This is a genomic window from uncultured Metabacillus sp. (assembly GCF_947503125.1).
Classification (GTDB): Bacteria; Bacillota; Bacilli; order Bacillales; family Bacillaceae; genus Metabacillus.
Genome location: NZ_CANNCR010000034.1, coordinates 1 through 46,806, shown reverse-complemented (window position 1 = coordinate 46,806; position 46,806 = coordinate 1). Strand labels below are relative to the sequence as shown.

The following is a 46,806-nucleotide window of genomic DNA, read 5'->3' as shown; positions in this document are numbered from 1 at the left end:
AGAGGTGGATCGCTGGCCTTCCTAGTTATATCAAGGCTTATTTGCCGATCTCACTCTGCGAAAGTTGAGTTAATAAGTTATGCCAACTACATAAAAGGGAACAGAACAAAAACAACTGTGCAACAGAAATTCAATCAATACTTCGAATACTCTCCTCAACAAAATATGACCACTGGCTGGGTATTGTTACTGATTCATATGCCTATTTATAAAAACTGTGGCTGACCCACGATGCAATTAGAGAAGCACTAGTTCGTTGGTTGAACCAAGAGGAAAAAATGTAAATATGGTGCATTATTCATAAATGATTAAAATCATAAATTCCAACAATCGATATTAGATGCACGTGAAATGAAATCAGCGTTTGATTTTCAGAAGAATAAAAGCGGAAAAAACGGTTTAATATTCACTGTCCTTTACATTGACATTAAATTTAATACTTTATCATAACTATGGAGATGAGGGTTTCCAATTTTCAAAAAAGGAGAGGTTATTTTGTACCCTTACTATTTTTATCGTGTTAACAATTGGGGACAGATTTTTAATTTGTTATCTCAAAGTTTATACGCTGAAGAGATGGTATGTGCGATGAGCTCTGAACTTTTTCATATACCCGAAACCAAAGATTTAAAGGGAAATCGAGAGATGCATAAACATCTTGTACCTGCTTCCTATCACCGCGTGACGGCAGTAGGTTCTTCCCAAAGACTTGTTAATGGTGAACAACAGCAAACCATTATAGAAACAATGGTTTCCTGTATAAGAAATGCTGAAAATCAGGATAAAGGAGTACGTGAAGGATTAGTAACGATGGAGAAAAATGCAAGTCCACAATATAAAAGATTTATTCAAATCATTATCAAATGGCAAGAGCAAGCAGAATCTTCATTAAATCAAGCAAAAGAATCCTTACGAACGATGGGAGTTTCGTTTCCTGCAGGAAGTGGGCAGCAGAGTGAAGAATCCAATTCTTATTAATTTTCCAGGTTGGTTCCAATAGCCAACCTCTTTTTTATGATCTATTTTAGATGATAAAAATGACATTCTTGCAGTGGACACTCTCCTTCAGTATTAAATAGTATTTATTAACATGAAAGGAGCCTAAAATAGCAATCTATTACTAGATCAGACTCCATCCCTACGACTAGACATCACTGTTAAATCAGATTCCAAATACGCTCCTTTTGAACCTTTCACGTCTAAAGTCGCGAGATTCCTACGTACAGAGTTCTAACGCATTCTAATTGAGCAGGCTATCCCTGCAGTTCCGACAGTTCATGCTACTTAAGCAGTTATTAGACCATTTTCATTAACTGAAAACATGAATTGCTTAGAAATCGTTCTATGACTCTTATTCTTTCAAGTTGCATTTAATTTTCCTTGGTATTATGTACTCAGAAAAAAATAGGAAAATATCTAGTATCTTAGTCTGCAAACCATACAAAAATAGCCAAAAAACTTCGAATACTATTAAGAGTCTACGTTTTTTCATTGAAAAAGTGTGAAATAAAGGCATTGGATGATTGAGGAGGAATGAACATGTTGGATTACGACATAGCTATTGATCAATTCGCAACAATTAAAGTGATCGGTGTAGGCGGCGGGGGAAACAACGCTGTCAACCGTATGATTGAGGACGGAGTTGAAGGGGTAGAGTTTATTGCGGTGAATACAGATGCACAAGCTCTTAATCAATCAAAAGCAGAGATTAGAATGCAGATCGGTGCTGCATTAACTAGAGGTCTCGGAGCTGGAGCAAATCCGGAAGTTGGTAAAAGAGCCGTGGAAGAAAGCAAGCAGCAGATCGAAGAAGTGTTACAAGGAGCAGACATGGTTTTTGTTACGGCAGGTATGGGTGGTGGTACAGGCACTGGGGCAGCACCAGCTATAGCTGAAATATCCCGTAATCTTGGCGCTTTGACCATTGGGGTTGTGACGAGACCATTTAAATTTGAAGGTACCAAGCGAGCAGCAAACGCAGCAAAAGGTATTAATGAAATGAGAGAAGCTGTTGACACTTTAATCATTATTCCTAACGACCGCTTATTGGAAATTGTCGATCGAAAAACACATATACTGGATGCTTTCCGGGAAGCAGATAGTGTTCTTCGCCAAGGTGTTCAAGGAATCTCTGATTTAATTGCTATTCCTGGGTTAATTAACCTTGACTTTGCTGATGTAAAAACAGTTATGTCCCAAAAAGGAACCGCTTTAATGGGAATTGGAATTGCTACCGGTGAAAACCGTGCTGCTAATGCTGCCCAAAAAGCAATAAACAGTCCTTTGCTAGAGACATCCATTAATGGAGCAAAGGGAGTTGTCATGAACATTACCGGTGGACGAAATTTAAGCCTTTATGAGGTTCAGGAGGCAGCGGATATGGTTTCATCTGCTGCACATGATGATTTAAATATGATTTTTGGCTCGGTCATCAACGATAACTTAAAAGATGAAATCATCGTCACTGTCATCGCTACCGGTTTTACAGAACAAGAGTCACCAACAGAAAAAGCACCACAAAAACCAGTGGCAGAAGCAAAACCTACTCACTATTCAAATGAACAACCTGGACAACTAGAGGAAAGAGATACTAGAGATCCTCTTCCAGCTTATGACCAAGAACTAGATCCCGAGGAAGAGTTAAAAATTCCGGCATTCATCCGCAATCGAAGAAAGCGATTTTGAAAAGATGACACACAAAAAGCGCGAAGCTTTCAACCAAGGCTGTCGCGCTTTTCTATCAATAATCTAATTTATTATAAATTCATCCCATTCAGAATTTCCCTTAATTGAATCAGCTCATCCTTCGATAACGTAATCCCTTTGCCCATTTTTTCATTGTTTTCATCCCAATCCCGCAAATCATATTTTGGATCGCGGCCATTCCAGCTGATAAGATTCAGCTCCTTCTTCCAGCCTTTAGCACCATCGGAAATAATGCCAACCTTTTCTTGTATTTCAAATTTGATATTCGCCATCTTTTAGCACTCCTTTATATTTCATTTTCTTCATTATAAGAACATTTTCTCATAGTTTTTGAAACAAGCGAAAGATAATCGAAGAAGTGTTAATTATTCTTTCCACCTATTTTTATTTTACAGAGTATAAATAAAAATAGCCTGTAAACTGATCCTTATAAGAACCATGTTTACAAGCTCTATACCTTAGCTAAGGCTTTTGCCCTCAGTTCTTAACAACCGTAAACTCAATGGTTTTCGTATTCTTTGCAATAGCCGCGCCGTCATTCATAAAAATGTTCGATTTATTTTCCTCTGATGGCTCAATATGAATGGACAATTTATTCTCACCTTCTTTTAATCCGACATGATGAGAAAATGTCATATCATCTTTCATCATTACCTTTTCACCATTTATAGTAAGGACACCTTCTTTTATGGCATTTCCCTGCAGGGTAATACTGTCAGATGAGACGGTTTGGCCATCGGTATGTGAAGTGATAACGACAGGCTGATCGATCCAGCGAAGGATTTTATCTTGTACAACCATTTGATTCCCGCCTTGGTTTGTTACGACGAACGATAAATCTGTTCCTTGGGCACCATATCCATAATAGCTAACATCATCATCATTTGGATTAGCAGGTGTGTGATCAGCTAATCCCTCTTGGTCCCAGGACTCATTTTTTACGTATTTGTAGGTTAGCACTTCGCCTTCCTGTGCCTCAATGGTATATTCGTAGTCATTCGTGACAGCACCAGCGCGGGTCATGGTCCAGGCCCCGGTGTTCCAGCCGTTTTTGCTGCCCGGTATCGTAACAGTAACGCCTTGTGGTGTGTAAGATGGTGCATTTACTTTAAATGTTACTTTTACCGTTACGAGGTCAGGTGTAACAGAAATGGCATTAGATTTTACTGAGTTTCCCGCTTGATCATATAAATGAACTTCGTAGGTATATGATGTTCCATTTGTAACATTGAAGTCTTTGTATGACTTTCTTTCCGGATCAATGATTTGACCGATCATTTCTCCGTCCCGGATTATGACAGCCATGTATGGATCTGTTTTACCTTCAACCTCCCATAAAAGATTGACCTGTCCAGATTCCTGTGCAGGCTGCTTAAGAATGACTTTGTCGGCAGGTGCTGTCATATCGTCACCCTTTGCAAAGGTCACAGACTTCGTCTCACTCAATACCCAATTACGACCAAGGTCGGTTGAGAAGGCAAAGCGGTATTCGTATTTTCCTTCCAGTAAGGGCAGGAAGCTTGCATTAAATACATTGAATGTATCTTTTTGATCAACATATATCGCCTTATAGGCTGTCCAGTTTTCATTCCCCGGCTGTTTTACCTCAAGTTTTGCCTGTAAGCCTTCTGCATGGTTTGTGTCTGTCTCTCCTTTAATAAACATCCCGCCGGAAACAGATTGCGGCTTCGCAAGATCGATTACACCTGCTTCAAGCTCTGTAAGATGATCGATTGTGTAATTCCCATCTGTTAGGGGTACATGCGGGATGACAGCCTTCTTTGTTTCGGTTTTTACCGATTCATTGCCGTTTTTATCAAGGGCAACAACAGCAAAATAATAGTTGCGGCCATTGTCTAAGCCATCAATGCTTACGTTCGTCGAGGACGTTTCTTTCACTTTTTCATAAAATGCACCAGAAATGGTTGTTTGGTAAATGACATATTTCTTTGCGTCACCTTTCCACTTCAGGCTAACCGAGTGACTTCCCTCTACTGCTGTTACGTTTGTAACAGGGGCTGGTTTTTTCAGATTTTGCCCTTTATCTGTCACAAGCATGCGCCCTCTCATCGCTGGAATATTGATTGTTAGTTTTCCATCCTTTGAGACTGCCTTATATGCTTTATCAAGCTGGTCGGTTAAGCTTATTCCATTAATCAGTAAGTCTTCTACCTTAAGCTCAACAGTCTTTTCCTCGTTGCTGCGGTTGGTGATCACAATAGCCGCATTCTTTTTATTTGAACGAGAAAAAGCAAGAACATCTCCTTTTGCATATAAGTGTTGTAAATCACCATAGCTAAATAATTGATGAAAGTTTGTTCTAACCTTTCCAACTGCTTGGTAGTGTTTAATTAAATCCTTGTCTTCACTTCCCCAAGGGTATGTTCGGCGGTCATCGGGATCCTTTGAGCCGGTTACTCCCGCTTCATCTCCATAATAGACAGTTGGTGCTCCGGCATAGCCCATTTGCAGGATCGCCGCAAGCTTCAAACGCTTAATCCCTAATTCATGATCATAATTTTTATCATGCTCGGCACGTTCAAAGGTATCTGTTCCATTCCCTAAAACAAACGCTGCACGAGGTGTATCATGTGAGCCCATTAAGTTCATTAAGGCGTAAAATGCTTCTTTAGGATAATCCTCGTAAATAGCATTCAGCTGATTTTTCGCCCCTTCGGCATTGCCATTTTTCAAGTAATCAATCAGTGCGCCGCGAAAACGATAATTCATCACCGAATCGTACAAATCACCAAGGAAGTATTTGGACGCATCATCCCAAATTTCACCAAGAATAAGCGGATCATTTTTCTTTCCTGTTTTTAATTCTTCACGGAATTCCCGCCAAAACTCTGGATCTACTTCATTAGCTACATCCAAACGCCAGCCAGATGCTCCACGTTCAAGCCATGTTTTGGCAGCAGAATGTTCGTCATACATAATATAGTTTGCAAATTGCTTATTGTTTAGCTCAGAGTCATAGTTTACCGCTTCTCCTGGAATCGATTTGATTTCAGGCAAAGAATCGAAGCCCCACCATGCCTGATATTTATAAACTCCATTCACTTTCTCATTTTCAATGTTGAACCAGTTATGGAATCCATAGGGGCTAAAGACTTGTCCCTCAGCTTTAAATTTTTCTTCTACTTGTTTTTTCGCTTCCTCTACTGTTACACCTTTATTGACCAGATCATAAATCGCTGACCAATATTCATACGCACCAACTGTTTTGTATTTTCCATAACGATCAAAGTAAATCGAATCATCTCCGACGTGGTTAAATACACCATCCAGAATCAAATGCATTTTTCGCTTCTTTAATTCTTTTGTAAAAGCTTTAAATTCCTCTGGTGTACCGAACATTGGGTCAATGGCTTTGTAATCTGTCGCATCATATTTATGGTTGGAGGCTGCATGAGCAATTGGATTTAAATAGAGCGTATTTACCCCTAATGATTGAATATAGTCGAGTTTCTTTTGAATGCCGGCAAGATCTCCGCCAAAGAAATCATTTGACCATATTTCATCACCATCATATCCTTCAGTAGCTGCTTCACGAGGATTATCAGGGAGCTCGCTCCATTCTTGATGCTCAATCGGCTCTGTTCCTCTAGCTGTTTCCTTTGCCTCATCATTCTGTTTATTACCATTGAAAAAGCGATCCGGGAAAATTTGATAAACAATGGATTCCTTCATCCAATCAGGCGTTTTATACGCTGAGTCATACACGGTCATTTGGAAGAAACCTGCATTAGAGTCTGATGCTGTTCCTTTGCCGCCTTCTTGAATATCTTCACCGTATTCCCTTTGCGCTTCTCCGTCACTGGCAATAAATTTATAGCCGTAAACCCCTTTTTCCTCCGGTTTAACCCTTGCTTCCCAAAACTCAACAGGCGTGCCGCTATGTTCTACCCATCCCGCATTTTTCATTTCAACCATCATGGTGTTCCCAGACTGATAGTTTTTTAGAACAACTTTGGCTCCTGTTAAATCGCCTTTCTTCGCCTGGAGACGAAGCTTTACCAGCTCTCCCGCCTTCACAGCTCCGAATGGTGACCTGAAAGCTTGTTCCCATGTATCATGTACCAGTTTATCCCCTTGGACATTACCGTCTGGCAAACCAGAATCATAATCGGTGTACACAGCCTTTGTATCATGATTATAAAAGAACGTAATCGTTGCATCTTTTACCACATTCAAAACAAAGTTGTTCTCCGGGTATGCCGGTGCTTCCCAGCTGTTTCCCAACACAATTTTAAATTCATGCTTACCTTTCGGAACATGTGCTGTAAATGAATAAATATTGTCAAGATCCTCATCGTTTAAGATTGCGTTTGATTCATTCGGCGCCCATTCTCCACCAGCTTGAAGCTCAGGCTGGATATCGCCAACAATTCGTGGCTTTTGATCATCTGGGAGTTCAACAGGAATGGTTACATTATGTGTTTGATCATCATAAATAAAGGTCACTTGTTTCTCTTGATCGAGGGATAGCTTGTAATTCTCGCCATTTGGCGTCCCATTTAATCCATAGTTTTCCTCCCACGAGCCATTAATCGCAATTTTATATTCATAGTTTCCAGCAGGCAATGTTCCAGTCAACTTATAATTTCCGTTCTCCATTAACGTCATCCTAGTTGTAGGATCTTCTGGATTCCATTCTCCTGCTCCCCCAAGTTCATCCTGTAAATTACCGACTAGTGTTACAACTCTTTCTTCTGCTTTTGTTGGCATTGGATTTACCACTCCTACCCCTGCAAACGTTTGCGCAAATAAGAAAAAAATAGCTGCAAAACTAATACTCCTTTTTAACTTTATCCTTCGCTTGCCTCTCACCTAAATCCCCCTTTTCGACAATTATTTTAGAAAGCGTTTATAATTATAAAATTGAGCAAACGCTTTCTTAAGATGATTATCTCATTTTTCTGATTTTGGAAGAATAGGGATATTTCCATAATTTTAGTTTTCAGCAGTAGGTCTTTCTTCTTATGATCATCTAGAGAAAAGCAGGGATATAATAGGGCATCTTCTCCTCATTTACCGCAAAACCATGGACTATCAGTTGATCGGGTATGTTCTTATTTCCTATTAAACTCAAAATAGCTGCTATTTGCGGCAGCTATTTCGTTAGTTTTATGTAGAAGTAATCAATCTATTTAAAGATTCGATCAATTTCATTCACTTCTGCTTCGGTCAGTTGAACATCCAACGTTTTTAAATTATCTAATACTTGCTCTGCTCTTTTCGCTCCAGGAATCACGACGTCAATTGATTCACGTGTTAAATACCAGGCTAGAACAACATGTGCCACTTCTGCGTTTTTTGCATCAGCAATTTTACGGATTTGTTCTACCTTTTCAAGATTTTTTGCAAACTCGTCGCCTTGGAGGTGTGGCATATCTTTGCGCAAATCATTGAATGTCATATCCTTATTGTACTTACCAGCTAATAAACCTGCTGCTAAAGGGAAATAAGGAATAAATGAAATTTTATGTTCGTTTGTATATGGGAAGAAATCTTGCTCGGCTTCACGCTGAAGCAAATTGTAATTTCCTTGTAATACATCCACATAGCCATCTTTATTTGCTTCTTTTAATTGCTCAATTGTAAAGTTCGATACGCCAATCGCTCTAATTTTCCCTTCGTCTTTCAGCTGTTTTAAGGCACCAACTGCTTCATCCTTAGGTGTATCTTGATCCGGAAAATGAATGTAAAATAAATCTATGTAATCAGTTTGCAGCCTTTTCAAACTATCATCAACGGCTTGTTTTAAAAAGGCAGGTGAGTTATCTATGACAACATCGTCACCGACAAACTTGTGTGCTCCTTTTGTGGCAAGAATGAGTTCATGACGCTTACCAGATTCTTTTATTACTTCTCCTACTAGTTCCTCTGAACGTCCTGGTCCATAAATAAAAGCAGTATCTAAGAAGTTTACGCCATGATTGATCGCTGCTCGAACCAAATCTTTACCAGCTTCTTCGTTTAAATTAGGATAAAGATTATGACCCCCTACAGCGTTTGTCCCAAGCCCGATCGGACCCACAACTAAATCTGTCTTTCCAATCCGTGTTTGCTTTGTCATGTTCTACTTCCTCTCCTTCTCAGTTTTTACCATTATAGTCATTATCATTATATCTTGTAAGCTGAGAGAAACTCTAATAATCTACTCATCGACCATCATGCTTATAGAAAGAGTGAAAAAACTCAAGCTTGGTATACTTGAGTTTTTTCAATGGATCTAGTAGATTTATTTACCTTTTTTCACTTCATGAAGCCTGTCCGGAAAGTTTGTAAACATTCCAGTCACACCCCAGTCAATTAGCTTACTCATTGTTTCCTTATCATTTACCGTATACGGGTGAATTTCCAAGCCGCTCTTAACTACCTTTTGAACATATTCCTCATTTAAATACGTATGGTTTGGTCCAACGCCCAATGCGTATTCTTTTATCGCTGCAATTTCAGAATCAGTAATCACTGCATTGCTTCGATATGAAAGCAGCTGAACAAGCTTTACAGATGGATCAAGCTCGTGCATTGTTTTCAGGCTCTCTGCACTAAAAGATTGAACAAGCAAGGTATCTTTGTTGATGTCATATTCATTAATTAGACGCAAAAGCTCTTTTTCCATACCTGGATAGACATCAGGGGATTTCGTTTCAATATAATAGTTTTTGTTTTTTCCAAACGTTTTGAAGACCTCTTCAAGTGTTGGCACTTTTAATCCAGCATAGTCAGGGTTTGCATATTCCGGGTATTTTTCATTAAACCAGCTGCCGGCATCCAACTGCTTAATTTCTTCCAATGTATAATCTTTTACAAGTCCAGTTCCGTTTGTTGTACGGTCAACTGTTTCATCATGCATGGCGATTAGCTTTCCGTCGCTAGTCATCTGCAAATCAACTTCAATATAGTCACCGTGCATTTTTTCTCCCATTTTATAAGCGGTAATCGTATGTTCTGGTGCATGTCCAGAAGCTCCGCGGTGGGAAACATTGACGATTTCCTTATATTTCTCTTTTGCTGACACCGTTCCTGCACTTACCGTTAAACTGACTCCAATTGCTAGAGCTCCAATCGCTGATAGCCATTTTGTTTTTTTCAATTTTGTGCATCTCCTTCTCTTATAAACTACTATTAAAAAATACCAAAATAGTATTAATTTTCATTTACAGATAGGTAAAAACTAAAGTTGCTAGATTACAAGATCGTAAACGAATTTCATGTTTTTAACAAAAGAAGATCCTACCGATTTTTCTCAGGTAGGATCTTTCACACTAAGCTTGGTTACTTATTTCCATTATAAAACGGTTCTTCACGATCCAATACAATTTCTGCTGTGATTGGAAGATGGTCAGATGCAAAAGTTTCAATTACTTGAGTCTTTACTGTTTCAACATCTTTGGATGTAAAAATATAATCAATTCGTTTCGTTGGATTTTCTGAAGGATATGTGTTCGCATTGGCTGCATTTGAAAAGACATCGAGATAATTTTTGCGCATTGGCTTCATTTCATTGCTTTCAGGAACAGCATTTAAATCCCCCATGATGACCTTTGGACCTTTTACTTACTGGCAATAGCATGAATTTCATTCACCTGTATTTCTCGTTCTGCTGAAGTTAAGGCAAGATGAGTATTAAAGAAGTGAAGGTGATTCCCTTTTACATTGATCATTGCATCCAGCAAGCCGCGCTGCTCTGTATTGCCTATTTTCGTTAAAAGGTGGTTTTCAGATGAGATGATCGGATATTTACTTAAAATGGCTGTCCCATACTGACGGCGGGGATCTCCTTCATTTAATGGATCACGATCAAGGTTTGCAGCATATGTATAATACATTCCAAGGCGTTCTGCCAGCCATTTTGCCTGATCTTGAAAGTTGCTTCGCTCGGACCAATGGTTGTCCACTTCCTGTAAACCAATAATTTCAGCATCTGCATCTTCAATGATTTTAGCAATTCGTTCCAGATCCAAGACACCGTCAATTCCTTCAGCATGATGAATGTTAAAGGACATCACCTTTACGTTTACTGTGGTACCGTGTTCTTTGGCATATGATTTGTTGCTTAGATCTAATTGGAAAATCATCATAAACGCAATTGCCGAAATAAACAATACCTTTCCAATTTTACCTTTACCACTTTTTTTATTACCTATTCTCATAAGCTAAACTCCTCCTATAAAACTTTTTCTAAAAGAGAATATCAAATGAATCCATAGCCACTATTTCATACATGTAAAAAAGAGAATAAATTTGATTACTTTTTTGTTAATTCAATCCAATTATCCTATGATGAAATCCCCATTCAAATAAGGAGATCTTCTTTTCTAAAACCGATAGGATTCAGAAAATACTCTTAACAGTTTAGGGCAATTAGATTATTTATTAAATAAGCGTTATAATAAAAGAAATAGGTAAACTTATACTAGGGTGGTGGCTTACTTGAGAAATCGTCACAAACGACAAAAGCGGAAACGTGATCTCGTGAAGGATTATTTAAAAAATAAATTAAAGAATTTGCTTCCAAAACCTAATAAAAACCCTGTATCAAATCATAAGAATGATTAATTTAGCAATCGACTGAAATAAATTTTCCCAGGATCTGTTACAATCCAACATTTTTTCTCTTATAAAAAGAGGCTATCTCTAGACCAAAGGGTTAAACCTTTGTGAGACAGCCTCTTCTCGTATTTTTTATCTGATTAAGCTTCCATGATCTCCGCTTGCTTGTAAGTCTCTTTATCTAACTCACCTGTTGCTTTTGCTGTAAGAACACCTGCTGTCATACTTCCGCTGACATTTAATGCAGTACGCCCCATGTCAATTAATGGCTCAACTGAGATTAAAAGACCGACAATTGCAATTGGAAGATTTAAGATCGATAAGACGATGAGTGCAGCAAATGTTGCACCACCCCCGACCCCTGCAACTCCGAATGAGCTAATAGCTACGACTAAAATAAGGGTAGCGATAAATCCAGGACTTGTCGGATCGATACCAACTGAAGGAGCAACCATTACTGCCAGCATTGCTGGATAGATCCCGGCGCAGCCATTTTGCCCGATTGAGAGTCCAAATGAACCTGCAAAGTTAGCGATTCCCTCTGATACACCAAATCCCTCTGTTTGTGTTTTTATATTCAAAGGTAAAGTACCTGCACTTGTACGTGAAGTAAAGGCAAACGTTAATGTAGGCAAGCCTTTTTTCACATACTTTACCGGACTTAGCTTCACAAGCGCTATTAAGAGAAGATGTACAATAAACATTGCGATTAACGCAACATAGGATGCAATGACAAACTTTCCTAATTTCACAATTGCTGCATAATCACTTGTTGCTGTAACCTTAGTGATAATCGCAAGAATTCCATAAGGTGTCAGACGAAGAATGAGTGTCACAATTCTCATCGTCATTGTGTATAGAGTATCAATAATCTTGGCAAAAAACTCACCATGCTCTGGTTCCTTACGTTTTACTCCAAGATAAGCCATACCTACGATTGATGCAAAAATAACTACCGCAATCGTAGAAGTTGGACGGGCACCTGTTAAATCTTGAAACGGATTTGCAGGGAACAGCTCGATGATTTGTTGCGGGATTGTCATATCTTGTACCCCAACAACTTTTTCTTCTATTTCTGCATTGCGGGCCTGTTCTGCCTCACCTGCAGTTAACTCCATGCCATCAAGGCCAAAGCCTAAAGCAGAGCCTATACCAATAGCGGCTGAAATCGCCGTTGTTCCAAGTAAAATTCCGATCACCAGGAAGCTGATTTTCCCGATGTTTTTCGTCAGCTTTAGCTTAGTAAACGCTCCGACAATGGAAACAAACACAAGCGGCATGACGATCATTTGCAATAGTTTCACATAACCGCTGCCAACAATGTTAAACCAATCGATAGTAGTCGTTGTTACCTCAGATGTTGCTCCATAGATTAATTGAATAATAAGACCAAGTACAAGGCCTAAGCCTAATCCAGTGAAAACTCGTTTTGAAAAGGACACATGTTTTTTCTGCATAATGTACAATCCAAATAAGAGTATGAGAAATACTATGATATTAATAATGACTAGAAATGTATTCATTCTAATCTCCTTTCTATTTTCTTTTACAAAATAAAACTATAAGTTAATTATTCCAATGCGTCAAGTAGGAATTACTGATCCATCATTTTTTGCCTCCCCATCAGCTTATCGTTGTTAATCATCTGGACATCCCCCTTTTAAATGACCAGAACGAATAACCTTTGTTTCCAAGTATTTTTCATTAAACTCAGAAACATCCCCCCATAATGGAACCCTGCCAGCGACATTTGCACCAGATGTTTGCAGTGCCTCTAATTTTCTCGGGTTGTTGGTAATAAGCGTTACCGGGTTTGAACGCAACGTTTTTAGGACGCGTATCGCGTCATCATAATTTCGCGCATCATCGACAAAGCCAAGCTCCAGATTAGCTTCTACTGTATCCAATCCTTGTTCCTGAAGGACATAAGCCATCGCTTTACTAAATAAGCCAATCCCTCTTCCTTCATGATTCGCTAAATAAAATAATGCACCAGATCCGTGAGCAGCAATCATTTTCATTGCTTGCTTTAATTGAAAGCCGCAGTCACAGCGCTTGCTGCCAAAGATATCTCCGGTATGGCATATACTATGCATACGAATTAATGCTTCCTCCGATTGTTGAAAATCACCATATACAAGCACGCTTGATTGCTGCATTTCAGCTAAATTGGAAGATGCTAAGGTTTCAATAATACTTTCCGTATTATATGATCCGTCATCACAAAAGTGACCTGCCATATTGTCGCAGCGCAGCCAGCAATACCACTGAAAAATCGTTGTTTCACCATCCAGGTTGACAGGCAATTTGATTGGACCAACTAGATAAATCAATTTCTCGCCGCTTTTGATAACATTAATTTTGTCTTCTAAAATGGACGTCACTTTTTTATTTACCATTAAATCCTTCCTCCTGATGGATATGTCGTTCGGAATCTTTTTACATATATTATGCCCTATTAAGAGTTATCTATATCTTTTTCATGCTTGTTGGACACGAATAAGACGCTTGCCTAGATTTAAAGGAAAGCGCCAAGTAACATTTACTGATTAAAATAAACTTTACCCGCAGCGTCTATATAAACTGTTTTGATCATCGTTCTTTGAAACCTTTGTTTATCCAGTTTCCCTATCATATCGATCGTTATATTATAAACCCCTTCACCGATTTTAGGAAGTTTAAAGCTTCCATCATGTCCTTCCTTTATCAATATGTTTCCCATTTTTAATTTCCCATTTTTATAGTATTCAACCATCAAATCTGTTTTTATCTGCACCCTGCTGTCTTTTGTATTAAACTTAATATTTTTGTCAGTAAGATCTATTTTTAGATTTTCAAGAAGAGGACTATCAAATGTGATGTTAAGTAAATACCGTGCCAGCTTGTCTGATTCTGCATTAAGAGACCACTGTCCTGACTGAGGATTTTGAATGGTGAGCGAATGATGGTAGGCATTGCTGAAATACCCTGTTGCATCCTTTTCAATGGTAAATGACGTGTATGGTTTATTTGTAGGATCTTTAAGTGTCAGCTCAGTTACGGGTACACTGCTGATCCAATTAATCGTGATTTCTTTTACCCCTTCTTCGACAACAAATGATTCCTGTTGTTTCGTTGTAAATTCTCCTCCTCTTGTATAAGAAGCAAGATCAGTAGAAGCTGCTGCAACGAAATCCTTTGCTTGGATGGTACTGCCGGCTGTCTCATATAGTTCATTTAAATACGGTTTAAATAAATGGAATGTGGAGGTGCCTTCTTTTATCGTTGTATGGTTCCATTCACCGACTTTTAACTCAGTTCCATAGGATAGCTTCGAACTGTTGACAGTGACGGCACCATCATTTGCGCCGTAGCCGCTAAGATAGAGACCGCCCCAATAAAGCGAGCTGCCAAAGCTTCCCCATTTCGTTCCGCCAAACGTATAAAAGGGATTTTTATAAGCATTTGCATGGTAATCTGTTTTGGAGCGGAAATAATTCATATAACCAGTTTGCAAGGAATAGGTTGCATCATTTTTGCTTCCGATTATCCCAGTTAACCATCCGGCCCAGCTGCTATAAGCAAGGTCTGCTAATTGTGATCCGTAGTGAGGCGCTGACAAGGTGATAACTCTTTCCACATACGGAAAAGCTCCATAATGAACAAGGGCTGACTGTGCATCAATCCCGCCTTTACTATGGGCAACAATGACAACCTTTTCACCAAAATAATTAGATATATCACGAATTTTTCCGGCTAATAGCTTGCCATTATCCCACATATTTTTTGTTGGATGAAGATCAATGAAGGCGGTTTCGTAACTATTTTGATAAGCAGTATCATACATATTATTTTCATTCCACCAAGTTTTTGAAGAGCTGTTTAATCCGTGGATAAAGAGAATCGGATATTTTGAAGGTGATACATTAGAAGGTTTCGTGCCAACATACCATTGTCCTGGAATTCCTGAAGGATCGTCTTTGCCAAAAGAGCCTGCATGACTTAATGGCGGCAGCAAAAAGAACATCCCGACACATGCATAAATCAACTTTCTAATCATTTCCCACTCTCCCTTTCGTCAGATAAGGGCCATTAAAGGATCGTCTAAGGAGAAAGCTGCTGTCTTATACCCTTTCTTTATAAATATGATATAACAGAATCATTCATCTAAAAAAGAGTAAAAAACCCCTCTTTTTTAAAAGTGATAACTTAAGAGGGGTTCAAAAAAAACTATCTTTTCACTTTTTTTGCTTTCATTACTAGATTTCCGCCGGAACCTTTCATTAACGTAAAAGAGAATATACTATGAAAATTCGTCAGCTTTCCTTTGAGCAGTCCCCTTATTGTTTCATAATTAACCAATACCGTACCAGCGATGATCGTTAATGCGCCTATCCCGGTCATCCATGAAAAATATTCATCATACACGACAACACCTAATATAACGGCAATGATCGGTGAGATATAGAGCCAAGTAGACGGAAAGATCGGATTTGTACGTGACACAAGCCAATAATACAGACTATGACCAACCATTGAACCAAATACAATTAAATAGAGAAGCGAGCCCAATGAAGCATAGCTTAAAAAAGCATCGAGCTGAATCTTCTCAGTACATAATGATAATACGATTAATAGAATCCCGCCGTGCATCATTTGAGCTGCATTTAAAGCGATAGGTGATGTTGATTGAAATTTTTGGATCACATGCTTTGAATAAAGTGTTCCTGATGCGTAAAAGATTTCACCGACAATAATCGCTATACAACCAATCATCCAAAACGGACTAATTTCAATCGAGAAGCTAGGAAGAATTAATAGCATGACACCGACAACCCCAATGATGCATCCTATAAAGGAGCTGCCTGCTGCTTTTTGCTTTAACACAAATGACTGAATCATCATAATCATCATCGGACCTGTAGCAGATAAAACAGCAGCAATTCCTGAGGTTACATATTGTTCAGCCCAGTATAATGTAGCAAATGTTCCAAACGTTAAGCCCACTCCTGTCAAAAACATCTCTTTTCGAAACAAAAAGCGAATTGTCGCTTTGTCTTTCCAAGCTATAAAGCTAAATAGCAGCAATCCAGCAAGAAAAAAGCGGAGCCCTGCAGAGAAGAGTGGCGGCAAGCCTGCATCCACACCAATTTTAATTGCTAAAAATGTTGTTCCAAAGATAAAACACATGAGTACATAATTGACAATAACCATCTAAACTCCTCCTTTTTATTTCATCATAAAAGGAGAACAATAGAACAGATTAATTTTAATAGAACAGATCGGTTCTTATCGATGATACAATAAAGAAAATATATGAGGAGGATTCAATGTGAGCAAGGCGGTTCATCAAGGTGATTATTTGTTCAAACAGGTCTATGATTATGTAGTCCACAGAATCGATCGCAAAGAATGGAAGGAACATGATAAGCTTCCCTCTGTCAGGCAATTGGCAGATGATTTGAAGATCAATCGTTTAACAGTGTTAAAAGCATACCAATTGCTGAAAGAGCATGGAAAAGTGTATGTGAAAGATAAATCAGGCTATTTTGTCCAAACAAGTGAAAAGACTGGCCTTGAAATGATCGATCCTCCAATTGTTTCGGCATATGTCCAGAAAAATCACTTATATGACATTCATCAGACACCCGGATTATTTAATTTTTCTCAAGCATTGATCGATCCAAATCTTCTGCCGAATCATTTTTTATCAGATTACGTGAAAAAAGTGTTTGATATGTATCCAAAAGTGCTTGCAACCTATTCAACTGTGCAAGGGGATGAAGAACTGCGGGAAGCACTAGCGAACTATTTTATAAACAAATATAAAACTTATCTTAGCGCTGATGATATTCTGATTACATCTGGTTCACAGCAAGCAATTCACCTAATCTCGCAAGCTTTTATTAAGCCAAGAGACACAGTTATGTTTGAGAGACCTAGCTACAGTGCGGCAATTGATATTTTTAGAGCACAAGGAGCCCATATCGTAACCGTGGATATTCATGCAGAGGGATATGATTTACAACTAATCGAATCCTATATGAAACGGTATAAGCCGCGCCTCTTTTATCTTAATCCAACTTTTCATAATCCGACTGGTTATACAGTTCCTGCCTGGCAGCGAAAAAAATTAGTAGATTTAGCTGAAACGTATCGTTGCCTGTTAATTGAGGATGATGCCTATCACGACATCTATTTCGAGCAGCCCCCACCGCAGCCAATTTATACGTATGATACAGCAGGAACAGTAATTTATATCCGCAGCTTTTGTAAATATATCTCACCTGGGTTGAGAATTTCGGCTGTTATTTGCCAATCACCATTACTCAAATCTTTACTATCGGCAAAATCATTAGCTGATAATGGTTCACCGCTTTTAAATCAGAAGATCTTTCTTCATTATTTTTCATCTCTTCGGATGCAGCAGCATTTGGAAAAACTTCGCATTGCCCTGCAGATTCGCAGGGAAATCATGGAGGATGAACTTTCGGCAACAGACTGGCAATGGACCAGTCCGAACGGAGGCTTAAATTTGTGGATAAAGCTTCCTGAGCACCTATCAACTGAATGGTTGGTGGAACGATGTATTGAGCAGTCAATATCCTTTGTGCCAGGCGTGGTTTGTGATCCATTAGAGCAATTCTCATCTTGGATTCGCTTGAGTTATTCATTTGTAAATGAGATCCAGCTTCGGGAAGGAGTTAAGCGGTTAGTTAAGATTGCGGAATAATAAACTTGTTATTTCATAATTTCTAAAGGGACAGTACCCTCAAACATCAATATTTGTGTTTGTGAGGGACTGTCCCCAAGTTTTCTTTTTTCCTGAACTTAACTTGTAACTGTTTGCGCCAAGTTCCAACCTGCTAAATATTTTTGAGTATTCAAAAGCATTTTCTCAAATAGTTCACTCGCCTGATCTGGGCTAAGCTGACTAACAAGCGGATCCTGGACAAAGGCTTGAAATGCAAGCTCTTTATCTTTTGTTAGGGCTGCTCGAAAGGTTGTTTCTTGATTATGAATATGTCGTGAGACCATGTTTTGAATTGGCCCCGGCAATTGGCCTGCACAGATAGGCTGAATGCTGTCATTTCTGAATAAGGCATTAGTTTCTACAACTGCATCAAATGGCAATCCTTGGATTTGTCCTCTATTTGGCAGGTTCACATTTGTTACTAAGTCACCTAAGCCAAGTAATGCTTTGATCATCTCAACGCCCTCTTCACCTGTTGAACGAAGCACAAATTCTTCTTTGCCTTCTGAAAGTCTCTTGCCTTTTTCGAGAAGTTCTTCTCTGTTATCAATTCGCCATTGGACGTTTGTCAGACCAAACTTCCATTCTTTTACTCGATCAGGACTTTGCAAATACCATGAATTTGGCATAAATTCCGCTAAATGGCGATCCCCCGCTGCGGCAATTAAACCAAACCTTTTAAATAAATCAAATTTCACCCTTTGGGCAGAGGCAAAATGATTGTTCATCCAATGACCCTTTTCTGTTCCCTCATAGCCCTCTTCATAATATTTGTCAACAAACTCTTTATATAACGGGAATAGGTCGATATCTTCATAGGAAGCCTTATCAATCCAAGTAAAATGATTGATTCCTAATACATTAACCTTAATATCATTGTAGCTTACACCTTCAATTCCCTTCATTTCTTTTAGCATAGAAGCTAGCAATTTTTGCGTACCAAATACCTCGTGACAGCAGCCAATGGCTTTGATTTCCGGGAATGTCGTATATAAAGTACGAACACATAGACTCATTGGATTTGTATAATTGATCACCCATGCATTTGGAGCTGTCTTTTTAATATGCTCTGCAATATCTACAAAAATCGGAATCGTACGTAAAGCTCTGACCAAGCCTCCTGGCCCAATTGTATCGCCAACAGATTGATAGATTCCATATTTTTCAGGCTCATGAACATCCGAAGCCATTTCATTGAATGAACCAGGAAGAATAGAAATGATGACAAAATCTGCACCTTGCAACGCTTCATCCATTGTCGCAACAGCTTCATATTTCCATTTGCCAACAACATCCCCACGTTCGTACAAACGATTTCCAATCGTTTCATTCGCACATGCTGCCTCATAATTAATATCATATAGCTTCACTGTTCCAGATAAACTGCCTTCAAGAGCAAGATCACTCATTAGCCCCCATGCCCAGCCTCGAGAGCCGCCTCCGATGTAGGCAATTTGCAAGTCTTTCCCCTTCACTTTCCTATTCATTGAAAAAATCCTCCTTTTTATCTTGTAAGCTATTTACCTTAATATTCGAGAAAAGGAAACGATTACCTTGTTATTTTTGCGATATTATCATTTAATTATTATAACCATTATTAGCATTTAATGGGTCCAATCCCCAAGATAAGAGATTAATTAGTTCGAAATTCTATTTTGATCATCTTGTCCCTTTTCCTGCCAAAGCGTTTTCATTTTTTACGACATATTTCAAATGAAACCGGACCAAGTAATCCTGACATTAATCGTGCATGGTCCATTTCATTTGCACGATTGTTCGTGACATCCACAGTCAGTTTATTAACACCCTTTACAAGATAAGCTGGATGAACGTCAAATCGATAAGGTGCCCACATTTTCACACCAATCTCATGTTCATTTACCGTCACCTTTACAATTTCATAAGCTTCGCCTAAGTCTAGGTAGATTTTTGTTAATGAATCCATATCTTCTAGAATAAACTGATTCTTATAGGTTACGGTTCCCGAATAGGATTCCATGCCTTCCCATTGAACCCATGATCCCAATACAAGATTTCTTCTGTTATCAATAATCCAATTATGATCGAGCTCAATACATTCTGTTTTAAAGTCAGGAATTACTTCCTCCTCTATCAAGGGCTTTTGAGCAATATCAACAGCAAACACAATCGAAGATCTTCGTTCAACATTCAATGGAGCAACTAATTTACCATTTTTCCGGTGAAGGTTTACTTGTTCTATTTCACCTGTCCAAGCATCCCATTTTTCGACTCTTCCCACTTCTTTCAAGGAAAAGGAACCTTTATAATTTTCTTCTCCTTCATTTACAAAGAAATAAAAGAGCTTACCATCTTTAACGATTTTACTGACTCTTATGTCCTTACATGCAGGGGAAATTATAACTTCTTCTCGGTGAATTCTGGATAGAGCATCAACAACATTATCAGGACTTTGAATAACTTTTGCCCCTTTAACTGTCGAAGATTCATGTTCACCCGTCAGAACGATAACTTCTCCTCCACTTTGAATGAAATGTTCCAGCTTAGCTATGGAATCGGCTTCGAGTTTTAAGCCATTTTCAATAATCACCGTTTGATAAGATTGGTTCACAATCTCTATTTTTCCATCCCCTAGATGACTTGTTAATAAAAACAAAGCTTCCTCTAGATAATTGAATTCGATTTGATTTTCAAATAAAGGTTTGGCAACCTTCCATGGCAAATGATCTTCTCCACATAAAATTGCTACAGATGTTTGATTTACGGAATCAGTCATTAACCAGCTTAGGCGCTTCATGTATTGAGCAAATGGTTTGTAATACGGCCACCACAAGTTATTCGGACCAACGTCTGGCGGACGTTCGTGACTTCTCCGTTCTCCCTCAATTGAGTAATAAAAGGCGTGTGGACAAAGGAGATTAACCCCTCTGACTAGCAGCCAATCCATATACCATTTCATGTCTCCTGGAGTTAACGCCCATGGACTTTCTTTTGAGCAAACTCCTAAAAATTCATTCAGATTTCTTCGTCTGCCTCTATGCCTTGCTGCGTCTGCTGAGCACTTTCCGGCTGTAGAATGTTCCCCTTCTAACGCCTTTCCATCCTCTGGTGCAACCCAACGCCACACCACATCCTGTCCAGGTATTTGAAAATGGTCAAGCAAGCCAATGTCACTGCTTTTCGCTGGATGACCTGTTAAGGCAATACCATGGCTTACACACCAGTCACTTATTTGTTTATAATAAGCTTCGGTTAATCTCTTATTAACAGCCTTACTATAGTTTATTCGATGTGTTTCTGTTTCATCTCCGGTATGAAACCACAAGGAGGCTAAATGCCTTTCTTTGTTTCCATGCTGTTTATAATCAGTGAGAAAATCTCTGGTCCAAGGCTTCAAGCCTTTAGTAGACCCTCTTCCCAAAATATCCGGCTCATCAGTAAACATGGCAATGACGGTATTACCAAAATAGTCTTTCAATCGATCGTAGTATCGATCATGGGTGATCTGAATAAATTTTGCGACTGCATCAGGATTTAATAAATCAGCAGATGCTGGTGCATTTTCTTCACCATCGTCTTCACCGAAATGGATACCACGAATATTTCCCCCTGAATACGTTTCGACGAAAACGAGAATCGACCAGTTATCATCATCGGGAGGACGAAACGAGACTTTTCCATTTTCGTAATCTAATAATTGTGATGTTGATAAATCTACTGTTTCCGCTGATTGCTTTTTAACTGCTTGAGCCGAAACGATTGAGTCTCCCTCCGATAGATCGATCGTTATTTCATTTTCCGTATCGCAAGGATATTCGATCATTTTTAATCCTCTGCTTGCATATTCCGGATGATCTTTAACGACTAATCCTTTAGCTGAACCAGAAGGATACATAGCTTCATCATATAAAATAACCAACATCCCTAACCGCTTTGCTTCTTCTACGGCTGTGTGAACCAATTCCATAAAATAATCCGATAAAAAAACGATTACCTCAGGGATCCCAATTCTTGGATGTAAAACGAATCCTGTAACCCCTTTGTCATAGAAATCATTGATTTGTCTAATTATTTCCTCTTTCGTTAAGTGATCATTCCAAAACCAGAAAGGAATTGGGGTAAATTCCTCTGGAGGGTGTAAGAATTGTTGATGCAACACACTTACCATTTTTTAGCAACTCCTTTCTATAAGGTGTCTATTGAACATATCAGCTTAAAATTTAATTAATTCATCTACTTTCACTGCCTGGCCTGTATTAAGCGAGATGTTTCCTGCAATTCCAGTTAAAATCGACATCGCTCCATCAACATGAGAAGCTGCACGTTTGAATTCGTCTTCAACAGGAGTTCCGAAAATATCTTGTAAAAGGATAGGATCTCCGCCGCCATGTCCGCCTTTACCTTCAACAACTTCAACCTCATAAGGCTGACCAAACATTGGCATCACCATGATTGATTTCTCTTTTACCTTTCCTTCGTCATCCTTACTGCCGCCTGAATTAATGTAAGACTGTTCACGTATGCGAACTTCAATTCTTCCTTTTGTCCCGTTAAAGGAAACCAAATATCCTTCCCATGGTAAATAAGCATTTAACGAATAGTTTAAAATGGCTTTGTTTTTGTAAGTGACTAAAACTCCAAGTGTATCTTCAATATTAATCCCATCTCCAAACACACTTTGGTCACGCTGATAACCATCTTCTTTTTCCGCATCCAAATACATGGATTTCAAGTGCTCATTGGCTTCCAAATCAATCGCGAATGATCATCCTTCGCATAATCACTTCCATATGCACGTTGATAAAATTGTGTAACACCTCTAGATTCGGCGTTCTCTCTACCATAGAAACGAAGTCCTCCAGATGCATAAACAGTTTCAGGTGTTGTTCCTAACCAAAAGTTCACTAAGTCAAAATGGTGTGTCGATTTGTGAACAAGCAAACCACCGCTATTACGCTTATCGCGATGCCATCTGCGGAAATAGTCCGCACCATGCTGCGTATCCAGCGCCCACTCAAAATTAACGGAATTTACTTGACCAATGACATCATTCATAATGAGCTCGCGAATTTTCGTATTGTGAGGGGCATAACGATAGTTGAAAGCAACGCGAACTTCTTTTCCTGTCCTTTTCGTTGCATCAATAATAGCTTGGCATTTTTCAGCGTCCACTGTCATTGGTTTTTCGGTAATCACATCACACCCTAACTCCAAAGCTTTAATAATATACGTATGATGTGTGCGGTCAACAGTTGTTACAACAACAGTATCCGGTTTTTCTACTGATATCATTTTTTCAAAATCAGTGTGTAAGTAAGTGTTAATTTTAGGATGATGGTATCGCTCTTCCAGTAAACGATTTGCATAATCCATTCTCGTTTGATTCAAATCACAGAAAGCAACTAGATTGCAAGTTTCCCTAAAATCCCTGACAATTGCACCATAGAAAAATTCAGCTCTTCCGCCAGTTCCAACTAAGACATATTTTTTCATTTAAATCTCTCCTTTTTATATCGATTGTTAACAAAGAAGGAAGTGACATTTTCTTCTTTGTTAACGTGTGCATAAATTATAATTTTTCTTCTGAACTTCCCCTTAACCAGCATTCTCATTACTAAACTTACTCAAATTTCTGGTCAATTTCACCTCATTATCATATTGATATTTTTAAAACGCTACCAAAAGACGAGTTGTAATAAATTCTCTCTCCTTAAAATAACTCTAACTGTCCTTACTGACAATAGCACTTTTTTGAAAAAGGGTAGCATTTTTTAAAATAGATTGTATTTTTTATATTTGAATATTAACAATAAGATTTGTCGATGAGTAAGAAGTAGATAAATTGTACTCATTTCTATGCAATCCCTTTCCATCAAAGTTTTTAAAGACCGCATAGAAATCGATGGCTTTAATCGTGAAGCGGACAGTGTATTAACGATTGAGAAGAAAGTCAAATAAATTCAGGAAGCCCTGCACTCAAATAACAATGTGCAGGGCTTTCATTAATTTTTATTCATTTACCACAGCTTTTAAATGCCAGACATAGCTTTGGAAGTCGCCTTTTACTTCTGCCGGGACACTTAGTCCAGCATACTCAAGCTCATCTCCGCCATATTTTTCATCTGTGTTTTCTACTTTATACACCTTGGACGGATCAAGGCCATTTACTTTAAAGCTCTCGAATGGACTATTCGCTTCAGATAGGATGCGGAAATAAAAGACAACCGCTTCATCCTTTTCTTTATTCACAAATGCCCATGCTGCTTCATTTCCTTCGAAAGGATTTAACAACCGATAGAAGTCACCAAATTGAATCAGTTTTCTTATTCCCTTATACTGAACGACCTGATCTATAACAGCTTCTTTTTCTTGATCCGTTAATTTTGTTAGGTCTAGTTCATAGCCAAGGTTCCCCGACATTGCCACATCTCCTCGAATATCGATTGAGGTAAAGCGATGAACTTGGTGATTCGGAACATCGGAGACATGTGATCCCATTGAACTAATCGGGTAGACAAGACTTGTTCCGTATTGAATCTTCAAGCGTGAAATGGCATCTGTATTATCACTTGTCCATGTTTGCGGCATATAATAAAGGATGCCCGGATCAAATCGTCCACCGCCGCCTGAACAGCTTTCAAAAAGGACGTGTGGAAATGCTGTCGTAATCTCTTCCATCACTCTGTACAGCCCAAGCATATACCGATGTGCGGTTTCCTTTTGCTTTTCAGCAGGTAAAACAGCTGAGCCAATTTCTGTCATATGACGGTTCATATCCCATTTTACATATGTGATTGGTGCACTGCTTAAAATATCTGATATCATTTTTATAATGGCATCACATACATCTTTTCGTGAAAAATCTAGAATTAACTGATTTCTGCTTTCTGAACGAGTCCGATTCGGAACATGAAGACACCAATCTGGATGCTCTCTGTATAGATTACTATTAACGGATATCATTTCAGGCTCAAACCATAATCCAAACTCCATTTCCATATTACGGACACGGTTCACTAAGTCTTCAAGGCCGTTCGGCAGCTTATTTTTATCAACAAACCAATCACCCAGTGATGATGTATCATCATCACGTTTACCAAACCATCCATCATCTAATACGAAAAGCTCGATCCCTAATTCTTTCCCTGCTCTAGCAATTTCTTCAATCTTTTCTGCGTTGAAATCAAAATATGTCGCTTCCCAGTTATTAATGAGTATTGGACGTTCTTTATCGCGGAAATTTCCTCTGCAGAGACGTGAACGGTAGAGATCATGGAAGGTTCTTGACATCCCGCCAAGTCCTTCATGTGAATAAACCATTACAGCCTCAGGGCATTGAAAAGCTTCACCAGGCTCTAGCATCCAATTAAAGTCAAATGGATTAATACCTAAAGAAACCCGCGTGTTTTTAAACTGATCTACCTCTGCCTGTGCTAAGAAATTACCGCTGTATACAAGATTCAAGCCAAAAACCTCACCATTATTTTCATCTGTCCCTTTTCTTAGTAAAGCAATGAACGGATTTTGTTGATGACTGCTGGCTCCTCTTCGACTTTCTACAGATTGAACCCCTGATCTGAGCGGCTGCCTTTCTACATGGCGCTCTCTTCCCCAGGCACCAGATAAATGAAGAAAATCAAAATCAGCATCACGGAAATCGATATTTACACTTAATGCACGGCGCAAGTTAACCGTTTTTGAACCATTGTTCAATATTTTTGCCGTTCTAGTGATAACATTACGGTTTTCAAAAACTGTATAAGTCAATTGCACGGTTATATCCGCAATAGTATCTTCCAATGTTAATTCAAGAGTTTCTGCTTCATTCTCATTCTCTACGTATACGGCCGGCAAGCCCTCAAGGCCTGGTTTCCCTTTATAGATGTGATGAGATTTGTAGCGCAAGTCTGTCACGGTTGTCCCATTATCTAATTGAATCTGGTAGGCTGGATGTCTGAAATCTGTATTCCCGTAGCCAGGATATTCCTGTGGCAATGTATCTAATGAAAATGTCCGATCCTTTGATGGATAAGGATTCCCTGAAAAAGCCCGGTCCACAAACTGAAGCTTATTGGAATGATTGTATTGTTTAACCTTTCTCCCCCAATAAAGATGTGATAAATACCCATCGCGAATAATTTGCATCACATAGCTTGTATCTTTTGCTTGTAAATGAAATAAATTGTTTTTTTTATCGAACTGAATGCCCATTTGTTCTTCACTCCATTTCTTTTTTAACCTACAAAGGTAATTTTTCTAAAGAGCATTTTTTATTTAATTGCCCCTCTTGTCACACCGCCAATGACCCATTTTTGTGCAAAGACATAAACAATCACCATTGGCGAAAGTGCTAATAAATAAGATGCAAATGCCAAGTTAACATCTGTAGCGAATTGCGATTGAAAAATATACTGAACTAACGGCAAAGTTGAATGTGCCTGATCACTTAAAATAATCAATGGCAGCATAAAGTCATTCCACGCCCATAAACAAGTTAATATTCCGATTGTTGCGTTTATAGGTGTTAATAACGGAAAAATAACCTTCCAAAAAACCCCCCATGTGCTGCACCCATCTACAATAGCCGCTTCTTCAAGCTCGACAGGGATTGAGCGTATATAGCCGACATAAATAAATGTATTAAAGGCCATCCCATACACAATATATAAAAAGATTAGTCCATTTGGATCTGTCATCCCAAGGCTGGAGGTTAATTTGATAACCGGAAGCATAATGATCGGAAATGGGATAAATAATGCACCTACGAAATAATAATACAATCCTTTAAAAAATTTCTTATGAAGATTTCTTGCTATCACATAAGCCACCATCGAATTTGTCAAAATTGTAAAGGTAAGCGTGATAATGGTGATATAAGCACTATTTTTAAAGGCATGAAAGAAATTGGTTGCTTCAATTGCCTTTGCAAAGTTTTCAAAGTGAAAACCCAATGGAAAAGAAAGTACTGATTGTGCCAGTTCCTCAGGTGTTTTCAATGCAATCGAAATTGCAATATATAAAGGAAAGATGATAAACAAGGAGCCTAAGGCAATTAAAACGGTCAACAGCCAATTTGTCTTTTTTTGTTTCATTACATGTCAATCTCCCTTCTTTGAAGTACTCGAATTTGGAAAATAGATATTAACATGATCACTATAAAGTAAATGACAGAGTTCGCAGATTGATAGGCAAACTCTCCACCTTGAAATCCACCCTTATAAATAAGAACAGAGATTGCTTCGGTTGCCCGGCCTGGCCCCCCATTCGTCAAGGCAATAACCTGATCAAATACCATTAAGAAATTTTTCATCGCTAAAACCATATTGATCGTAAAGAAGGGCGCTATCATCGGAAAGGTAATCTTCCAAAACTCCTGCCATTTGTTTGCACCATCAAGATTTGATGCTTCATACAATTCACTTGGCACCGTTTGCAGACCTGCCAAATATAAAATGATGTTCAGGGCACATGCTTGCCAAACAGCCACAATCACGATCCCAATCCATGCTAAATTTTCATTTCCTAATATATTTGTAGATAGAAAACCAATATTAAGTTCTTCCCCAAACTTCGGTACAACATTTGCAAAGATATAGTTAAAAATATAACCGACTATTAAGACACCAAGTACATTTGGTAAAAAATATACCGCTCTGAAAAAGTTCTTGAATTTAATCTTTGCATTTAAGCCCATCGCAATTAACAGACTTAAAATATTTACTAATATAGTCGATAAAATCGCAAATTTAAAAGTAAATCCATACGACTGATAGATATTTTCATCTTTAAAGAGATTAATATAATTTTTGAATCCTACAAAATCATAGGTGAAGCTTAAGCCGTCCCAGTTTGTGAAGGAGTAATATACACCTTGAATCGCCGGAAGTGTATGAAATACGGCAAATAGGAAAACGGCTGGCAATGCCATGAAATACAGTGTGATGTTTTTGGTTTTCATAATATTCCCTTCCTTATTTTGATTAGAAAGATGCAGATATGCAAAATTCCACGTGATCACTGCACTTTTATTGTCGCTCCTGTACCTTTGTCCATTCTTTATCCAATGTCTTTAAAAATTGGTTTACATCTTTATTATGAGCGAGCACTTGGAGCTGCTTATCAAGCCCTACTGCAATTGGCACATAGTGATCAGGGAAATCCAGAAGTGCCCCCTTTTCAAAACTAGGTTTCAATCCTTCTAACACAGGATCTTCTTGAATTACACCTTTCCTAGCTGAGAATGCATTTTGCTGATTGATGTATGTTTTCATATTTTCATCAGCTAATAAAAATTCAACAAATTTTTTAGCTTCTTCAGGATGTTCTGATCTAGAGGAAAACGCAAGAAGTAAATCGACACCTGAAACTAATTTAGATTCCCCCGGTACGTCTGTAACTGGATATGGAAATACACCAAGGTTTATATCAGGATTCGCTTTTTTAATTTCAGGAATGGCCCAAATCCCTTGGAGATACATAGCTGCTTTCCCGTTTGCAAAGGCTATGTTTCCATCGGAATAGGCTTTTCCATACTGGTCTTTGTGGCCATATTCCATTAGTTGCATAAATTTCCCAGCCGCTTCCTTATGACTTTCTGCAAATGTTGTATGTTCCTTTTTCAGTTCCTTAAAGAACTGTCCTCCTTGGGTGTTTGCAGCAAGAGCATTATAAGAAGGAAGGGTTGTCCAAGCATCCTTAAACGTAAAGTAGAACGGTATTTTTCCTGCTGCTTTGATCGTTTCGGCTGCTTCAATGAATTCATCCCATGTAGTTGGTACTTCAATACCTAATTCTTTAAACATATCCTTGTTATAGATCACTGAACTGGCGTTTGCAGCAAATGGTACCGCATACACTTTTTCCAAGCCTGACACATCCTTTAACATTTGTATATATGCAGGCTGGATATCCTTTAGCAAATCGTTATTCGTCACATCTTCGAATATTTGTGCATTGGCTAAATTAGCAAAAGTAAAATTAGCTCCAATTCCCATTACATCAGGTATTTCACGTTTTACGACCCGCATTTTCAAAACAGTTTCAGCATCGGGCGGGTTTGATTGTACAACATCAATTCCCGGGTTTTCCATTTCAAATTTTTTGATTAACTCATCAAATGTTGCTTTTGCTTCTGATTTATACTGAAAAAATTCGATCTTCACTTTGCCCTCTGCATCATCTGCAGAACGACTGGCACATCCAGCAAGTCCTGAAACAACTAGAAAACTAGCCAGTATAAATACCACCACTTTTTTCATTTTTTTGTCCTCCTAACAAATACATAAGCACTTTCTCCATGATTATTATCTTTTCCAATAGGAGCAAACAGCCAGCAACACTCTTTAAATACTCCCAAAACTATCCATCTGTTAAGTCACTCCTATTAGTAAACTTTACTTAAAAAAATATCATTTAATTCGTTTTCTTTTTTAATATTAGCAAAGTTTTTATATGATAACAACAGATTTTTACGATATTTTACTTAATTTTACCCTCATTTTGGTCTTTTTTATTAGTTATATTTACTAAAAACTACAAATGACATAATAAAACATACTAAGACAGACATGATTTAAATTTATTTCTGGCTCTTTATTGATTATTTATATTAAATCCATAAATCTAATTTTTTATAAAAAATAAGTTGAAATTTCCTAAAAAAACCAGTAAATACCGAAGAAACCAAGAAAGTATCTCCGGTACCAAAAAGGGGGCACAATGCTTTGCAAGAGAGAATAATTACTGAAGCAATTCTTCTTATTCAACAAAAAGGTTTTACTTTTACGATTAGTGAATTGGCTACAAGGCTTAGAACAAGTAAAAGGACCATTTATGAGCACTTTACATCAAAAGATCAAATGATCGAGATGATTATTGATAACCTTATTTCACAGATAAAAGTAAAGGAAAAAGAAATTGCAGAAAATGATGACCTGGAGCTACTTGAAAAAATCAATCAAATTCTCTGCTGTACGCCGAAAGATTTTGAAATAATGGATATGCGTTTATTATCAGATTTAAAAAAGCATCACTATTATCAATGGGAAAAGCTCGATTATTTTTTAAAAAAGGAGTGGTCTGTTGTCCTTCATTTAATGGAGCAAGGAATTGATTCGTCCAATAAATTTACAAGCCTTTATTGAGCTCTATTTAGGTGCCATTAATCAAATCTATGACCCGATTTCTTCTTATCAGCGTCAGCAAACAATTGGAGAGAGGCTGCAAACTGTTATGGACATCCTTTTAAACGGCATCATTAATCGAACATAAAGGAGGAGTAATCATGGCATGGGTCTATTTATGCCTTGCTATCTTACTTGAGGTAGCTGGAACAACAAGTATGAAATTATCCGAAGGATTTACCAGACTATTGCCAAGTATTTTACTACTAATCTTCTATGTTGGCAGTCTCGGATTTTTAACATTAACATTAAAAACAATTGATGTCTCAGTTGCATATGCCATTTGGTCTGGTATGGGCATATTAATTATTACATGTATAGGTGTTTTTTATTTTGGTGAAAGCTTTAATACACTTAAGCTTCTTTCCATCATTCTGATCATTGTGGGTGTCATAACATTGAATTTTACTGTTGAGCATGAAAAAGCGAGTAGTGAGCAGGTGACTGAAGGGAAATGATGAAATATTTAAAGCCATTTTTCTTAGTAACAGATATAGGGTTTATTCTTTATTGGATTGTTACTTTTTTCAATATAATTCCTAAAAGCTGGGCGTTTAAGGATTATGATCACTCGATTATCATTGCATGGAATTGGTCATTTTTCCCTTTGGATATGTTGATTTCCATTACTGGACTTTTCAGCCTGTACTTATATAACAAAGGAAAAGAAGTGTGGAAAACATTCGCCTTGATTTCGTTAGTATTGACCTTCTGTTCTGGCTTACAAGCCATTGCCTTTTGGATTTACAGCCAAGACTTTGATATCACTTGGTGGGCAATGAACTTGTATTTATTAATTTACCCGCTGTTTTTCCTAAGAATGTTTGACGATAAAGGAAATGTAATCGAGTCTTCCAAGAGAGTGAAATCCGTTTAATTGAAATATACTTAAAACCCACCCGCCCTATTGCTCTATATAAAGCAAGGGCTGGTGGGTTTTAATTTACACCATTACTTTGCATATATCATTTGTAAACTCAACCGGGTCAGTAATTGGCAATCCTTCAATTAAAAGAGCTTGATTGTACAAGAGATTCGTATATAGGTTTACCTTCTCTTTATCTGTTTCAAACGCATCTTTTAATGAATTAAATACATCGTGATTTACATTTATCTCTAGGACTTTTTCTGCTTTTATATTTTGGTTATCAGGCATAGCATTAAGGACTTTTTCCATTTCAATGGTAACTTCCCCTTCCGTTGACAGACACACAGGATGTGTCTTTAAACGCTTAGATGCTCTGACATCCTTTACTTTATCCGATAAAATATTTTTCATATAATCAAAAAGTTCTTTGCTTTCATTTTCATCCGATTGGTTGTTTTCTTTCTCATCTGCTTCTATACCTAAATCACCGCTGGAAACAGATTTGAATGGCTTTTCTTTGTAATTCATGATCATTTTGATGGCGAATTCATCGATATCTTCTGTGAAGTATAAAATTTCATAGCCTTTATCTGCTACAAGCTCTGTTTGTGGGAGCTTGTCAATTCGTTCAATTGATTCACCAGAAGCGTAGTAAATATACTTTTGGTCTTCAGGCATTCTTGATACATATTCATCTAAGGTAACCATTTTCTTCTCTTTTGATGAATAGAACATCAATAAATCCTGCAAAACTTCTTTGTTGCTGCCAAAATCACTGTATACGCCGTATTTTAACTGTCTGCCAAACGATTTATAGAATTGTTCGTACTTTTCTCTTTCATTTTTCAATAAGCTTTGCAATTCATTTTTGATTTTCTTGTTAATGTTTTTTGCAATAAGCTTTAATTGGCGATCATGCTGCAGCATTTCCCTTGAGATATTAAGAGATAAATCCTCAGAATCAACCATTCCTTTTACAAAGCTAAAGTAATCAGGAAGCAGGTCAGCGCATTTGTTCATGATTAAAACACCATTTGAATAAAGCTCTAAGCCTTTTTCATATTCCTTTGAGTAATAATCAAACGGCAGCTTTTCAGGGATATACAAAATCGCATTATATCTTATTGTCCCATCAACACTAATATGGATATGCTTTAACGGTTTATCGAAGCCGTAATGCTTCTCTGTGTAAAACTTCTCATAATCCTCATCAGTCAGTTCACTTTTATTCTTTCTCCAAATCGGAACCATGCTGTTGATTGTTTGTTCTTCTTGGTACTCTTCTAATTCATTTTCGCTGCCTTCTTTTGGTCTTTGTCCGGAAACATCCATTTTAATAGGGTAGCGAATAAAGTCAGAATATTTTTTGATAATCGATTTTAATCGATATTCCTGTAAGAACTCATCATAGTTTTCATCTTCTGTGTTCTCTTTGATCTTCAAAGTGATTTCCGTTCCGACAGCAGCTTTTTCATGTGGTGTAATTGTGTAGCCATCTGCTCCGGTAGACTCCCACTTATAAGCTTCATCACTGCCTAGCGCCTTGCTAATAACTGTTACAACATCAGCTACCATAAAGGCGGCATAAAAACCAACCCCGAATTGCCCAATGATATCATGGCCATCTTTTAATTCATTTTCATTTTTAAATGCTAAAGAGCCGCTTTTGGCAATTGTTCCAAGATTCGCCTCAAGCTCTTCCTTCGTCATCCCAATCCCTGTATCTGTAATCGTTAACGTTCTATTTTCCTTATCAGCAGATACTTTAATATAGTAACTATCCTTGTCAAAGCTTAATGAATCATCTGTTAATGCTTTATAATAGATTTTGTCGATTGCATCACTTGCGTTAGAAATCAATTCTCTTAAAAATACCTCACGCTGTGAATAAATCGAGTTAATCATCATTTCTAATAGTCTTTTAGATTCTGCTTTGAATTGCTTTTTTGCCATGACAGCCTCCCCTTTCAAAATGAAAACTACGTAAAATTGAATGAACGTAGCAAAAATTAGTTCTATTAAATGATAACATAAATAATTAGCACTCTAACAATTCGAGTGCTAACATCTACTTTTTTGATATCATAATTCCTTTTATTTGTCAACAATTAAGAAAAGCGCAAGGCGCCCGCCTATCGGCGACAAGCATAAGGCGAATAGGAATAGAAGGTGTTCTTTACCTTCAATTCCTATTTGACTTATGACCTCGAGCCGATGGCGCCTGGAGCTAGACACTAAAACTAAGTTTAAATTTATACTTTCTTTACTTTGAACAAAGAAACGTAGTTCTGCATAACAAAAAGGGCTGTCTGATAAGGATTCGCACCTTGAATAGACAGCCCTCATTCTATCTTATGATTTCATCATTTCCTTCACGATTTCTCGATTGCGCTGTTTAAACACTTCATTATGAGAAGAAACCATCCCGATTTTTGCTGCATCTGGCTGTATGAATTGCTTTGCTTTATTCACAGCATTGGCAGCATCCTGAAAAGCACCTGCAATTAAATTCAATTTCCCCTCATGCTTAAGGATATCTCCGGCAGCGTAAATTCCTTCAACAGAAGATTCGCTGACAGCATTACCAGCAATATAGTATTGGTCCGCCAAGGAAATATTCACTTCAGTATTTTTGAGCAATGTTGCATCCCGTTCATACCCGTGATTAATAATGACTTCATCAATGGCAAAATAAGAAACATCACCTGTTTCATGGTTTCGTAATTCAACACGTTCAATCACATCATGATTTTCACATGCGAATAATTTTGAAATGGATGTATGGAAGAGGCAATCTGCAGAACTATTCATTAGCTGTGTTGCTTGAGCTTCATGACCTGTTAAAACTCCTTTACGATAGACGAGATAAACCTTTTTGGCAATCGGCTCTAATTCATTTGCCCAATCAATCGCAGAATTTCCGCCACCGGAAATAATCACTGTTTTATCTTTGAAACGCTTTAAGGATTTTACTGTATAATGTAAATTTGTTACTTCAAATTTCTCTGCACCTTCAATTTCGAGCTTTTGGGGATTCAAGATCCCGCCTCCAACAGCCACGATCACTGTTTTTGTATAATGCTTTTGACCAGAAGCAGTATGTAGCACAAAAATACCTTCTTCATCCCTGGCAATCGATTCTACTTTTTCATTTAACACAACTGTTGGGTTAAACGTTAATCCTTGCTTGACAAGCTGCTCGATTAGCTTCTCACCAAGAATGGGTGTTTGCCCCCCAACATCCCAAATCATTTTTTCTGGATAGACATGGATTTTTCCGCCTAATTGAGGCTGAAATTCGATAAGCTTTGTTTTCATTTCTCTCAGTCCACTGTAAAAAGCAGAGTAAAGTCCTGCTGGTCCTCCCCCAATGATGGTGACATCAAAAACATCATATTGATTCACGTTCTGCTCACTCCTCCAAAAATTATATCAAGTGATTATCATTCTCATTTAACTATAACTTCATTCTCTTTCTTTGACAATAAAAATGAGAATGATTATCAAAAAGATAGTTGACAAGAGCAACAGATCGAATTATAGTAATGACAGGATCGATTGTGATAATCATTATCATTTATCTTCCTTTTTCTTTATTATTTAAACAAATGGAGGGTACATAATGGTTCGCCTATATACAAAAAACGTAAAAATTGGGTATGGTGAACGTTTAATTGTGAAAGATCTCAGCGTGGAGATTCCAGATAAAAAGATCACGACGATTATTGGTTCAAATGGCTGCGGAAAATCTACTCTGTTAAAAGCAATCACTCGTATTATTCCACATCAATCCGGAACAATTATTTTAGATGGAGAAAATATCTCAAAAGAGAATACGAAATTACTAGCCAAAAAAATGGCGATTCTTCCGCAAACACCTGAGAGCGCAAGCGGATTAACGGTTGGCGAACTCGTATCCTATGGCCGCTTTCCATATCAAAAAGGGTTCGGCAGGTTAACGAAAAAGGATTATGAAGTGATTGATTGGGCACTTGAAGTAACAGGAACAAACGACTTTAAGTTCCGGCCTGTTGATGCATTATCAGGGGGACAGCGCCAAAGAGTCTGGATCGCTATGGCCCTTGCACAGGAGACAGATATTATCTTCTTGGATGAACCAACAACTTATTTGGATATGGCTCATCAACTAGAGGTCCTTGAGCTTTTACAAAAACTCAATATCGAGCAGGAACGTACGATTGTCATGGTTCTGCATGATTTAAACCAAGCGGCCCGGTTTGCAGACTATATCATCGCATTAAGAGAAGGAGAAATAGTCAAGGCTGGCGATTGCGAGGAAGTCATGACTCATGATGTACTAAAGCAGGTTTTCCAGATTGATGCTCAAATTGGACGTGACCCGCGAACAAACAAACCAATGTGTATCACATACAACTTATTAAAAGGAGAACACAATAATGAAGAAACATCTGATGATACCACTTACCCTACTCTTGCTGTTAATTATTAGTGGCTGCGGCAGCAACTCAGCGGAAAAAGAAAGCAGCTCTGCTTCAGAAAAGAAAGAATCCGAAACTATCACCTATCAATCTGAAAATGGCCCGATTGAAGTACCTGCTGATCCGCAGCGTGTAGTCGTTCTTTCATCCTTTGCCGGAAACGTCATGGCGTTGGATGTAAATCTTGTTGGGGTTGACTCATGGTCTAAAGCCAATCCTCGTTTTGAAGAAAAATTAAAAGATGCTGAAGTCGTAACAGATGAAAGTTTAGAAAAAATTATTGAATTAGAACCAGATTTAATTATTGGTCTATCAAATATAAAAAATGTTGATAAATTAAGTGAAATCGCACCTACTGTCACATTTACATATGGAAAAGTAGATTATTTAACACAACACTTAGAAATTGGAAAGCTATTAAACAAGGAAAAAGAAGCACAAGCTTGGATCGATGATTTTAAGAAGCGTGCACAAGAGGCTGGTCAAGAAATTAAAGCAAAAATCGGCGAAGATACAACCGTTTCTGTCATTGAGAACTGGGATAAACAATTATACGTATATGGCGATAATTGGGGACGCGGAACTGAAATTCTTTACCAAGAAATGAAATTAGCCATGCCTGAAAAAGTAAAGGAAATGGCATTAAAAGACGGCTGGTATGCTTTATCTTTAGAAGTACTGCCTGAATTTGCTGGAGATTATGTCATCCTTAGCAAGGACGCAGACACAGATAATTCATTCCAAGAAACAGAGACCTATAAAAATATCCCTGCTGTTAAAAACAATCAAGTAATTGAAGTTAACGCAAAGGAATTCTATTTTAATGATCCACTTACATTAGAATACCAACTTGATGTCTTCACCAAAAGCTTTTTAGGCGAATAATTTATTTTTCAGGAGGCTGTCTTTAGGCGCAACCTTCAAACAAACAATATAGGATCTTAAACGAGCAGATCGTTCCTTATATTATGTTTGTTGTAGGGGAAGAACCATTAGAGACAGCCCCTTTTCTATTATCCTACTATATAAAAGAAAAGATGAGAGACTGTGATGACTAAACAAAATCAACTCCCGTTTATTTTTAAACTAATTGCTTGCCTTATTTTATTTGTTGGTATGTTTATTGCATCCATGATTTTTGGAGCTGCAGATACAACCATAAAGGATGTATGGCTCGCAGTAACGTCTACTGTAAAAAGCGACAGCATTTCCATTCTTCGCGAAATTCGTTTGCCGCGTGAAATTGCGGCCATTTTTGTTGGTGCCGCACTCTCCGTTTCCGGAGCAATTATGCAGGGACTCACAAGGAACCCGCTTGCAGATCCAGGCTTACTTGGACTGACTGCTGGGGCAAATGCGGCTCTTGCGATAACCCTTGCTTTTTTCCCTTCTGTTAATTACTTCGGAATTATGATTGCCTGTTTTATTGGCGCTGCCGTTGGAACGATTATGGTCTTCGGCATTGGCGCCATGAAAAAAGGGGGATTTTCACCGCTCCGCATCGTGCTGGCTGGTGCAGCTGTATCTGCTTTTCTCTTTGCCATAGCAGAAGGAATTGGGATTTATTTCAAAATCACCAAGGATGTTTCCATGTGGACAGCTGGAGGATTAATTGGGACTTCATGGAGCCAGCTTTATGTAATCATCCCGTTTATCGTCATTGGTATTTTGATTTCCCTTTTCTTTTCAAGACAACTGACCATTCTAAGTTTGAGTGAAGAGGTAGCTGTTGGCTTAGGGCAAAAGATCGTTTATATAAAATCCATCCTTTTTATCGTGATCATTTTATTAGCTGGTGCAGCTGTATCACTTGTCGGAAATATGGCATTCATTGGGTTAATGGTTCCCCATATTGTTCGTGCCATCGTTGGTACAGATTACCGCCATATCATCCCAATTTCAGCAATTATCGGAGCAACCTTTATGCTTTTTGCTGATACATTAGGCAGGACGATCAATGCTCCATTTGAGACACCTGTTGCTGCCATTGTATCCATGATGGGCTTACCTTTCTTCCTATTGATTGTGCATAAAGGAGGCAAAACGTTTTCATGATCCACCCAGCCTTACTAAAAAAACAACGAATAATTTTATTTGTTTTACTTGCATTCATTCTCTTAACCATCGTCATAGGGATTGGAATAGGCTATGCATCGTTATCGTATGACAGACTGTTGCCCACGATCCTCGGCCAAGGTACGTTTAAAGAAGAATTTGTTTTATTTTCAATTCGCTTACCGCGAATTTTCATTACATTTTTAGCAGGTATGGCACTTGCATTATCCGGTGCCATTTTACAAGGAATCACCCGCAATGATTTGGCTGATCCCGGGATTATTGGGATTAATTCAGGTGCTGGTGTGGCGATTGCTATTTTCTTTTTGTTTTTCCCTATCGAAGCAGGATCATTTGTTTATTTGCTTCCGCTTGTCGCTTTTGGCGGTGCACTATTAACCGCATGCTTAATCTATGTTTTTTCTTATAATCGAACAATGGGCCTGCAACCTGTAAGATTAGTGTTAATTGGAGTCGGATTTTCCATGGCGCTCTCCGGGGTGATGATTGTTTTGATTTCATCAGCAGAACGGGAGAAAGTTGATTTTATTGCCCAATGGTTAGCCGGGAATATTTGGGGATCAGACTGGCCTTTTATTTTAGCCATTCTTCCATGGCTGGTTATCCTGATTCCTTTTACATTGTATAAAGCAAATCGCTTGAATCTACTAACCTTAAGCGAGCCTGTAGCCATCGGGGTTGGTGTTTCCATTGAAAAGGAACGCATCGCCTTGCTGTTAACAGCCGTTGCCCTTGCTGCTTCTGCTGTTTCCGTCACAGGTGGAATTGCGTTTATCGGGCTTTTGGCGCCACATATTGCAAAGGCTTTAGTTGGACCGAGGAATCAACTGTTTATCCCGGTTGCGATTTTAATAGGGGGATGGCTGTTATTGCTCGCAGATACAATCGGCCGTAATGTGATTGAACCTGATGGGATTCCAGCAGGAATTATGGTCGCTTTGATAGGTGCACCTTATTTTATGTATTTATTATTGAAAAAATAGTATAGAAAATCCCATGGAATTTAGCGATTCTCATGGGATTTTTTACCTGTTATTATTTAATAAAACATTTAATCAAAGCTAATCTCAGTTCCCTTTTGACTGGATTCATATATTCCGCATAAAATCTTCATGATCTCCACTCCATCTTGTACCGGACTCAATGTTTCTGTTTCGCCAATACAGCTTAGGACAAAATGGTCGATTTCACTTTGGAACCCTTGAACGAAATCGAATGTTAAGGAATCTACTTGTGGAGTAGCATTCAGTATCGTATTGTATTTTTCAGTAATGATGGCTAATTCAGGCTCAACCTCCACTCCACCTTTATCACCGTATAGCTTGACGGCAATTTCATCTTTCTTTGCGTGAAGGGTAAAGCTTACGTCAACCATTAAGGAAGCCCCATTTTCAAAGCGAATCAATGCGTTTGCCAAGTCTTCGACCGAGTTTTTATCTGGGTCATAATCTGCAGCTTTATAGAATGATAGATTTTGAACATTTGATCGGTTCCCCAACTTTGAATAGGTATTGCCGGATATTGTTTTTACTTTTGGTTTCCCCATCAAATACCAGCAAATATCGATTACGTGGACACCCAGATCAATAAGCGGGCCACCGCCAGATCTTTCCTTATCTGAAAACCATCCGCCTGGATTTCCTAATCTTCTTAAGCATGATGCTTTTGCATAATAAATATCCCCAAGTTCATTTGCATCGATAAATTCCTTTAAGATCTTTGTGTTTGAAGCATATCTGCGGACAAAACCTACTTGAAGAACCTTGCCCGTGTGTTTTACGGTTTCTTCAATTTCCTTAGCCTCTTCAACTGTTGTACATAGCGGCTTCTCAACTAATACATGCTTGCCAGCTTTTAAGGAAGCAATCGCAATTTCTGCATGTGAATGATTCCATGTACAAATACTGACTGCATCAATGGTTTCATCAGCCAATAATGATTGATAATCACTATAATAGTTTGAAGCACCATAGCGGGTAGCTTTTTCTTCAGCTCTTATAATATTGAGATCACAAACAGCGACTAACTCAACGTTTTCATTCTTTTCATAGGATTGCAAATGCATATCTGAAATCGATCCGGCACCAATTACCCCTACTTTAAGTTTACTCATACCTTCTATTCTCCCTTTCTATTAAACTTGTTCCCAAATTCTGCGAACATTGTCCAAGCTAATTTTTGACCCTCGCTTACACTCTTCCATTCCTTCAAACTCTATTGAAATATAACCATCATAATTTGAATGCTTAATCACCTTAATGACTTCATACATATCAATATCTCCATGACCAACGATTGAACCTCTTAAATAATTTCCTGAGGCTGTTTGAAACCACCCTTCCCCGGGATCTTGATTTCCAGTCCGGTAATAAAAATCTTTAATATGAACCATTGAAGCATCGGAAATATTTTTCTTTATTGCTGAAATAGGGTTCTCATCCACACATAAAAAATTCCCTGTATCCAAAGTCGTTTTAAAATTTGCTTTATTGACATGATAAAGCAGCGTTTGCACACGGTCACTTGCTTGAACAAAATATCCATGGTTTTCAACACTCGTGGTAATATCATAAGCTGCCGCATAATCGGCTATTCGCTTGCATGCATTTGCAAGCTTTGGCAAATCCTCTTCAAATTGCTGGATCGAGATCTCTCCAATTGGACGCCAAGCTACATCATGACGCATACGTTTTACGCCAAGACCATTTGCGATATCAACTTGTTTTAATACTCTTTCTATTTCCTGTTCATATTGACCTTCATCTGATGTGATAAAATTTGCGCCTATCGCATAATTCGAGATCTCAATCCCGACTGCTTCAGCTTTTTGACGAATTGCATCTGTTAACGCTGGATTATCGTCTAATGAAAAGCCCATTGGTACGATTTCAATATGCTCTCCGCCTTGATCTGCAATCCATTCAATTGCTTGTAAAATATCTATTTCCTTTGACTTTAGTGCTGAATACAAGCTATAAGAGCTTAGTCCTAGTTTCATTTTTGTCCTCCAAACCTATCATTCATTAAATAATTACCCTTTAACCCCGCTTAATGCAATTCCTTCAATAAAATACTTTTGTAAGAATAAAAAGATGATAATCATTGGCGCGGTTGACATTAACGCACCTGCCATTAATAATGGATATTCTGTAGCATATTGTCCCTGGAATGTAGCAATACCTATCGATAAAACCCTCATCTCATCAGAGTTTGTTGCGATTAATGGCCATAGGAAATCATTCCAGGCAGCTAAGATCGTGAAAATGGCAAGCGAGACAAGTGCAGGCTTTGATAATGGCAAGATAATGCGCCAATAAATTCCGAAGAAAGAACAGCCATCGATTTTGGCCGCCTCGTCCAGTTCTTTCGGAATAGCCATAAAAAATTGTCGCAAAAGAAATGTTCCAAATGCACTAAAAATCCCAGGAACAATAATTGCATAAAACGTATCAATCCAGCCCAGCTCCCTCATAATGACAAAGCTTGGAATCATAACAACCTGAGAAGGGACCATCAATACAGATAAAATGGCAATAAAGATGATATTTTTGCCGGGAAATCTTAGTCTTGCAAAGGCATAAGCTGCCAAAGAGCAAAGAATAAGCTGAAATACCGTTCTTGCTACAGTAATAATAATCGTGTTCAAGTAATATTGAGCAAAGTTTATCTTTTCAAAAACTTCTAGATAATTTTCAAATTTAAACTCTTTAGGAAAGATCGTTGGCGGCACCTGCATCGATTCAGCAAATGATTTTAACGAGGTTGAAACCATCCATAAAAAAGGCATGATCATAATAATGGATCCAATTATTAGTAAACCATGGACAACGATTTTCTTTCTTTTATCTGCATGCACCATTTCCCATCCCTCCTACTGATAATGCACCCATCTCTTCTGAAGTACCATCTGAATGATGGTAATAATGAGAATGACAACGAATAAAACTAATGCTTGTGCTGAGGCATAGCCCATATTGAAAAATTTAAATCCATTTTCCCAAACGCTATATACAACTGTTCTCGTAGGATCTAATAAAGAGGCATTATCTCCAATCATGACAAAAATCAAGTCAAACACCTGCAGTGAATTTATCATTGACATGACTAATACGAAGAATAAACTTGGTGTTAATAAAGGAACCGTGATATTCAAAAATTTTTGAAATTCATTTGCCCCGTCTAAATTTGCCGCTTCATAATAGGATGCTGATATTCCTTGCAGGCCGGCTAATAAGATCACAGCGTTATACCCAACACTCATCCAAACACTTACAAGAATAATAGAAAATAAGGCAAATTTTTCATCAAACAACCAGCTAGGCTGTGGTAAATGAAGCAACCCAAGAATATAATTAATTAATCCAAATTCTGAATTGTACAACCATCGCCAAACCATACCGACCGCAATCGGCATCGTTACTACGGGAATAAAAAATAGCGTTCGATAAATGACAATCCCTTTAATTTTTTGATTAAGTAAAACCGCTATAATCGTTGCAAAAATAATTGAAATCGGGACAGATACAACCGTAAATAAAACCGTATTGATCATCGATTGCACAAATGTTTCTTCTTGAAATAATGTGGTGAAATTCTCCAGTCCGATGAAAATAGGTGCCGTAAGTCCATCCCACTTTGTAAAGGCTAGATAGAATGATGAAACAGCAGGTGCTAGGTAAAAGATGGTTAGCCCTAACACAACAGGTGCTATAAATATGTATCCCCATAGCGCTTCAACTGAGGCCATTTTCGATCTTTTTTTGCGGTTTGTTGTTTGAACCATTTGCTTAGATCGGGCAGTTTGCACTTCCATTAATGAACACCCCTTTGTTTGGATCAGGGGAAGCCCGGAATCCCAGTACCTCCCCACCCATATTAATTTTTAGATTCCTTCTCTAGGATTTTGTTCATCTCTGAAGCAATTTTCTTCGTAGCATCTTCAATCGATTTTTTCCCTAACAAGGCAGCTTGAATTTCCTTATCCTCAATTTCCTGCCATTCCGCTGTATTTTTCGATACTGGGTATGGTACTCCAAACTCTAAGCTATCAACGAAAACTTTTAAATCTAGAGAAGGGATCGACTCTAACCATGCGCCTTCCGTACCGTTGTATGCTGGAATACTAAAGCCTGATTCAGCCATCCATTTACCAGCTTCTTCACCAGCTAACACTTTTTGCAGCTCCCATGCCAATTCTTCATGCTTTGTCTTTGCATTCATAACCCAGCTCAAGCCGTGAACAATACTGGCTTGTTCTTTTCCTTTAGGAAGAACCGCTACACCTAAATCTTCACCTAACATTTCATGCAAAACAGGGGCATTCACTGAAATATTCGGAAGCATGGCTGCCTTACCTGAACCAAAAATTTGGTTTACCTTTGTTTCAATCTGTGCCTGGGCAGAAGGTGAAATCCCCTCATCCATTAAATCCTTTGTCCATTGCAATGCGCTTTGGGCTTCAGGAGAATCAAAGCCTGATTTTGTTTTATCATCACTAATGATAAAGCCCCCTGCTTGATGAATTAAGTTATAGTAACCCGCTTGGTTGGATGCTGAAGCAATATACCCATAAATTCCATTCTCTTTATCCGTTAGCTTTTTGCCAACTTCCTCCACCTTAGCCCAGTCCCAAGTCTCATCTGGATAAGGAATCCCAGCTTCATCAAAGATCTTCTTATTATAGAAAAGACCAATTGAATCTAAGAAATAAGGTAAGCCAAATAATTTATCCTCGTATGTGTAGAGATTAACTAATGCAGGTGTATAGACACTAGTATCTAATTTATCTCCATCTATTAAAGGCTGAATATCCTTAATAAGCCCTGAAGATGCATATTGATAAAAGTTAGGACCATTCATCCAGAAAATATCTGGACCGCTGCCGCCGGCTAGACTTGTTTTTAACTTGGTCCAATAGTCAGCATATGGGGTATAGGTTACTTTTACTTCAACCTCTGGATGCTTTTCTTTGAATAATTCAATGGACTTATCTACTACTTCACTAACATTCTCATCCCATAAAGCAACATTTAGTGTCACTTTATCTGAAGATCCCCCTGAAGCACCTTCCTTACTGCTGCAACCTGCCAGAAAGATACTTCCAATCAATATGACCCCTAATAAAAGCGAGAAAAATTTCCTCATCCCAAATCCCCCTTTATTGAAAGCTATTTATTTATTGAAACCACTTTTTTCAATCTGTCAGATTCATAAGCCGCCTTTACAACTTCCAATGTTCTTAAGCCATCCTCACCGGTAATAGATGGTTTTCCCTTTTGTCGTACACATTGAAGAAAATCAGCAATCAGCCCTTGATCCATGTCATCAGCCCATGAAAGATGCTGAATTTTTTTCTCCGTATCATTGTAGTAGACTGAATGCTGTTTAAAGGCATCGACAGAAAGGGTTCCTTTTGTACCGACAAATTCCAATAATACATCCCCCCAGGTAGGGAATGTTTTTGGTCGTGACCAGCTTGGGTCAATTGTCACAATGATGCCTGATTCAAGTTCCAAAGTGACAATGCCGCAGTCCTCTACATCAATCGAATAAAATTTTGTATCAAGCTCTGCATAGACATTTTTCACTTCATCATGTAAGATCCAGCGAATGAGGTCCATCACATGAACAATATGATCAGTTGCTGCTCCCCCACCTGATAATTCCTTTTCGATAAACCAGCCGCCTGGCATTTGTCCATGGTTCGTTCCATTTATGGCAACCACTTCACCTATTGCTCCTGAACGAATTAATTCCCTTACTCTTTGAATGGCAGGAGCAAATCTTACCGGATAGGCAACTTGTAAAATGACACCAGCCTCTTCGCAAGCTTGGATCATCTCTTTTGCATCTTCTACCTCGGTGGCAATTGGCTTTTCACATAAAATATGCTTTCCAGCACGTGCTGCAGCAACCACATGCTCCTTATGCTTTTTATTTTCAGAACACACTACAACAGCTTGAAGCTCTAATTCTAGAAATTGCTCTAAATCGTCGATATATTGGCAGTTAAAGAGATTAGCCATTTTCGACCCTCTCTCATGGTCTTCATCCCATATCGCGGTAATCTCAACCTCAGGGTCGGCAAGCAAATGCTTTGCATAGCTAAAAGCATGCATATGTGCAAAACTAATCATTCCGATCTTCATTTAAACCACCTCTTTCTTTGACAGTAGAGAAACAGGCTGCCCAATTCTTGCTGATTCAATAGCTGCCCTCGCAACTTCAACTGCTTTTATCACATCTTCATCAGAAATAATGGTCTTTTCTCCAGATATCAAACATTCCCTGAAATGTTGAAGCTGTTGTTGAAGCGGTGAACGCTTTCCTATCGATTCTGGTACAGCTACACCAAAACTGTTTTGGCTATGATCCTCTGATAAACTAAGTTTAATAGGGTTGCTATCTAGATTATTATAGGTAAGCATCCCTTTATCCCCTGTAATCTCAAAGCTTGATTCAAATGCCTTTTTGGCCCAGGACAATTCAAGATGTACAATAGTTCCGCTTTGCATGCGTAATGTGACAAACGCATGCTCAATTGGCGTCCCATCCTCACTTTCTCTTTTCATTTGTTTTGCCATCACTCTTTCAACCTCGCCAAACGTCCATCGCAGCCAATCAAAATCATGAATTCCCAAATCCAGCAAGACGCCGCCGCTCTTTGCTTCATCCATATACCATGCATCTCTTCCTTTAGGATAAGGACCTCCTCTTGACAATCTGACGACACCAGGGTTGCCAATTGCACCATTTTTCACTTGCTCCCGTGCGTGTTGATATTCTGGATAAAAGCGAAGGGTATGCCCGACAAGAAGCTGGACATTGTATGTTTTACAAACATCATAAAGTTCCTTACACTCTTTACCATCTAGTGCAAGGGGCTTTTCACAAATAATATGCTTACCGCTTTTAGCAGCCTTTCGAATAAACTCACTATGCAAATAGGTTGGCAGGCATATATCAATTACATCAACATCTGATTTCAGCAGACCCTCATAATCGGTATAACCGTTTGTCTTGTATGTTTCTGATAATTGCTCGACCACTCTATGGTTGCGGCCAGCAATTCCGCCAATTTTAACCGTTTTCATTTTTGACCATGCCTCTAAATGAAGCTTTCCCATTGTACCTGTTCCGACCACACCAATTTTCACTTCATTCACCTCTCGTTATAGCGATATTTTATCCTCGATTAAAGAAGATAGTTTAATAGGTAATCCTAATTCATTTGACTTATTGGATGCCAATGTTGCAGCAAGGGTTTTTACTCCATCCTCATAATCAGATAAGAGAATTGCCGGATCACCCTTCATGACAGCCTCAATAAAGCGATTATCCTGTTCCTGGTAAAAATCAACCTTTGATTTATAAGTGATTGTAGAATCCTTTTCAACAATTGATACATTCACTCCATCTATCTCAACACGAAAATCTTTGCCAAGAATTTCGATTCCTGTCCGATGGTCGAGCTGGGTCATAGAGGAATCTAGATGCCCCACTGCCCCTGATTCAAATGTAACGTTTACAGAGGTGACATCTGGAATGTCTATATTTGGTATATCAGATAATACTTGAAGGCTCATATTTGCATAAACGGAATCAAATTCCCCTGCTAAGTAACGCATCAAATCAAGCGTATGGGTGGATTGTTCAACCAGCTGCCCCCCTGATTTATTCATTTCACGGTACCAAGGTGTTGAAACAAAGGATGTTATGTAATGCCCTCTTACCATAGCGATCGTTTTATCCTTTAAGTACTCCTTCGCTTTGGCAACAGTATCTAAATAGCGTAAACAATAACCAACTCCGCAAATAACACCTGAATTCTTTATGACTTTCGCTTTCTTTTGTACGGTTTCGATATCAAGGCCCAATGGCTTTTCTACGAGTAAATGAATGCCTTTGGCTACAATTTTTTCTTCTATATCGCCGTGTGCAAATGGAGGAACACAGACAAATACAGCATCCATCACTTCCTTCTCAAGCATTTCATCAAGATCTGTATAAGGTGTTGCATTGTATTGCAATCCTTTTTTCTTTGCGTTTTCCTCAGCAATATCACATACAGCGACAATTTCAGCATTTGAGTTTTTCGAAACATTTTCTAAATGGACACCAGCGATTCCGCCAACACCTACAAAACCTACCTTTACTTTACTCATCTTTATACCCATTCCTTTCGCTTCGCTCAAGGCACAAAACGTAATGAAATAAGTTTTGTACCTCGAGCGTCTA

37 protein-coding genes and 2 pseudogenes are annotated in these 46,806 nt (G+C 38.3%); 12 read left to right on the top strand and 27 right to left on the bottom strand.

The window, feature by feature from the left end:
* The 3 genes from Q1B07_RS18310 to ftsZ all read left to right on the top strand — a co-directional run.
* Window positions 1-225, top strand: a 225-nt coding sequence (locus Q1B07_RS18310; protein WP_299092795.1) for a hypothetical protein, incomplete at its 5' end; no start/stop codon positions are given.
* Window positions 226-495: 270 nt separating this feature from the next.
* Window positions 496-978: a hypothetical protein gene (locus Q1B07_RS18305; RefSeq protein WP_299092796.1), complete on the top strand. Its 483-nt coding sequence runs from the start codon at window positions 496-498 to the stop codon at window positions 976-978.
* Window positions 979-1,539: 561 nt separating this feature from the next.
* The gene (ftsZ, locus tag Q1B07_RS18300; RefSeq protein ID WP_299092798.1) at window positions 1,540-2,685 is read left to right on the top strand and encodes a cell division protein FtsZ; all 1,146 of its coding nucleotides are present in this window, start codon (window positions 1,540-1,542) and stop codon (window positions 2,683-2,685) included.
* Between the two features lie 71 nt (window positions 2,686-2,756).
* Here the strand turns inward: ftsZ and Q1B07_RS18295 are convergent, their stop codons facing one another.
* The 6 genes from Q1B07_RS18295 to Q1B07_RS18270 all read right to left on the bottom strand — a co-directional run bounded on the left by Q1B07_RS18295 (window position 2,757) and on the right by Q1B07_RS18270 (window position 10,871).
* Window positions 2,757-2,978, bottom strand: coding sequence for a PC4/YdbC family ssDNA-binding protein (locus Q1B07_RS18295; protein ID WP_299092800.1), 222 nt, complete (start codon window positions 2,976-2,978; stop codon window positions 2,757-2,759).
* A 205-nt stretch (window positions 2,979-3,183) separates the two neighbouring features.
* Window positions 3,184-7,539 carry an alpha-amylase family glycosyl hydrolase gene (locus Q1B07_RS18290; RefSeq protein WP_299092802.1) on the bottom strand — a complete coding sequence of 1,452 codons (4,356 nt, stop codon included), beginning with the start codon at window positions 7,537-7,539 and terminating at the stop codon, window positions 3,184-3,186.
* Window positions 7,540-7,855: 316 nt separating this feature from the next.
* Window positions 7,856-8,788, bottom strand: a complete 933-nt coding sequence (locus tag Q1B07_RS18285) for an aldo/keto reductase (RefSeq protein WP_299092803.1) — start codon at window positions 8,786-8,788, stop codon at window positions 7,856-7,858.
* A gap of 165 nt (window positions 8,789-8,953) precedes the next feature.
* Entirely contained in the window at window positions 8,954-9,811 is an 858-nt protein-coding gene (locus tag Q1B07_RS18280) for a glycerophosphodiester phosphodiesterase (RefSeq protein WP_299092804.1), read from the bottom strand.
* Between the two features lie 182 nt (window positions 9,812-9,993).
* Window positions 9,994-10,254, bottom strand: a complete 261-nt coding sequence (locus Q1B07_RS18275) for an endonuclease/exonuclease/phosphatase family protein (RefSeq protein WP_299092806.1) — start codon at window positions 10,252-10,254, stop codon at window positions 9,994-9,996.
* A gap of 17 nt (window positions 10,255-10,271) precedes the next feature.
* Entirely contained in the window at window positions 10,272-10,871 is a 600-nt protein-coding gene (locus Q1B07_RS18270; protein ID WP_299092807.1) for an endonuclease/exonuclease/phosphatase family protein, read from the bottom strand.
* Between the two features lie 280 nt (window positions 10,872-11,151).
* Here Q1B07_RS18270 and Q1B07_RS18265 point away from each other — a divergent pair, with 280 nt between their 5' ends.
* Window positions 11,152-11,277, top strand: a complete 126-nt coding sequence (locus Q1B07_RS18265; protein WP_299092808.1) for a hypothetical protein — start codon at window positions 11,152-11,154, stop codon at window positions 11,275-11,277.
* A 134-nt stretch (window positions 11,278-11,411) separates the two neighbouring features.
* Here the strand turns inward: Q1B07_RS18265 and Q1B07_RS18260 are convergent, their stop codons facing one another.
* From Q1B07_RS18260 to Q1B07_RS18245, 4 genes are all read right to left on the bottom strand, one after another.
* Window positions 11,412-12,794, bottom strand: coding sequence for an L-cystine transporter (locus tag Q1B07_RS18260; RefSeq protein ID WP_299092809.1), 1,383 nt, complete (start codon window positions 12,792-12,794; stop codon window positions 11,412-11,414).
* 114 nt (window positions 12,795-12,908) lie between these two features.
* Complete coding sequence (locus Q1B07_RS18255; protein WP_299092811.1) at window positions 12,909-13,670, bottom strand: GTP cyclohydrolase II; 762 nt, start codon at window positions 13,668-13,670, stop codon at window positions 12,909-12,911.
* Between the two features lie 143 nt (window positions 13,671-13,813).
* On the bottom strand, window positions 13,814-15,310 hold the full coding sequence (locus Q1B07_RS18250) for a hypothetical protein (RefSeq protein WP_299092813.1): 1,497 nt from the start codon (window positions 15,308-15,310) through the stop codon (window positions 13,814-13,816).
* Between the two features lie 170 nt (window positions 15,311-15,480).
* A complete protein-coding gene (locus tag Q1B07_RS18245; RefSeq protein ID WP_299092815.1) occupies window positions 15,481-16,464 on the bottom strand; it encodes an EamA family transporter in 984 nt (327 codons plus the stop codon).
* Window positions 16,465-16,582: 118 nt separating this feature from the next.
* Here Q1B07_RS18245 and Q1B07_RS18240 point away from each other — a divergent pair, with 118 nt between their 5' ends.
* Window positions 16,583-17,983: a PLP-dependent aminotransferase family protein gene (locus Q1B07_RS18240; protein ID WP_299092816.1), complete on the top strand. Its 1,401-nt coding sequence runs from the start codon at window positions 16,583-16,585 to the stop codon at window positions 17,981-17,983.
* Window positions 17,984-18,081: 98 nt separating this feature from the next.
* Here the strand turns inward: Q1B07_RS18240 and Q1B07_RS18235 are convergent, their stop codons facing one another.
* The 7 genes and pseudogenes from Q1B07_RS18235 to Q1B07_RS18205 form a co-directional block, all read right to left on the bottom strand.
* Window positions 18,082-19,491: an alpha-glucosidase/alpha-galactosidase gene (locus Q1B07_RS18235; protein WP_299092819.1), complete on the bottom strand. Its 1,410-nt coding sequence runs from the start codon at window positions 19,489-19,491 to the stop codon at window positions 18,082-18,084.
* A 203-nt stretch (window positions 19,492-19,694) separates the two neighbouring features.
* Complete coding sequence (locus Q1B07_RS18230) at window positions 19,695-22,151, bottom strand: glycosyl hydrolase (protein WP_299833229.1); 2,457 nt, start codon at window positions 22,149-22,151, stop codon at window positions 19,695-19,697.
* A gap of 45 nt (window positions 22,152-22,196) precedes the next feature.
* A pseudogene (locus Q1B07_RS18225) lies at window positions 22,197-23,476 on the bottom strand (Gfo/Idh/MocA family oxidoreductase).
* Window positions 23,477-23,992: 516 nt separating this feature from the next.
* Entirely contained in the window at window positions 23,993-26,194 is a 2,202-nt protein-coding gene (locus Q1B07_RS18220) for an alpha-galactosidase (protein ID WP_299092822.1), read from the bottom strand.
* Window positions 26,195-26,253: 59 nt separating this feature from the next.
* Window positions 26,254-27,075 (bottom strand): carbohydrate ABC transporter permease, encoded by an 822-nt coding sequence (locus Q1B07_RS18215; RefSeq protein ID WP_299092823.1) that lies wholly within the window; start codon window positions 27,073-27,075, stop codon window positions 26,254-26,256.
* Window positions 27,075-27,941: a carbohydrate ABC transporter permease gene (locus Q1B07_RS18210; RefSeq protein ID WP_299092824.1), complete on the bottom strand. Its 867-nt coding sequence runs from the start codon at window positions 27,939-27,941 to the stop codon at window positions 27,075-27,077. The genes Q1B07_RS18215 and Q1B07_RS18210 overlap by 1 nt, the downstream gene beginning before the upstream one ends.
* A gap of 67 nt (window positions 27,942-28,008) precedes the next feature.
* A complete protein-coding gene (locus tag Q1B07_RS18205; RefSeq protein WP_299092826.1) occupies window positions 28,009-29,241 on the bottom strand; it encodes an extracellular solute-binding protein in 1,233 nt (410 codons plus the stop codon).
* Window positions 29,242-29,706: 465 nt separating this feature from the next.
* Between Q1B07_RS18205 and Q1B07_RS18200 the strand changes: the two are divergent.
* The 3 genes and pseudogenes from Q1B07_RS18200 to Q1B07_RS18190 all read left to right on the top strand — a co-directional run bounded on the left by Q1B07_RS18200 (window position 29,707) and on the right by Q1B07_RS18190 (window position 31,042).
* Window positions 29,707-30,253 (top strand): annotated as a pseudogene (locus tag Q1B07_RS18200) (TetR/AcrR family transcriptional regulator).
* Window positions 30,254-30,266: 13 nt separating this feature from the next.
* Window positions 30,267-30,623, top strand: a complete 357-nt coding sequence (locus Q1B07_RS18195; RefSeq protein WP_299092827.1) for a multidrug efflux SMR transporter — start codon at window positions 30,267-30,269, stop codon at window positions 30,621-30,623.
* The gene (locus tag Q1B07_RS18190) at window positions 30,620-31,042 is read left to right on the top strand and encodes a YvaD family protein (protein ID WP_299092828.1); all 423 of its coding nucleotides are present in this window, start codon (window positions 30,620-30,622) and stop codon (window positions 31,040-31,042) included. Before Q1B07_RS18195 ends, Q1B07_RS18190 begins: the two co-directional genes overlap by 4 nt.
* Window positions 31,043-31,108: 66 nt before the next feature.
* Here Q1B07_RS18190 and htpG read toward each other — a convergent pair whose 3' ends face one another.
* Together htpG and Q1B07_RS18180 are read right to left on the bottom strand one after the other, a co-directional pair.
* Window positions 31,109-32,986 (bottom strand): molecular chaperone HtpG, encoded by a 1,878-nt coding sequence (gene htpG / locus Q1B07_RS18185; RefSeq protein WP_299092831.1) that lies wholly within the window; start codon window positions 32,984-32,986, stop codon window positions 31,109-31,111.
* Window positions 32,987-33,385: 399 nt separating this feature from the next.
* Window positions 33,386-34,438: an NAD(P)/FAD-dependent oxidoreductase gene (locus tag Q1B07_RS18180; RefSeq protein WP_299092833.1), complete on the bottom strand. Its 1,053-nt coding sequence runs from the start codon at window positions 34,436-34,438 to the stop codon at window positions 33,386-33,388.
* Window positions 34,439-34,655: 217 nt separating this feature from the next.
* Here Q1B07_RS18180 and Q1B07_RS18175 point away from each other — a divergent pair, with 217 nt between their 5' ends.
* The 4 genes from Q1B07_RS18175 (at window position 34,656) to Q1B07_RS18160 (ending at window position 38,552) form a co-directional block, all read left to right on the top strand.
* Complete coding sequence (locus Q1B07_RS18175; RefSeq protein ID WP_299092834.1) at window positions 34,656-35,504, top strand: ABC transporter ATP-binding protein; 849 nt, start codon at window positions 34,656-34,658, stop codon at window positions 35,502-35,504.
* On the top strand, window positions 35,452-36,378 hold the full coding sequence (locus Q1B07_RS18170) for an iron-hydroxamate ABC transporter substrate-binding protein (RefSeq protein ID WP_299092836.1): 927 nt from the start codon (window positions 35,452-35,454) through the stop codon (window positions 36,376-36,378). The genes Q1B07_RS18175 and Q1B07_RS18170 overlap by 53 nt, the downstream gene beginning before the upstream one ends.
* A 165-nt stretch (window positions 36,379-36,543) precedes the next feature.
* The gene (locus Q1B07_RS18165) at window positions 36,544-37,548 is read left to right on the top strand and encodes an iron ABC transporter permease (protein WP_299092838.1); all 1,005 of its coding nucleotides are present in this window, start codon (window positions 36,544-36,546) and stop codon (window positions 37,546-37,548) included.
* The gene (locus Q1B07_RS18160; RefSeq protein WP_299092840.1) at window positions 37,545-38,552 is read left to right on the top strand and encodes an iron ABC transporter permease; all 1,008 of its coding nucleotides are present in this window, start codon (window positions 37,545-37,547) and stop codon (window positions 38,550-38,552) included. The genes Q1B07_RS18165 and Q1B07_RS18160 overlap by 4 nt, the downstream gene beginning before the upstream one ends.
* Before the next feature lie 68 nt (window positions 38,553-38,620).
* Here the strand turns inward: Q1B07_RS18160 and Q1B07_RS18155 are convergent, their stop codons facing one another.
* The 8 genes from Q1B07_RS18155 to Q1B07_RS18120 form a co-directional block, all read right to left on the bottom strand.
* The gene (locus tag Q1B07_RS18155; RefSeq protein ID WP_299092842.1) at window positions 38,621-39,682 is read right to left on the bottom strand and encodes a Gfo/Idh/MocA family oxidoreductase; all 1,062 of its coding nucleotides are present in this window, start codon (window positions 39,680-39,682) and stop codon (window positions 38,621-38,623) included.
* Window positions 39,683-39,703: 21 nt separating this feature from the next.
* Window positions 39,704-40,567, bottom strand: coding sequence for a sugar phosphate isomerase/epimerase (locus Q1B07_RS18150; RefSeq protein ID WP_299092844.1), 864 nt, complete (start codon window positions 40,565-40,567; stop codon window positions 39,704-39,706).
* 33 nt (window positions 40,568-40,600) lie between these two features.
* Window positions 40,601-41,428, bottom strand: a complete 828-nt coding sequence (locus Q1B07_RS18145; protein WP_299092846.1) for a carbohydrate ABC transporter permease — start codon at window positions 41,426-41,428, stop codon at window positions 40,601-40,603.
* 12 nt (window positions 41,429-41,440) lie between these two features.
* A complete protein-coding gene (locus tag Q1B07_RS18140; protein ID WP_299092847.1) occupies window positions 41,441-42,382 on the bottom strand; it encodes a carbohydrate ABC transporter permease in 942 nt (313 codons plus the stop codon).
* Window positions 42,383-42,444: 62 nt separating this feature from the next.
* Window positions 42,445-43,713, bottom strand: a complete 1,269-nt coding sequence (locus Q1B07_RS18135; RefSeq protein WP_299092849.1) for a sugar ABC transporter substrate-binding protein — start codon at window positions 43,711-43,713, stop codon at window positions 42,445-42,447.
* Between the two features lie 23 nt (window positions 43,714-43,736).
* Complete coding sequence (locus Q1B07_RS18130; RefSeq protein ID WP_299092850.1) at window positions 43,737-44,717, bottom strand: Gfo/Idh/MocA family oxidoreductase; 981 nt, start codon at window positions 44,715-44,717, stop codon at window positions 43,737-43,739.
* The gene (locus Q1B07_RS18125) at window positions 44,718-45,725 is read right to left on the bottom strand and encodes a Gfo/Idh/MocA family oxidoreductase (protein ID WP_299092851.1); all 1,008 of its coding nucleotides are present in this window, start codon (window positions 45,723-45,725) and stop codon (window positions 44,718-44,720) included. It abuts the gene before it with no gap.
* A 15-nt stretch (window positions 45,726-45,740) separates the two neighbouring features.
* Window positions 45,741-46,733: a Gfo/Idh/MocA family oxidoreductase gene (locus Q1B07_RS18120; protein ID WP_299092852.1), complete on the bottom strand. Its 993-nt coding sequence runs from the start codon at window positions 46,731-46,733 to the stop codon at window positions 45,741-45,743.
* Between the last annotated feature and the right edge of the window lie 73 nt (window positions 46,734-46,806).

Excerpts from the sequence above, each read along its gene's own strand:
- ftsZ (WP_299092798.1), top strand. The coding sequence starts at position 1,540 with ATGTTGGATTACGACATAGCTATTGATCAATTCGCAACAATTAAAGTG.
- Q1B07_RS18295 (WP_299092800.1), bottom strand. The coding sequence starts at position 2,978 with ATGGCGAATATCAAATTTGAAATACAAGAAAAGGTTGGCATTATTTCC.
- Q1B07_RS18285 (WP_299092803.1), bottom strand. The coding sequence starts at position 8,788 with ATGACAAAGCAAACACGGATTGGAAAGACAGATTTAGTTGTGGGTCCG.
- Q1B07_RS18275 (WP_299092806.1), bottom strand. The coding sequence starts at position 10,254 with ATGGGGGATTTAAATGCTGTTCCTGAAAGCAATGAAATGAAGCCAATG.
- Q1B07_RS18270 (WP_299092807.1), bottom strand. The coding sequence starts at position 10,871 with ATGAGAATAGGTAATAAAAAAAGTGGTAAAGGTAAAATTGGAAAGGTA.
- Q1B07_RS18260 (WP_299092809.1), bottom strand. The coding sequence starts at position 12,794 with ATGAATACATTTCTAGTCATTATTAATATCATAGTATTTCTCATACTC.
- Q1B07_RS18255 (WP_299092811.1), bottom strand. The coding sequence starts at position 13,670 with ATGGTAAATAAAAAAGTGACGTCCATTTTAGAAGACAAAATTAATGTT.
- Q1B07_RS18250 (WP_299092813.1), bottom strand. The coding sequence starts at position 15,310 with ATGATTAGAAAGTTGATTTATGCATGTGTCGGGATGTTCTTTTTGCTG.
- Q1B07_RS18245 (WP_299092815.1), bottom strand. The coding sequence starts at position 16,464 with ATGGTTATTGTCAATTATGTACTCATGTGTTTTATCTTTGGAACAACA.
- Q1B07_RS18235 (WP_299092819.1), bottom strand. The coding sequence starts at position 19,491 with ATGAATAGGAAAGTGAAGGGGAAAGACTTGCAAATTGCCTACATCGGA.
- Q1B07_RS18230 (WP_299833229.1), bottom strand. The coding sequence starts at position 22,151 with ATGGTAAGTGTGTTGCATCAACAATTCTTACACCCTCCAGAGGAATTT.
- Q1B07_RS18220 (WP_299092822.1), bottom strand. The coding sequence starts at position 26,194 with ATGGGCATTCAGTTCGATAAAAAAAACAATTTATTTCATTTACAAGCA.
- Q1B07_RS18215 (WP_299092823.1), bottom strand. The coding sequence starts at position 27,075 with ATGAAACAAAAAAAGACAAATTGGCTGTTGACCGTTTTAATTGCCTTA.
- Q1B07_RS18210 (WP_299092824.1), bottom strand. The coding sequence starts at position 27,941 with ATGAAAACCAAAAACATCACACTGTATTTCATGGCATTGCCAGCCGTT.
- Q1B07_RS18205 (WP_299092826.1), bottom strand. The coding sequence starts at position 29,241 with ATGAAAAAAGTGGTGGTATTTATACTGGCTAGTTTTCTAGTTGTTTCA.
- Q1B07_RS18195 (WP_299092827.1), top strand. The coding sequence starts at position 30,267 with ATGGCATGGGTCTATTTATGCCTTGCTATCTTACTTGAGGTAGCTGGA.
- Q1B07_RS18190 (WP_299092828.1), top strand. The coding sequence starts at position 30,620 with ATGATGAAATATTTAAAGCCATTTTTCTTAGTAACAGATATAGGGTTT.
- htpG (WP_299092831.1), bottom strand. The coding sequence starts at position 32,986 with ATGGCAAAAAAGCAATTCAAAGCAGAATCTAAAAGACTATTAGAAATG.
- Q1B07_RS18175 (WP_299092834.1), top strand. The coding sequence starts at position 34,656 with ATGGTTCGCCTATATACAAAAAACGTAAAAATTGGGTATGGTGAACGT.
- Q1B07_RS18170 (WP_299092836.1), top strand. The coding sequence starts at position 35,452 with ATGAAGAAACATCTGATGATACCACTTACCCTACTCTTGCTGTTAATT.
- Q1B07_RS18165 (WP_299092838.1), top strand. The coding sequence starts at position 36,544 with ATGACTAAACAAAATCAACTCCCGTTTATTTTTAAACTAATTGCTTGC.
- Q1B07_RS18160 (WP_299092840.1), top strand. The coding sequence starts at position 37,545 with ATGATCCACCCAGCCTTACTAAAAAAACAACGAATAATTTTATTTGTT.
- Q1B07_RS18155 (WP_299092842.1), bottom strand. The coding sequence starts at position 39,682 with ATGAGTAAACTTAAAGTAGGGGTAATTGGTGCCGGATCGATTTCAGAT.
- Q1B07_RS18150 (WP_299092844.1), bottom strand. The coding sequence starts at position 40,567 with ATGAAACTAGGACTAAGCTCTTATAGCTTGTATTCAGCACTAAAGTCA.
- Q1B07_RS18145 (WP_299092846.1), bottom strand. The coding sequence starts at position 41,428 with ATGGTGCATGCAGATAAAAGAAAGAAAATCGTTGTCCATGGTTTACTA.
- Q1B07_RS18140 (WP_299092847.1), bottom strand. The coding sequence starts at position 42,382 with ATGGAAGTGCAAACTGCCCGATCTAAGCAAATGGTTCAAACAACAAAC.
- Q1B07_RS18135 (WP_299092849.1), bottom strand. The coding sequence starts at position 43,713 with ATGAGGAAATTTTTCTCGCTTTTATTAGGGGTCATATTGATTGGAAGT.
- Q1B07_RS18130 (WP_299092850.1), bottom strand. The coding sequence starts at position 44,717 with ATGAAGATCGGAATGATTAGTTTTGCACATATGCATGCTTTTAGCTAT.
- Q1B07_RS18120 (WP_299092852.1), bottom strand. The coding sequence starts at position 46,733 with ATGAGTAAAGTAAAGGTAGGTTTTGTAGGTGTTGGCGGAATCGCTGGT.